Origin of the sequence: Aliiroseovarius sp. M344 (genome assembly GCF_025140835.1) — a bacterium.
In the GTDB taxonomy this organism is placed as follows: domain Bacteria; phylum Pseudomonadota; class Alphaproteobacteria; order Rhodobacterales; family Rhodobacteraceae; genus Aliiroseovarius.
Genome location: NZ_CP081154.1, coordinates 57,672 through 115,342, shown reverse-complemented (window position 1 = coordinate 115,342; position 57,671 = coordinate 57,672). Strand labels below are relative to the sequence as shown.

At 56.1% G+C, this 57,671-nt stretch carries 43 protein-coding genes and 6 pseudogenes (2 of these 49 cut by a window edge); 24 read left to right on the top strand and 25 right to left on the bottom strand.

Features of this window, described 5'->3' with window-relative positions; all coding sequences use genetic code 11:
* Both K3556_RS16205 and K3556_RS16200 read right to left on the bottom strand, forming a co-directional pair.
* Positions 1-258: the beginning of a translocation/assembly module TamB domain-containing protein gene (locus K3556_RS16205; RefSeq protein ID WP_260519306.1), read on the bottom strand. Its footprint begins 3,507 nt before the window's first position; only the first 258 of its 3,765 coding nucleotides appear in the window; its start codon is at positions 256-258; the stop codon falls past the left edge of the window.
* 17 nt (positions 259-275) lie between these two features.
* The gene (locus tag K3556_RS16200) at positions 276-2,075 is read right to left on the bottom strand and encodes an autotransporter assembly complex protein TamA (RefSeq protein ID WP_260519305.1); all 1,800 of its coding nucleotides are present in this window, start codon (positions 2,073-2,075) and stop codon (positions 276-278) included.
* A 243-nt stretch (positions 2,076-2,318) separates the two neighbouring features.
* On the opposite strand from K3556_RS16200, the gene K3556_RS16195 reads away from it, so the two are divergent.
* Positions 2,319-3,125, top strand: coding sequence for a hypothetical protein (locus K3556_RS16195; RefSeq protein ID WP_260519304.1), 807 nt, complete (start codon positions 2,319-2,321; stop codon positions 3,123-3,125).
* 82 nt (positions 3,126-3,207) lie between these two features.
* A complete protein-coding gene (locus tag K3556_RS16190) occupies positions 3,208-4,953 on the top strand; it encodes a glycosyltransferase family 2 protein (RefSeq protein ID WP_260519303.1) in 1,746 nt (581 codons plus the stop codon).
* Positions 4,954-4,956: 3 nt separating this feature from the next.
* Here the strand turns inward: K3556_RS16190 and K3556_RS16185 are convergent, their stop codons facing one another.
* Complete coding sequence (locus K3556_RS16185; protein ID WP_260519302.1) at positions 4,957-5,964, bottom strand: glycosyltransferase family 2 protein; 1,008 nt, start codon at positions 5,962-5,964, stop codon at positions 4,957-4,959.
* Between the two features lie 186 nt (positions 5,965-6,150).
* On the opposite strand from K3556_RS16185, the gene K3556_RS16180 reads away from it, so the two are divergent.
* From K3556_RS16180 to K3556_RS16140, 9 genes are all read left to right on the top strand, one after another.
* Complete coding sequence (locus K3556_RS16180; protein WP_260519301.1) at positions 6,151-7,248, top strand: glycosyl transferase family 90; 1,098 nt, start codon at positions 6,151-6,153, stop codon at positions 7,246-7,248.
* 110 nt (positions 7,249-7,358) lie between these two features.
* Positions 7,359-8,087 carry a class I SAM-dependent methyltransferase gene (locus tag K3556_RS16175; RefSeq protein ID WP_260519300.1) on the top strand — a complete coding sequence of 243 codons (729 nt, stop codon included), beginning with the start codon at positions 7,359-7,361 and terminating at the stop codon, positions 8,085-8,087.
* Positions 8,088-8,119: 32 nt separating this feature from the next.
* The gene (locus K3556_RS16170) at positions 8,120-9,007 is read left to right on the top strand and encodes a hypothetical protein (protein ID WP_260519299.1); all 888 of its coding nucleotides are present in this window, start codon (positions 8,120-8,122) and stop codon (positions 9,005-9,007) included.
* Entirely contained in the window at positions 8,994-9,860 is an 867-nt protein-coding gene (locus K3556_RS16165) for a hypothetical protein (RefSeq protein ID WP_260519298.1), read from the top strand. The genes K3556_RS16170 and K3556_RS16165 overlap by 14 nt, the downstream gene beginning before the upstream one ends.
* 95 nt (positions 9,861-9,955) lie before the next feature.
* The gene (locus K3556_RS16160) at positions 9,956-11,395 is read left to right on the top strand and encodes a hypothetical protein (RefSeq protein WP_260519297.1); all 1,440 of its coding nucleotides are present in this window, start codon (positions 9,956-9,958) and stop codon (positions 11,393-11,395) included.
* Positions 11,323-12,204, top strand: a complete 882-nt coding sequence (locus tag K3556_RS16155; RefSeq protein WP_260519296.1) for a hypothetical protein — start codon at positions 11,323-11,325, stop codon at positions 12,202-12,204. Before K3556_RS16160 ends, K3556_RS16155 begins: the two co-directional genes overlap by 73 nt.
* Positions 12,201-14,507: a sulfatase-like hydrolase/transferase gene (locus K3556_RS16150; RefSeq protein WP_260519295.1), complete on the top strand. Its 2,307-nt coding sequence runs from the start codon at positions 12,201-12,203 to the stop codon at positions 14,505-14,507. Before K3556_RS16155 ends, K3556_RS16150 begins: the two co-directional genes overlap by 4 nt.
* A 39-nt stretch (positions 14,508-14,546) precedes the next feature.
* Positions 14,547-15,665, top strand: a complete 1,119-nt coding sequence (locus K3556_RS16145; protein ID WP_260519294.1) for a glycosyltransferase family 61 protein — start codon at positions 14,547-14,549, stop codon at positions 15,663-15,665.
* Positions 15,666-15,766: 101 nt separating this feature from the next.
* Positions 15,767-17,713, top strand: coding sequence for an FkbM family methyltransferase (locus K3556_RS16140; protein ID WP_260519293.1), 1,947 nt, complete (start codon positions 15,767-15,769; stop codon positions 17,711-17,713).
* A gap of 123 nt (positions 17,714-17,836) precedes the next feature.
* On the opposite strand, the gene K3556_RS16135 is transcribed toward K3556_RS16140, so the two are convergent.
* A protein-coding gene (locus K3556_RS16135; protein WP_260519292.1) for an IS3 family transposase occupies positions 17,837-18,966 on the bottom strand; the annotation gives its coding sequence in 2 pieces (ribosomal slippage) (positions 17,837-18,723 and positions 18,723-18,966; 1,131 coding nt in all).
* 63 nt (positions 18,967-19,029) lie between these two features.
* Here K3556_RS16135 and K3556_RS16130 point away from each other — a divergent pair.
* A pseudogene (locus tag K3556_RS16130) lies at positions 19,030-19,251 on the top strand (integrase core domain-containing protein); the annotation flags it as partial.
* Between the two features lie 222 nt (positions 19,252-19,473).
* Here K3556_RS16130 and K3556_RS16125 read toward each other — a convergent pair.
* On the bottom strand, positions 19,474-22,362 hold the full coding sequence (locus K3556_RS16125) for a Tn3 family transposase (RefSeq protein WP_260519291.1): 2,889 nt from the start codon (positions 22,360-22,362) through the stop codon (positions 19,474-19,476).
* 120 nt (positions 22,363-22,482) lie between these two features.
* Here K3556_RS16125 and K3556_RS16120 point away from each other — a divergent pair, with 120 nt between their 5' ends.
* The 4 genes from K3556_RS16120 (at position 22,483) to K3556_RS16105 (ending at position 24,675) form a co-directional block, all read left to right on the top strand.
* Positions 22,483-23,094 carry a recombinase family protein gene (locus K3556_RS16120; RefSeq protein ID WP_260519290.1) on the top strand — a complete coding sequence of 204 codons (612 nt, stop codon included), beginning with the start codon at positions 22,483-22,485 and terminating at the stop codon, positions 23,092-23,094.
* Positions 23,095-23,151: 57 nt separating this feature from the next.
* Positions 23,152-23,787, top strand: a complete 636-nt coding sequence (locus K3556_RS16115) for a hypothetical protein (protein ID WP_260519289.1) — start codon at positions 23,152-23,154, stop codon at positions 23,785-23,787.
* Positions 23,788-23,936: 149 nt separating this feature from the next.
* Entirely contained in the window at positions 23,937-24,239 is a 303-nt protein-coding gene (locus tag K3556_RS16110) for a chorismate mutase (protein ID WP_260519288.1), read from the top strand.
* 43 nt (positions 24,240-24,282) lie between these two features.
* Complete coding sequence (locus tag K3556_RS16105; RefSeq protein ID WP_260519287.1) at positions 24,283-24,675, top strand: hypothetical protein; 393 nt, start codon at positions 24,283-24,285, stop codon at positions 24,673-24,675.
* A gap of 96 nt (positions 24,676-24,771) precedes the next feature.
* Here K3556_RS16105 and K3556_RS16100 read toward each other — a convergent pair whose 3' ends face one another.
* From K3556_RS16100 to K3556_RS16065, 8 genes and pseudogenes are all read right to left on the bottom strand, one after another.
* Positions 24,772-25,668, bottom strand: a complete 897-nt coding sequence (locus K3556_RS16100) for an ArdC family protein (RefSeq protein WP_260519286.1) — start codon at positions 25,666-25,668, stop codon at positions 24,772-24,774.
* Between the two features lie 628 nt (positions 25,669-26,296).
* Positions 26,297-27,529, bottom strand: a complete 1,233-nt coding sequence (locus K3556_RS16095) for a type II toxin-antitoxin system HipA family toxin (protein ID WP_260519423.1) — start codon at positions 27,527-27,529, stop codon at positions 26,297-26,299.
* Positions 27,529-27,933 (bottom strand): helix-turn-helix domain-containing protein, encoded by a 405-nt coding sequence (locus K3556_RS16090; RefSeq protein ID WP_260519422.1) that lies wholly within the window; start codon positions 27,931-27,933, stop codon positions 27,529-27,531. The genes K3556_RS16095 and K3556_RS16090 overlap by 1 nt, the downstream gene beginning before the upstream one ends.
* 289 nt (positions 27,934-28,222) lie before the next feature.
* Positions 28,223-28,342, bottom strand: a pseudogene (gene repC / locus K3556_RS16085) (replication initiation protein RepC); the annotation flags it as partial.
* A 366-nt stretch (positions 28,343-28,708) separates the two neighbouring features.
* A complete protein-coding gene (locus K3556_RS16080; RefSeq protein ID WP_260519421.1) occupies positions 28,709-29,119 on the bottom strand; it encodes a type II toxin-antitoxin system death-on-curing family toxin in 411 nt (136 codons plus the stop codon).
* The gene (locus K3556_RS16075) at positions 29,116-29,340 is read right to left on the bottom strand and encodes an AbrB/MazE/SpoVT family DNA-binding domain-containing protein (protein ID WP_260519420.1); all 225 of its coding nucleotides are present in this window, start codon (positions 29,338-29,340) and stop codon (positions 29,116-29,118) included. Before K3556_RS16075 ends, K3556_RS16080 begins: the two co-directional genes overlap by 4 nt.
* Before the next feature lie 302 nt (positions 29,341-29,642).
* Positions 29,643-29,825 (bottom strand): hypothetical protein, encoded by a 183-nt coding sequence (locus tag K3556_RS16070; protein ID WP_260519419.1) that lies wholly within the window; start codon positions 29,823-29,825, stop codon positions 29,643-29,645.
* A gap of 58 nt (positions 29,826-29,883) precedes the next feature.
* Entirely contained in the window at positions 29,884-30,417 is a 534-nt protein-coding gene (locus K3556_RS16065) for an SMC-Scp complex subunit ScpB (protein WP_260519418.1), read from the bottom strand.
* A 226-nt stretch (positions 30,418-30,643) separates the two neighbouring features.
* Between K3556_RS16065 and K3556_RS16060 the strand changes: the two genes are divergently transcribed.
* The 3 genes and pseudogenes from K3556_RS16060 to K3556_RS16050 form a co-directional block, all read left to right on the top strand.
* Positions 30,644-31,774, top strand: coding sequence for a GNAT family N-acetyltransferase (locus K3556_RS16060; protein ID WP_260519417.1), 1,131 nt, complete (start codon positions 30,644-30,646; stop codon positions 31,772-31,774).
* Positions 31,767-32,147: pseudogene (locus K3556_RS16055) on the top strand (DegT/DnrJ/EryC1/StrS family aminotransferase); the annotation flags it as partial. The gene K3556_RS16060 and the pseudogene K3556_RS16055, both read left to right, overlap by 8 nt.
* 48 nt (positions 32,148-32,195) lie before the next feature.
* Positions 32,196-33,153 (top strand): annotated as a pseudogene (locus K3556_RS16050) (transposase); the annotation flags it as partial.
* 225 nt (positions 33,154-33,378) lie between these two features.
* Here K3556_RS16050 and istB read toward each other — a convergent pair.
* The 3 genes and pseudogenes from istB to K3556_RS16035 form a co-directional block, all read right to left on the bottom strand.
* On the bottom strand, positions 33,379-34,137 hold the full coding sequence (istB, locus tag K3556_RS16045) for an IS21-like element helper ATPase IstB (RefSeq protein WP_260517932.1): 759 nt from the start codon (positions 34,135-34,137) through the stop codon (positions 33,379-33,381).
* Between the two features lie 10 nt (positions 34,138-34,147).
* A complete protein-coding gene (gene istA / locus K3556_RS16040; protein ID WP_260517931.1) occupies positions 34,148-35,677 on the bottom strand; it encodes an IS21 family transposase in 1,530 nt (509 codons plus the stop codon).
* Positions 35,678-36,166: 489 nt separating this feature from the next.
* Positions 36,167-36,490: pseudogene (locus tag K3556_RS16035) on the bottom strand (transposase domain-containing protein); the annotation flags it as partial.
* Here K3556_RS16035 and K3556_RS16030 point away from each other — a divergent pair.
* The 3 genes and pseudogenes from K3556_RS16030 to K3556_RS16020 form a co-directional block, all read left to right on the top strand.
* Positions 36,473-36,925: pseudogene (locus tag K3556_RS16030) on the top strand (integrase core domain-containing protein); the annotation flags it as partial. The pseudogenes K3556_RS16035 and K3556_RS16030 overlap by 18 nt on opposite strands.
* An 89-nt stretch (positions 36,926-37,014) precedes the next feature.
* Complete coding sequence (locus tag K3556_RS16025) at positions 37,015-37,650, top strand: hypothetical protein (protein ID WP_260519416.1); 636 nt, start codon at positions 37,015-37,017, stop codon at positions 37,648-37,650.
* A 174-nt stretch (positions 37,651-37,824) separates the two neighbouring features.
* Positions 37,825-38,967 carry a DegT/DnrJ/EryC1/StrS family aminotransferase gene (locus K3556_RS16020; protein ID WP_260519415.1) on the top strand — a complete coding sequence of 381 codons (1,143 nt, stop codon included), beginning with the start codon at positions 37,825-37,827 and terminating at the stop codon, positions 38,965-38,967.
* A gap of 104 nt (positions 38,968-39,071) precedes the next feature.
* On the opposite strand, the gene K3556_RS16015 is transcribed toward K3556_RS16020, so the two are convergent.
* Positions 39,072-40,231 (bottom strand): IS3 family transposase gene (locus K3556_RS16015; protein ID WP_260519414.1). Its coding sequence is split into 2 segments (ribosomal slippage): positions 39,072-39,982 and positions 39,982-40,231, totalling 1,161 coding nucleotides; the frame shifts between segments, so codons are not numbered across the junction.
* Between the two features lie 201 nt (positions 40,232-40,432).
* Here K3556_RS16015 and K3556_RS16010 point away from each other — a divergent pair.
* A protein-coding gene (locus K3556_RS16010; protein WP_409557784.1) for an IS3 family transposase occupies positions 40,433-41,568 on the top strand; the annotation gives its coding sequence in 2 pieces (ribosomal slippage) (positions 40,433-40,711 and positions 40,714-41,568; 1,134 coding nt in all).
* A gap of 103 nt (positions 41,569-41,671) precedes the next feature.
* Here K3556_RS16010 and K3556_RS16005 read toward each other — a convergent pair.
* The 6 genes from K3556_RS16005 to K3556_RS15980 form a co-directional block, all read right to left on the bottom strand.
* The gene (locus K3556_RS16005; RefSeq protein ID WP_260519412.1) at positions 41,672-42,490 is read right to left on the bottom strand and encodes a class I SAM-dependent methyltransferase; all 819 of its coding nucleotides are present in this window, start codon (positions 42,488-42,490) and stop codon (positions 41,672-41,674) included.
* 1 nt (position 42,491) lies between these two features.
* Positions 42,492-43,319: a hypothetical protein gene (locus tag K3556_RS16000; protein ID WP_260519411.1), complete on the bottom strand. Its 828-nt coding sequence runs from the start codon at positions 43,317-43,319 to the stop codon at positions 42,492-42,494.
* 57 nt (positions 43,320-43,376) lie between these two features.
* Positions 43,377-44,093, bottom strand: coding sequence for a 4'-phosphopantetheinyl transferase family protein (locus K3556_RS15995; RefSeq protein ID WP_260519410.1), 717 nt, complete (start codon positions 44,091-44,093; stop codon positions 43,377-43,379).
* Positions 44,090-54,379, bottom strand: coding sequence for a non-ribosomal peptide synthetase/type I polyketide synthase (locus K3556_RS15990; protein ID WP_260519409.1), 10,290 nt, complete (start codon positions 54,377-54,379; stop codon positions 44,090-44,092). The genes K3556_RS15995 and K3556_RS15990 overlap by 4 nt, the downstream gene beginning before the upstream one ends.
* A 308-nt stretch (positions 54,380-54,687) precedes the next feature.
* Positions 54,688-55,113: a glycosyltransferase gene (locus tag K3556_RS15985; protein WP_260519408.1), complete on the bottom strand. Its 426-nt coding sequence runs from the start codon at positions 55,111-55,113 to the stop codon at positions 54,688-54,690.
* Between the two features lie 47 nt (positions 55,114-55,160).
* On the bottom strand, positions 55,161-55,634 hold the full coding sequence (locus K3556_RS15980; RefSeq protein WP_260519407.1) for a UDP-N-acetylglucosamine--LPS N-acetylglucosamine transferase: 474 nt from the start codon (positions 55,632-55,634) through the stop codon (positions 55,161-55,163).
* 136 nt (positions 55,635-55,770) lie between these two features.
* Between K3556_RS15980 and K3556_RS15975 the strand changes: the two genes are divergently transcribed.
* Positions 55,771-56,436 carry a rhomboid family intramembrane serine protease gene (locus K3556_RS15975; RefSeq protein WP_260519406.1) on the top strand — a complete coding sequence of 222 codons (666 nt, stop codon included), beginning with the start codon at positions 55,771-55,773 and terminating at the stop codon, positions 56,434-56,436.
* On the opposite strand, the gene K3556_RS15970 is transcribed toward K3556_RS15975, so the two are convergent.
* Together K3556_RS15970 and K3556_RS15965 are read right to left on the bottom strand one after the other, a co-directional pair.
* Positions 56,433-57,299 carry a glycosyltransferase family 2 protein gene (locus tag K3556_RS15970; protein WP_260519405.1) on the bottom strand — a complete coding sequence of 289 codons (867 nt, stop codon included), beginning with the start codon at positions 57,297-57,299 and terminating at the stop codon, positions 56,433-56,435. The two genes, K3556_RS15975 and K3556_RS15970, sit on opposite strands and share 4 nt — an antisense overlap.
* Positions 57,286-57,671, bottom strand: the 3' end of a protein-coding gene (locus tag K3556_RS15965) for a CpsD/CapB family tyrosine-protein kinase (protein WP_260519404.1). Its footprint extends 433 nt past the window's final position; 386 of the gene's 819 nt are visible here — the last part of the coding sequence; the start codon falls outside the window, past its right edge; its stop codon occupies positions 57,286-57,288. The genes K3556_RS15970 and K3556_RS15965 overlap by 14 nt, the downstream gene beginning before the upstream one ends.

Here is a 57,671-nt window from a genome sequence, read left to right as displayed (position 1 = left end):
GGCGCCACGCAAAAGGCTGCTTCGTTGCCAATCCATGACAATGCCATTCAGCGTCAGCCAAATGCCGTCATCATCGGCCACGGTGATCTGGTCAACCGTGGCTTCTGAACTGAAGGCGCCTTGGAAGCCGATGATGCGGATGTCGCGACCAACCCCGGACAGATTGTCCTCTAACAACCCTTGCAAGTAGCCGCGATCATCCTCGCTGGCCTGCGCGTGCGCGAACCCAGCCCAAGACAGAGCAAATATGACGGTCAATATGCGGAAAAACAGGCTCAAAACGCTTGGCCAATCCCAATGTAGATTTGTACGCCGTCGCCGGTGTCACCCGAAATGGGCCCGGCCACGTCCAGCCTTAGCGGCCCGATCGGGGTTTTATACCGCACCCCGATACCGCCGCCAGTGTGCCAAGCGCTTTGCCCGTCGAACAGGCTTCCGGCAGCCACGTGGCCGGCATCCACAAACCCGACGACGCCGATCTTGTCAGTGATTTGCGCGCGCAGTTCAGCCGACAGGCTGACAAAAGACTGGCCGCCCGTAATATCGCCGCCGCCTGCATCCAGACCAAGGGACTGGTAAGGCTGCCCGCGCACTGTGCCGCCGCCACCTGAATAAAACCCATAATCCGGGGGGATATCGCCGGGGTTGCCAGCAAAAACCGACCCGACCTGAACCCGCCCCGCCAGAACAAAGCGATCTTCAGCCCCAAAGCCGCGATAGGCGCGCCCATCACCGTGAAGCCACGCCCCCGTGCCGCCCGAGTCGAGCGAGATGAAGGGCACGGCTTGCGCCTTGAGGTATGTGCCGCGGGTTGCGTCCAGTTTATCATTGCGCCGGTCCCAGGTCAGGGAGGTGGGCAAGGTGAACAAAAAGAAGCGTCGGTCGCCCAGAACATCGGTGGTTTCGGCATAAAACAAGGCGGCGGCGAATTCAGCCTCAAGCGTGTCTGAGAAGATGCGCTTCACACCGCCGCCCAAATTGGCATTGCGCGAGATGTAACCTGGCTCGTCTTGATAGCTAAGAGCGCCGAACGCAAAGGCGCTGGTGTCGGGGCCAAAAGTGGCCGGTTGATCCAACCGAACCCCCAGATGGTAATCAATGCCCCCATCCTTGCTGCCGATGCCGGTGATGTCGCCATCGACCCGGAACCGTTCAGCGCCACCGAACAGGTTGCGGTGCATCCAGAAAGCCGAAACGGCCAACCCGTCAAACGACGACAGCTCGGCCCCGACGCCGAAGCGGCGCGGCTTTTCATCTACCAAGGCCAGACCAACATCCATTGTGTTGCCCGCCCCCAGCGTTTCCGCCTCGGTCAAAGTGACTGACGAAAACGCGCCGGTGCGACGCAGTCGTTTGGCGACCGTTTCAAGCTCGTCCGGGGAAAAGACCTTGCCCTCGGGAAAGCCGGCGATGCGGGCCACGCGGTCTGGTCGGACGGCGTTATTGGTCGTTTGGCGCAACTTGCCAAATCGCACTTTCGGGCCGGGGGAAAGGAACAGGGATGCGGAAAGCTGCGCATTGGCATGGTTTGCGGTGATTTTCTGGCCCGTCAGCGCGACTTTCGCGTGCCCCGCCTCGCGCCAGCCCAGAACGGCGGCATCTGCGGCTTGTTGCACCGTCACGCTTTTCGCGATTTCGCCCGTGCGGAATTCATCCGGCAGTTCGGTATCGGGGGCAAGCGGCGCAGCCTTCGCGGTGCCGAACCGGAACTGCGCGCCGGGTTTGACCGAAACCTCAATCGTGCGGATGGTTTGCGGCACCTCAAACACCGGGATTTGCGCGGCCTCGCGCCCATCGACGCGCACTTTTACGACGCCGCTGTAATATCCGTTTGCATAGAGGGTTTGGACCAATTGCCCATATTCGGCCAACGCATCAGCGAACACATCGCGCGTGTCCTTGTCCGCTTCGTCTTCGGCAGCCAACACCAAAGAGGCAGCTTTCAGTGCATCCTCAAGCCGATCATCCGTGCCTGCGACGTTGAAGACAACAGTGTCCAGAGCCTGCGCTGGCAGTGACAGCCCAGAAAACGACAAAAGGAGGAAAAACAGTGCCTTACCAGAGGTGAACCGCAATCCCCAACTCCCTTGTTGTGCAAATTATGTTGTCCCTATGTTCCAGCCTATAGTGAACCGCTAAAAGCCACCACAGGTTTTGCACCATCGGCGGTAAATTGCTGTCGAATTTAACTGCGCCTTTCTTGTCCGGCCGGGACGAGTGCGCCATTGCCGCTTCGCTTGTTTACAAGGCGTTGGGGACTGAGCTAACTAGCTAGTGAGCAAATCATCACCAGCGGATCAATCCGAAAGGGCAGAATAATGAGTGAACGGCGGGCAGTTGCGTCCCTTTGGATTGGCGAAAAGCTTCACTATCTTAACCAGTTGTGTCTGCTTTCTCATGTTAAGGCCGGGCACCGGACCATTCTTTATTGCGCCGACAAGGTGAGCAATGTCCCCGACGGGATCGAAGTGCGACCGGCGTCCGAGATCATGGATCTGGACCGCGCCTTGATCGAGGCGACCAGCGCGTCGTTTCTGTCCAACGTGTTTCGATACAAGATGATCCGCGCCATCGGCGCTATCTGGATCGACTGCGACGCGTTCTGCCACCGCCCGTTTCCCGAAGATCAGGAATACATCTTTGGCCGCCATGGTATGTCTGGCGCACTGAACTGTGGTGTGGTCGGGCTGCCCCAGCAATGCGAGCTTATGGACCAGCTTTTGGATTACTATGACAACCTGCCAGATTATCCGGCGTGGTGGAACAAGAACCAGCGTCGGAAATACGACCGCCAGGACCCGAAACTGTCCCATGCTGCCCGGATCTATAACGCCGAGCGCACGGCCTTCGGGCCACAGGCCTTCACCCATTTTGCCAAGCAGACCGGGCAATACGATCAGGCCAGCGAACGCGAGGTTCTGTACCCGGTGCCGTTCCAGCTGAACGATATTTTCTATGACCCCTATGGAAACGTAGAAGGGCATTTCACCGAGAATACGTTGTCGGTTCATCTTTACACCAATGGCACCAAGCCATGGTGGGAAAAGCACGAACCGCTGCCGGGATCTTATGCCGCGCGGATGTGCGAAAAGATCGGCATTGATCCGTCGAAAGCCTTGCGCTGAACCGCTTTGTTATTGCCACCAAGGGTGACACATTAAACTGAAGCCACATAAAAGCCCGCACGGCACGTTACTTGCCGTTTCGATGATGAAGGACGAAGCCCCATTTCTTTTGGAATGGTATGCGCACCATCTGGCGGTCGGCTTCACCAAGATCCTTGTCTACACGAACGATTGCACTGACGGCACCGATGATATGCTGATCCGGTTGGAAGAGCTGGGCCTTGGCTATCACCGCCGCAATGACATCCCTGAAGGTGTGAAGCCGCAACCGTCCGCGATCAAATACGCGCAGGCTGAACCGGTTGTGCGGGATGCCGATTGGGTGTTGCTGTTCGATGCGGACGAGTTTCTGTGCATCAACCATGGTGACGGCACGCTGGACCAGATGATTGACGCGGCAGGGGATGCCAATGGCATCGTTATCACGTGGCGCATCTTTGGCTCTGGTAATGTTGTGGACTGGAGCCGTGCGCCGGTCACGGAACAGTATCTTTATGCCGCGCCGCCAACGTGGAACAAGGGCTGGGGCGTGAAAACCCTGTTCAAGTTCGACCATGATAAATGGAAGCTGGGCATTCATCGCCCGTCGATCAAGAACAAGCATCTAGAGACCGAGTTTCCCGACACGGTGAAATGGCTGAACGGATCGGGTCTTCCGATGGAGGACTACTTCAAGTTTCGCGGCTGGCGGTCGATCCGGCGCACAGTGGGTTACCAGTGGGCGCAGATGAACCACTATGCGGTGAAGTCGGTCGACAGCTATGCGGTGCGCAAATTTCGCGGCAACGTGAACAACAAGAAAGACAAGTATAACGCCGATTACTGGGCACTTCAGGATCGCAATGAGGTGTTGGATGACAAAATCCTGCGCTATTCGGAAAAGCGGCAGGCGATCATGGACGAATTGCTGACCGATCCGGTGCTGAACAAGCTGCATTTTCAAGCGCTAGAGCGCGTCGAGGCGCGGCTGGACGAATATCGCAAGACGGACGCGTATGAAGAGCTGAAGCAATCGTTGATCGAAGCGTCGACTGTGCCGATCACCCAGGTTTCGGCCAAACCGCCAAAGGCGCGTGACCCGGCTGAGATCGCCGCCTTGATGTCGAAGGTGGAACAGAAAAACGCCGAGCGTCCCATTGAAGAGCGGCGCACCAAACCGTCGGCCGAATTCATCGACACCCATGAAGGTGGTGACGGTTTTGTGGTTGGCGATATCGACGTCTCCGCCGAGGCTGCCGTGGATTGGGTTGCCAATCACGGGGTTGAGCTTCCGGCGGATGTTCGCATCTTTTCGCCCAGCCAACTCGACATGGTGATGCGCGGAAAATACCAGCGCAAACTGGCCCGGCTGACCGGGCAGGTGGTGTCTGAAGGCGACAAGGTTCTGGACCTTGGGGCAGGGGTCAGTTTCCTTTCGATCTATGCCTGCACGCTGTTTGAGACCTGCACTGTCATCGCGCAGGAAGAAAACGCATCGCGACACGTGATCGCGCAATCTATCCTCGATCATAACGGGCTGGATTTCGGGTCGCGGCTGACCTTGGACAACACCCAAGTGATCTGGCCCGATGATCCCGCCAAAACGGCGGCAGCGATCAATGCGCTGATCGCCGACACGACACCAGACGTGGTGCGTATCAGCTATGGCGAAATTGGGCCGGCAGTATTGCGCAACCTCAACCTTGGCGGTGCAAAACGGGTTGTGCTGATTGGTGGCGCTGCGCGAACATTCCATTTGGCCTCGGCTCAGGCCAAAGACACCGGGCTGCAGCAGAACGAAGATCTGTCAGTGCCCGAAATCGTCGTGCTTCAGCGCAAACCGCAATAGGGCCTAGTCGAAATAGCCGATGGCGCGGGCAAGGCTTTCGCCGGTTTCCGTTTTCAGAATGTCTGCCAGTTGAGCCTCGCGCAGCCCGAAGGATTCTTCATGCAATTCGCGCAGTTCGCTATCGGCAAGAAGATGTTCCAGCATATCCTTGGCGGCGGACGATATCTCGGCACCGGACAAGTCCGTGTCTCCGGGTCGGTTGGCATGGTTCCAATACTGCTCGGACGCGCCAAGCCGATCCGTCTGCACCGCGTCACCCCGATCGACCTTCAACAGAAACTCTGCCGCACTTTTGATGGCATAGTGATTGACTTGCCCATAATCCCGGCTGCCCAGAGCATTGATGGCTTTTCCTGACCCGTCAGTGAAGTCCGGTGGCATCTGAGCGCCCGAACCGTTGATCCATTTGAATCCCGTTTGGGAAAACGTGTTTGTCACTGGGCGATGCGGGCGTCGCGGACCCTGAACCGCATTGCGATAGAGTGTTTTGACGGCGGTGATGACGGGTTTGTTCTGGGCCGCAGCCGCATCGAATTGCGACGACGTTTCGGTGAAGCGCTTGCAGACAAGATCCGGGCTGGCGGATTTGTGACCATTGCTGTTGAACGCAACGGAGGTGAAGGACACCACATCCGCAGGCCCGGTTGCCTGAAAAAAATCGTCCAGCGTGTCCACGTCCCCCTTCAGGTTCAGCAGCTCGTCCGCGTCCGTCACATAAAGCCAGTCGGCGGCCTTGTAGCGGCCAAAATGACCCGCAAAGCGCAGCGCCATGATGTGCCATTTGCCACGGTCGGGAAACATGACTTTTGGGTTTGGCTGGTGCTTGACACGATGAGGCATCATAACCTCCAGCCGGTCCAAAATCTTGTCCGTGTTGTCAGTGCAGCCATTGGTGAAGATCAGCAGATCATCGATGCCCAACGTGAAATGATGCGCCAGCCATTCAAGGATATAGGGGCCCTCGTTGCGCATAATGCTGAGCAAAAGCACCTTTTCTTTGCCGATGGTCATCGCGAAACGCTCTCCCTTTTCGCGGTTGGGCAGGCTGCACCGCGCTGTTGGGCCAAACTATTCACGGAACCGCAGGAAATTCAATGCGTGAGCGGGGCTTAACAGTTGTTGTGCCTGACCCGGCGGGCTAACCTGCCCGCATTCAAGCGTCAAAGAACGCCAGTCTCGGGCGAGGGCAAGCAGTACATGGTTACACAGGCAGAGTTCATCGAAGCCTCGGTCCGCCATCAGGTGGGTGACCTTGGCGATGCCACCCGATCAACGGGCGCGGCGGCGATGGAATATGCGATGTCTGCGTCCTCGGGCATGGCGCTGCATTGGGACCATGGGGCGGGGGCGCCGGGAGAGTTTAACGGCTGGCGTCTGGAGGACCATATACTGCGCAAGACCGGCGGGAAGGTGAACCGGGAAAAGACGGCCGGCGCGTTGTTCAGCATCCTTGATCACGATCCTGACTTCTCGTTCCTTGTGGATATGGCAGATCACCGCACGCGGTCTCTGATATCTCCTGACAATTTCGTCGCCCCGACCTTCAGCTTCAACCGACCGGTGTCCAAGTTGACGGGACGCATTCTGTGGCCTTTGCCCCTTTATCATGATGTCGACGGCGAAGAGTTTCTGGGCGGTCTTGATCCCGATCGGGTGCCGTGGGACGAAAAAATTGACAAATGCGTCTGGCGGGGCGGGCCGGGCAATCGCGGGCGATTGGGCAAGCACGGACGTGGAAAAAGCATTCGGCTGTTGCCTTTGATGCGCAAGTTTCAATCCGGGGCCTTAAGCCAGGAAGAAACGGAAACCGCCCTGATGTCGATGTCGCGATATCGGGTTGTGAAAAGACACTTTGATGATGTGAATTTTGATATCGGCTACACGAATTCAGATGGCATTGTTCTGGCAGATCATCCCTTTCTAACTGGGTTGGAACGGCCGCGCCTGTCGCGCGAGGACTGTCAGGCATACAAGTACATTCTGGTGCTACCGGGCAATGACGTTGCTTCCAGCTTTTACTGGACGATGAACAGCGGCAGCGTGGGGTTGGTCATGGATTGCGCGTTTGAGACCTTTGCCACGCATCATTTCAAACCATGGGAACACTATGTGCCATTCCGCCGCGACCTTCGCGATCTAGAGCGAAATCTACGCTGGTGCGAAAACCACCCCGAGGAATGCCAGCACATGGTGACACGCGCCAAAGAGGTGTGCGCGCTGCTGGCGGATCAAGAATTGCGGCAGGACATTCAGAAACAGGTCGTGCAGCGCGTTGCACAACATCTACAATCGTGATGGCGTCGCGGCAAAAACTAACGCGCCGTTGTGCGAGACATGGCACGAGGCGTATGGTCCGAAAGTCGGCCATGTTTTATATGTAACGATCAAAGAAAAAGGGACGGCAATTGATAAACTCTTATGACGAGCTGATCGCCAGCAACGACTGGAAAGAAAAACTGGACTCTTTGAACCACACGTTGCGCGACAGCCTGATTGCCGCTGGCGAACCGCCGGTTCTGCAGGGCAACGTGTTTTACCACAGCTTTCAGGAAAATTTCTGGACCGCCGAACCGGACCCCGAGATGGAAGTGAAACGCCGCAATCTGTTCATCGTCGCACAGAACAGCAGCCATGCTTTCGAAATTGGCGTCAATGGCGGCCACAGCCTACTGCTGATGCTGATGGCCAATCCCGAGCTGAAAGTGGTCGGTGTCGATATTTGCGAGCGGGTTCAGAAGCAGTGGGCCCCGGTCGAGATCTACGTCGAGGTTGCGGGCAAATGGCTTGAGATAAACTTCCCCGGCCGCGTCAAATTCATCAAGGGGCATTCGCTGATCGAAACGCCCCGCTATGCGATCGAGAACCCCAAGCGCCATATTGATGCAGTGCATCTGGATGGGGCCAAGGTCACGCATTTCCGGGAGCTTTGCGGCATTCGCCCGGTGCTGACGCCCGATGCGTTTGTGATCCATGATGACACCGGGATCACCTCGGTGAAAAAGGCCATTCGTCACGAAACCCAATTGCGGATGATCCGGCCGGTCGAGCCAGAACTTGGTTTGGTCGAAAACGAGTTCCACCAGATCTATCGAAGCTGGGACAAAAAGCGTGGTATCAGCGATCCGGCCAACTGACATGGTGACGGAATGAGAAGGGATGCCACCGTATGAGTGACGCCAAGCTGACGATTTTCTTCGTGGTCGAGCCGCCAAAATATCAGGATATGGCGTGTTTTCTGGCGGCCTCGATCCGGTGCCAGTTTGACGAGCCCATTGATCTGGTGGGGTACTGCCCGGAAGAAACGGTTGGCGACATGGACCCGAAATCGGTCGGTATCCTCAAGGCATTGGGGGTCGATATCCGGCCCATTGATACTGCCGGAAAGTTCGATCCACCCTATCCGCATGGCAACAAGATGCTGGCGGCGCTGGAGCCGCGTGACACGCCTTATTCGGCGTTCATGGACTCTGACATGCTGTTCATCGGCAAGAATACCATTGATGCGATGGTCAAGCCCGGCCATGTCTCGGTCGTGCCGGCAACGTCGATGTATTGGTCGGGGCAGGTCATCTGGAATGACATCTATGCTGCTTGCGACATGCCGATGCCCGAGGATCGGATCTGGCTGTTGCGCCAGCGGCGGCGCAAACTGATGCCCTATTTCAATGCGGGGCTGATCGTGTTTCCAGAAGGCCCGGTGGCTGAAAGCGGGGAAAGTTTTGCTCAGGTCTGGAACCGGCTTGCGCAAAAGATCGACAAGATCGACATCGTGAAAAAGCGTCCCTATCTGGATCAGATGAGCCTGCCGCTGGCGATCCGCGCGGCGGGTCTGGACTGGAACCTTCTGCCAGAAGAACAGCACTATATTCTGGGTGGCAATCTGCGAGGCAAACCGCTGCCGCCTGATATGGACATCAAGATGATCCATTATCGCAACTTCGATATCCTGCGCGAGGTGCGGTGCCGTGGAAAGGCCAAGGATATGCTTGAAAAAACCACCGGCGTGCGCCGCCTGACCAGCTTCCCAGTGGACCCTCCGCATGGTGACAGCTGAGACTGCAAACTGGGTCAAACGCGCCATCGTCCACGACGGCGCGGCGCTTCGGCTGGAATATAACGGCCCGGTATTGGCCGACCCGACACAGGCGCCCAAGCAGGTCGTGGTTGCCTTTGCGCCATTCGACTACCCGTTTGAGTCAGAGCAGGGCGGCTGGGGATCGCAGTCTTTTTCAAAACGCGGCATCCCGCATATCTGCGTTTTCCATAGCGCCGAGGATTGGTATCAGAACTCTGAATTCTTCACCGCGATGAGGAACTGTCGCGCCTATCTGGGCGAGGGCGTCAATATCACAACGTATGGGTTCAGCATGGGCGGGTATGGCGCGATATTGGCGGCCGATTGCATCGATGCGCAGCGCGCCGTTGCAGTGTCCCCCCAGTTTTCGATTGATCCCGCCGCCGTTCCTTTTGAACGGCGGTACAACGCGGAATGGTCCGCTATGGGGCCATGGCTGCATGATATGGCGCAACACCGAAAGGATAAAGGGCGTGAGGTGATCGTGCTTCTGGACCCATTGCACCGGCTGGACCGCAGGCAAGAGGCGCTGTTTCCCAAACCTTTGGGATATGGTCGATGCCTGATCCACGGGGCAGGTCACGCGGGCATTCAGACCCTGGTCGAAATGGGGATTATCGATGTGCTGTTCGACGTGTTGCGCGGTAACGCCTCGACCAACGACTTGCGCCAGGCCTATCGGCAAAACCGGCGCCAGGGGTTTCGCTATCTGCGCAAAGTTGGCACGCGCCTGCATGAGCGCGGTCATCCCATGGCCCGGAGTTTTTTGGAATGGGCCAAGGCGCGGCGGTTTCGCCGCCTGATCAAGAAATGGCGGCCCTATTATGAGTGAGGCCCAAGAGTTTGCGCCAAACTGCGTTGCGAAAGGCGCTTGCGGTGCGGCGGCGACCCCGACACAATCACAGCCGAAACGGGGATGTCTTTTGAATGAGTGACACGGAAAAACCATCGCGCGGTATCTTGCTGAAGGCCCGCAACGGCGACGTCATCGGATTTGACGAAACCGGCCTGCGGCTGAACCTGTCGGACGAGGTGATCGCCGATATCGGGCGCCGCCTTGGTGCGCCCGGCGGTGTCACCCCTGTCGACCCGTCGGTTTTGGGGGATATCCACGCCTGGGACGTGCTCCGGTCAGGCAACTGGTATGTATTTACCGCGCATTTGCCGGGTGATCAGGGGATATGCCAGTTTCGCAGACGCGTGGACCCATTGGGCGATACAGCGCCAGATATTCTGGCCAGCCCAGCAGGCGGGCTGTTTGCGATCCTGTCGCTGGGTGGCACGCGGCACGCGACCACCTCGGACGAGGTGTTGCGCTATCCCTATCATGTGATCACCACCGGCGATGATCTGGGGCCTGCAGGGGCGGCGGGCACGCAAACCGTGACGGCCACAACTGACATCCAACGCCTGACAGAACAGAGCCGCGACAGCCAGATCGCAGATGAAATCATCGCCCGTCGCCAAGCCGCCTTCCGCGCGCTGCCCGTAATCTATGCGCGGGGCGAAACGGACAACTCATCCTCGATCGCAGGGTTCCTGACGGGCAGGGCAGTCAAGAACCTGCGCCAGACCGTAGCAAACCTGTGCGATGCCGCCCGCAGCCTTGAAGTTGCGCCCAAAGTGCTGGCCGTCGGGCTGGATTTCACGCTTGAAGCGGTGGACACAGAGGGTGCGGCATGGCGCAACGGCATCTATGAGCTGATGGCCAAGGTCACCGACGTATTTGCCGATCATCATCTGCGCAAGCCCCTGTTCGTCTCGTTGTTCGATGCTGGCACGCGCACAATTTCAGACCATCCAATCCTGCGCGCGCAATGGGAACTCGCGTGGAACAAGGCCGGGCATGATCATGTGTTCTCGGCCCCCGGATATATGTTTGCGCAGGACGAAAATGGCCGCCCGACCGCAGAGGCGCGCCAACTGATCGCCGAAATGGACGCTTTCGCAATCGAGGCGCAGAACGCTGATCAGGACTGGGCTTGCCCGGTTCTTCTTTTGGCAGAACGCGAGCCGGACCCGAAAGTGATCCGCTGCCGGGGTCAGGCGCTGAGCGCCTTCGTTCTGGACCCCGATGATTTGCTGAATGCCGGACCAGCGTGTGGGTTCCGGCTGGAAGGCTGCGAGAACGACGCAAAAATTACCGGTGTGGTGATCGATATCGGCGATCCAAACGATCTGTTGATCAGCTTTGACAAAGCGCCCAAGGGCGACAGCCTGACCCTGTGCTATGCGCTTGGGCATCCTGCATCCCCAGATGAAATGCCTGCAAACCGTGGCGCGTTGCGCGACGAATGGCACCACACCAGCCGGACCGGGCGCACCCTTCATCGCTGGGCTTTGCCTGCCGCGTTGCCGGTGCACTGATGGGGCAGGGCGACGCATATTTCGTGGATGTGGAGGTGCCGCTGGCCGCGTTGCTGGACAGCATGTCCAAAGCGCCAACAGCCGCAGCGGCCCCCGCACCACGGTCACCTACCAAATGCGGTGCCGTCTGGTATCAGGCGCTGGCCGGGTCGATCACGCAGGACAATGACCACGCCATCCAAAGCTGGACGCCGCAAGAAGGTCTTGGCGTTATCGCGCATCCCGCCAAACCAAACATGACAGGCACGAAGCTGCATCCAGCGGGTGGCATTGGGTTTGATATGGCTGTGAACACCGGACTGGTGGCTGAAGGCGCGTTGTCGGAAACCGAGCAATTCACCATTGCCGTGCGCTTCGACAGCCCCATCGGTGACGCCCGCTCTCTGGTGACGGTAAACCCGGTGGATGCGGATAACTACTTGTTTCTGTCCGAAAAAGACGGCCAGCTTCACTGGCAAGATCAGCAAAGCACGGTCGAGGTTACCCTGCCATCGCCCGCGTCACCAGCATGGGTGGTTGTCGGCTATGACCATGGACGACTGAGCATCGTCGCTGCGCATGAAGGGCACCCTTTGCCCGGTCCGACCACAAGTGCGGCACAAAACCCGCAACTGGACGGCGACTTGTCAGGGTCCAGCGATCTGTTTATCGGCTGCCGGTCGCATCGCAAAGGCATCCTGAAAACGCTTGGACAATCACAGATCAAGGACGTGATGGTGTGGGCAGACAGTTTTGTTCTGACACCCGCTGACGCAGATATGCTGTCCGCCACATGTCGCTTTGCCGAAACCGAAGGAAAGTCGTCATGAGCTTCACACGCGCCGATATCAAAGACGACAATATCTGTGTCATCTGGATTGATGACATGATCGACATTTTCACGTGGCGCAACGCGTTCGGGCTGACGATCTCAACCCCCAACATCGACCGGTTCATGGGCGAAGGCGTGCGGTTTGCCAACGCCTATGCCACGGTGCCTTTGTGTGCGCCATGCCGCGCCGAGCTGGCCACCGGCCTGTCCCCTTTCCGCACCGGCCTTGTGGACCTGAACCGGTTCTGGCGGGATGTTTTGCCGCCCACAGCGGGCTGGCAGTTTGACCTGCGCCGCGCCGGTTTTCGCACCTTTACGACGGGCAAGGTCGATAGCAATTACAAGCCAATGCCGGAAGAATACAAGCGCATCCTGTTCCACGAAGAACCCGAGGCGCGCGACGCGGGCAGGCGGTCGAAGGTCAAGGACTACCTGAACAAAGGCCCCGGCATCTCGGGTGTGAACCACCCTGATGATGACGGGTCACAGGACAGCAAGTTTTACGACTATACCGTCGCGCAGAACGCGATCGAGTATCTGGACCGCGCTGACCCCGCGCGCCGTCACCTGATCCAGCTTGGGTTCAAGCACCCGCACTACAAGCTGCAATGCCCGGATCGCTTCTATCAGACCTATGACCCGGCGGGTATCGTTTGGCCTTCGACCGCCGCGCCAGAAGATTACTTCGGCCCGCAGGAAGGCATGGCGGTCTATGAAGCCGCCTATATCACCAACGGCCCGTGGACGCCGGAGAAGGCTGGTGATCATGCGTGGCGCGAAGTGGTACGCGCCTATTTCGCCGCGATTTCGCATGTGGATCACGAGATTGGCCGCTTTATGGATGCGCTGCGGGCGTCTGATCTGGCGGACAACACGACGGTGATCCTGCTGTCTGACAATGGGTTCAACCTTGGCACCCATGACAGCTTCCACAAGATGAGCCAGTGGGACAGTGCCGCCCATGTACCGCTGGGGATCTGGAATGCGCGGTTGGACCCGCAGGTCGTGGACATGCCTGTGTCACTGCACAACCTGCCCAAAACGATCCTTGATCTGGCGGGCTTGCCTTATCGCCCGGATTGGGTGTCGGGGCAAAGCCTGTTGCCACTGATTGATGAAAGTTTCGGAACTTATGATCGGACCAAATCGCCTGTCACCAGCGTCTTTGGCACCCTCTCGATCCGCCCCTCGACTGACGACCTGAACCGCTATCGTTATTTCCGTTATCCCAATGGGGAAGAGCATGTCTATGACCTGATCGCCGACCCCGGCGAGACCGAAAATGTTGCGCAAACCGGGCCGCTGGACGAGCTGCGAAAAGCCTTGGTCGACAATGCGTTGGAGCTTGGCCTTGATCTGCGCGGGTTTGAAAACCCGGAACGGGGCATCAACGCCATGATGTCGCTGGATGGCAGCGTCGTGATGGCGGGTGGCAATGCCGATAACAGCTATTGGGCCTACGGAGCGCATGCTGAAAACATTCGCGAGGATGAGGACGGCGGCGAGGATACGTTGTGGTATATGGGCGGGCCAGACGATTATGTGCTGCACGCGCCCGCCTATGTCGAAAACATCCGCATCGCGACCGTGGTGTCCCGAAATGAAGAAAACCCCAGCGAATCCAAAGAAATGGCCATCGTTGCTCATCCTGATACGCCGATCAATTTTGAGACCTCGGAGCGGGTGACAGTCAATGTCAAAGGCAGCCGCGGGGCTGACGTGATGATCGGCCCTAAATATGGCGGCGCAGAATTTCATGGCGGCGGCGGAGACGACACGCTGATTGCCATATCCGGACGCCGCAAGGACGTGCACAAATTCTATGGTGGGGCGGGCAATGACACACTGATCGGCGGCAATGGGCGCGACATTCTTGACGGCGGATCGGGCAATGATGTGATCAAAGGTGGCGACGGGCACAGCACAATCCATGGCGGCCCCGGCAATGACGACATCTCGGACGGGGAAGGCGGGTCGGAAATCCACACAGGTCCGGGCCGAAACATCGTCAGGTCGGCGGGCGGGGATGATCGGATATTCATTGGTGCCGGGCACAACCGGGTCGAACCGGGACCGGGCAAGGCCGTGTTTCACGTTGCCTATGGCGGGGTGACTGAGTTCGCGGCGTGGCACAAGGACTATGCGCTTGACCTGAGCGACTGGCCCCAATCCCCCGATATTCAAGTCAACCGTGATGGCTCTGCCCTGATTCAACTTGGGGTCGCTATTGTCAGAATTCTTGCCGGCGCGGCGGAAGACCAATTGGCAGGACAGATCGTGCAAACGGCTTCGAAAGCTTGATCCAACCGGTGCATCCAAGAAAGAACAACCAGAAAACCCATGCGACTAGATTTTGATCCAGATCGGCCCATGAAGGGCAATATTCGTGTGCTCGAAAACGCGGTTGTCGTGCCGTGGGGGCAGGGTGCGCGTGTTCGGATGGCGCGCCCGGCGGGCGTTTTCACGTCAGAGGGTCAATATTGTGAAGACGCAATGACCTTTCGGTCCAGTCAACGCCCTACAACGGTGATCGCAGAGCCACCCAAACCGGAGGACGTGAAAGAAGAGCTTGCGGGCACCACTTTGTTTGGCGGTCTGGCCTATGGCCATTTTGGTCATGCTTTATGCGAAAGCACGGCGCGGCTTTGGGCGCTGGATGACTATGACGGCCAGATCGACAATGTGCTGTTTCTGCCGAAGAAAAAATTCACCTGGCCCATCCGGTCTCTTGGGCAGACGCAGGCCATCGCACGCTCTTTGGGCATCGAGGTGCCGCTGGTGGCCTTCAACAACCCCGTACGGGTCGAAAGGCTGGTGATTGCGCCTCAGGGGTTTGGTGTCAACGACATGATCGGCGCGTCGCCAGAGTTTCGGGCCTTTACCGACCGCCACTGGCGGCAACGGGTGCAGGCAAGCGGGCCCGAGAAGCTGTATATCTCGCGCACCGAAGTGTTCCGCAAACGTGGGCGTCTGCTGCTTGAAGAGTATCTGGAGCGTCAGTTGATGGCCGAAGGCTTCGAGATATTTCATCCACAGCAGCACGATCTGGACACGCAGTTGGCCCGCTACAAGGCCGCCAAAACGATCATCTCGACCGACAATTCCGCGCTCCATCTGGCCGCCTTCGTGGCCGCGCCGGAATGCAAGGTCGCGATCCTGTTGCGCCGCCCAGGCAACATTTTTCTGGATTTTCAAGAACAACTGAGACGATTTGCAGGAATCGCTCCCCTGATCATCGACGCCTGTCATCGTTTCTGGTTTCGCGAAGGCGAAACGGTTCAATTCAACGAGATCATTGCACAGGCGGATTTTGAGAAAATCGGTAACGCACTGGCCATGCATGGCTATGTGACGGATGGTGACTGGCGCAATCCAAACGACGCGGAAGTCGAAGGGGCTCTGAAAGAATTCGAAGAAAAAGGCGAGATGCGACTGGAAGAGGTGCAGGTGCCATCCTGAAAGCCCCTGATCGCGCCGATGCGTTTACACAATAACGTCGCTGCGTTAAGAATTCCATCGTATCCGGGTTCCGGCGTTCCAAAAATGATGATGAGGCGATTGTGGTAAGTAATCCGGGCAAGTCGAAAAGTGAGATTGAACAGGACGCGCAGGTTGTTGCGACTCTGAAAGGGGTCGAGGTGCTGAAAGCGCCGCACCTGAAGCCACCGATCTTGCGTGCGGTGCGCAGCGGTGCCTATGAACGCCCGGAAATCGAGTTTGGGCTGGCCAACCTTCGCCCTGGCGACCGGGTGATGGAAATGGGGACGGGGGCTGGTATTGTTAGCTCTGTTTTTGCGAAAAATATCAAAGACCTGAGGCTGAAATCCTATGAAGCCAACCCAGATCTGATCGACCATATTCGCGCACTTTATGCCCATAATGGTGTCGAAAAGGTGGTGTCTGTCACGAACACTGTCGTTGTGTCGGGAACAAATGCACCTGCTCATATGGATTTCTTTGTCAGGTCCAATTTTCTTGGCTCGCGACTGTCAGGCGACAATACCGAAGCGGAAGCGCGCAAAGTCTCTATTGCGACGACACATTATGACGAGATCACCCGGGATTACCCTCACAACGTTCTAGTGATGGATATCGAGGGCGGCGAGTTGGATTTTCTGGCCGACGCAGACCTGTCTGGTGTCGAGTTGGTGATGCTTGAGCTGCATCCCAAAGTCTATGGCGGCAGCGGGCGCGCGCAGGTGATTGAACACCTGACAAGCAAGGGGTTCACGCTGGATCAGGCGACGTCCCGGGGGCAGGTGGCGTCTTTTAAGAAACCCGCGCGGTTGAAATTTGAACCCGACTATTCGCAGATCGGGTCAGGGCAGGCTCCACAAAAAACGTATGATCTGGACCCGCATGAACCTTTGGCCGGCGGTATTATCCACGTTGAAAAAGCGGTTCTGGCGAAAACCCCCCGTAGCGAGGGGTTTCGCATCGCAGCCTCGGTTTTTGACGCCAACCGCAACCCGGTTCCAGAAGCGGTGTGCTGGCTTTCGCACCGACTGTCCGCCACCGTCGAGCGGGTGCATCCACGAAGAAACCGGATCGTCGAATTGCCAGGAACCTGGCTTTTCGGGGGGCGGTTCTTCCCGCACTTTGGACATTTTCTAAGCGAAACATTGGCACGTCTTTGGGCTTTGGATCACATCGACCAGCCAATCGATGGGGTTCTGTTCTTCCCTGCGTACAACGACTTTGAGCCCGTGGCTGCCGAACGTTTCGCGCAACTGTCAGAAATTATCGACATCCCGATCAACTACAAGATTTGCGACGCGTTCTATCGCGTTGACCGCCTGATCGTACCGCCGCAAGGAAGCGGAATCGGTCGGTTGACGGCGTCATCGCCAGAAATGCGCGCGTTTATTACCAAACACCTGAGGCGCGATCTTGATCCGTTGCCCCCGCAAAAACTGTATATCTCGCGCTCCGGCGCATTCGGCAAGGTCGGACGGGAATATCTGGGGGAACAGCGGCTTGAGACGTTGATGCGCGACGAAGGGTATACAATCTTTCATCCCCAAGACCATTCCTGGCAAGATCAGTTGCGGCATTACTTGTCTGCCTCACATATTCTTGGCCCGGATGGCAGCCCGTTTCATCTTGTGAACTTTACGGGCCGGAACGATGTGAAGGTCGGCGTAATCCAACGCCGTCCGGGCCAAGACGCCAATCAAATGGCCCAACAGGGGCAGCTTTATGGTGTCGAGGACGCCCATGCGCTTTCACATCTAGGACGGTTTTGGGCTAGCGCCGGTGATCACCGCGCCGGTTTGACTATGACCAGCGAATTACTGCTGGAACCTTTGTGCGAGGAATTGAGATCGCGCGGCTTCATCAGCAAAAAAGCCAAATGGAAGAACCTGACGGACGCCGAGCTGGCACAAGACCTTCAGGCATTGGCAACGAGGGCAGGCAAGGACATGCGCCCGGTGGCCTCGGCACACGAGTCTTTGTCGGACTATCCCGCTTGCCTTGAACACAACGCCCCGCAGGTGTTCATGTAGATATGCCGTTACTCGCGAAATATTTCCGTTAACCTCTCAGATTTGGGAAGAAGAAGATGTTCATGAACAAGGATCGACGCGAGAGTGGACCTGTCGCGGTTTGATGCCGCTCCGGTTGCTCACTTAAGCGACCTTTCTTTCGAAAGCCAGTGGGCTTTTCCAACCGAGGGCGGAGTGCCTTCGGCGTGGATTGTAGAAGCCATTTATGTATTCGAAGATGGCGACCTCAGCATCGCGGCGTGTTCGCCATGACCGTTGCCAAAGCAGCTCAGCTTTGATCGTTTTAAAGAACGTCTCGACTGCGGCGTTATCGTAGAAATTGCCGGTTCCGCTCATGGACACGTTGAAGCCGTTCTGGCGCAATATCTTCTGATAGCCGTGTGAACAGTATTGGCTACCGCGGTCGGTGTGATGGATGCAGCCCTTGGGCGGTCTGCGCAGGGCGATGGCCATGTTCAGGGCCCGGATTGCGAGATCGCGTTTCATCCGGTTGCTGACGGCCCAGCCGATGACGCGCCGGGAATGCAGATCGAGAACGACGGCCAGATACAGCCATCCCTCCTGCGTCCAGACATAGCTGATGTCACCTGCCCATTTCTGGTTGGGCTCATCTGCATGGAAGTCCCGGTTCAACAGGTTCGGCGCAATGCTGAAGCTGTGGTTGCTATCGGTCGTAGCCTTGAACTTCTTGTTTCGCTTCACCTCAATGCCATTCTCGCTCATTAGCCTGCCGACACGACGGTGCCCGACATCGAAACCCAGTTCTTTCAATTCCTCGGTCATGCGCGGTCGACCATAGCTGCCCAGGGACAGGCGGAACTGTTCGCGGATGTGGGCCAACAATACCATGTCCGTTCGCTGTCTTCGACTGGCCGGGCGGGAACGCCAGGCGCGGTAGCCTCGCGGGCTGACGTCCATAATCTCACACAAGCGGTTCACGGGGATGTCGTGTTGGTGTTCTTCAACGAAGGCAAACCTCATTTGCTTCGCTCCGCAAAGAACACCGTGGCCTTTTTTAACACCTCCCTCTCCTCCCGGAGCATGCGGTTCTCTTTGCGCAGCTCCGCGATCTCGCGTTCGAGATCGGACTGGATGGTGGGTTTCTCAGGGTTGCGCCGATCCTGCTGGATCCAGCGGCTAAGAGTCGAGAACCCGATCCCAAAATCTGCGGCCACCTGCTTACGCGGCAGCCCGCTTGTCAACGCCACGCGCACTGCTTCGGCGCGGAATTCCGGGGTTGGTTTCGATGCCATGATGTTTCTCCTTTGTGGCAAAAAACCAAGTCAAAGGAGCGGAACAATTCCGCGACAGGTCCAATCCGCCACGCTTACATCAAACGCGGCACGCCCCAACTCAACGGCAAGTTCGAACGATCTCACCGCTCTGACGTGCAGGAGTTCTATCAGTTGCTTAGGTACAAAGGCGATGTCGATCTCGAAGCCAAACTGGACGAATGGGAGCGCTTTTACAACTTCCTCAGACCGCACGGCGCACACAACGGCAAGACACCTTACGAAGCCCTCAGAGAAAAACTATAGTCAACAGAAGGGAAGTCTCACGAGTAACCGCACCTTACAATCCTTTTATTAACATAATAAACCTTATGCGAATCTGGTCACGGAGCTCTCTTCAGTGTGGGAGTACGTAAGTAATGGGACTGAATTGTTGAGACTCGCCTCCCATTGAAATCAACGGCTTAGTGTTTCAGCATTTTGGGGTCTGCTCCGGCTGAGTGCAGAATGACACCCTAAGCCCGTAGATCACCTGGTTTTCCACCTGTACTCGCCTGTGAGCAGGATATGCGCCCATCCGAGGGGCGAGATGTGCGCCAGGAGTTGAGGTGAACAATCGAGACCTGTGCCCTTTCGGGCTGCGACTGCGTAGCCAAGATGTTTGGTGTTCCAATAAATGATGATCGCGGCCAGTAGGTTTAGCCCGGCCATGCGGTAGTGTTGTCCTTCAGAAGTTCGGTCTCGGATTTCGCCCTGGCGACCGATACGGAGGGCGTTTTTCAGCGCATGATGTGCCTCACCCTTGTTCAGGCCGATTTGTGCGCGGCGCTGCATGTCGGCGTCGAGCAACCAGTCGATAATGAACAGGGTGCGTTCAATGCGCCCGATCTCCCGTAAGGCAACAGCCAGTTCGTGCTGACGGGGATACGATGCGAACTTCCTCAACAGCTGACTGGGTGGCATGACGCCTGCCGCCATTGTGGCGACGGCGCGTAGGATGTCAGGCCAGTTCTCGGCAATCAGCTTCTCCCTTATCTTCCCGCCGACCAGCCCGCGGACTTCCCTCGGCGCAGCGGCGGGATCGAAGAGATAGAGCCGCTTTGACGGAAGGTCACGGATGCGGGGAACAAAGCGATAAGACAGGAGCGCGGTTGCCGCGAAGACATGATCGGTGAAGCCGCCTGTGTCGGCATACTGCTCTTTGATCTTCTTCCCCACCTCGTTCATCAGCAACCCGTCCAGAATGTATGGAGCCTCATTTACAGTCGCAGGGATGTTCTGTGTGGCAAACGGGCCAAATTGGTCGGAGACATGGGTGTAGGCCTTCAAACCGGGCTCCTGCCCATACTTCGCGTTGATGAGGTTCATCGCCTCGCCATGCCGAGTTGTCGGAAAGAACTGACCGTCGCTGGATGCGGTCATGCCGTCGCCCCAGAATTGCGCCATCGGCAAATTGGCCTGCGCTTCGATCACCTTGGCAAGCGCCCTGTTGATAGCATCGCTTTCAACATGCCACCGGGACAAACGCGAGAGTTGGAAGTAGTCATGTGAACTGGTCGCCTCGGCCATTTTGCTGAGGCCAAGGTTCAATCCCTCGGCCAGAAGCACGTTTAACAACCCGATGCGATCCTTGCAGGGAACGCCGGTGTGCAGATGCGTGAAGGCTTCGGTGAAGCCGATATCGTCATCAACCTCCTGCAGCAGATCGGTGATCCGAACGGCGGGCAGACGGCCATAAAGATCAAGCACCATACCATCAGCTTCCGCCGGGGTCGCTGCCGTCAAACGATCAACCTTGAGAATGCCGTTCTCGATTGAACCGCCGGGAATCGCGCCAGCTCTGGCAGCCTTGGCCAAACGCTTCATGCCGTCCGCCAGCCTTGCTTTGCGATCATTGAGCCAGACCTCAGGTTCGAATGGCATCGTCAGGCGAGGGCACGCCTTGGCTGTTTCTATCGGTACCAAGGCCTGTTTCAGATCAGCGTAACGCCGGGAATGAGGCAGCCAGATATCGCCGGATCGGAAGGCTTCACGCACCTGGAACAACACGGCGACCTCCCAGAGCCGATTGTCATCTGTGTCCTGGGCATCAAGGTGTCGATGCCATTTCGAGGTTCGGCGTAAGAAGCCAACCTGACGGGGCGCATCGGTTTGATCCTGGGCGATGACTTTTGTCGCTTGCATCAAGGGCGTCGCCACCGGGGCAGCGCAGATATCAAGCGCCCGCAGCATTCTTGGAGCATAACGCCGGAAACGATGATATCCATGAACGACATGAGACAACGCGTCGGCTGCCATCGTGTCGGTCAACTCGGCCGCGGTTGTCACCATGTTTTCGAGGCGAGACCAACCACACGCAAGTTCAATGGCCGCTTCAAGGGACGCGCCATCCGCCTTGGCTTCCAACAGGGCGGCACCCAGATTCCTGAAAGATCGCAATGTCTCACGCAGCGAGGACCGGGCATCCGCGATGCGCGCTTCGGATAGCCTTTTCGCATCCCGCCAGGTCTTGCCGACGATCCGGTCGTGGGTTTCGATCACAGCATCAGCGACGGCCGCCTTCCATTCGATCGCGCAAACCGCAAGGATCGCCAGACGCCGGTCACTCGTGATGTCGCGCAACCCGTCGGCAAAGTAGCGCTCGCCCTGGCGGCGCAGGCGGGTGATCCGATGTGGCGGTACGTCAGACAGAATGTCTGGTGAAAGGCCCAGGCCCTGCAAAAATTCCAACCGATCCAGTAGCCGCGATGCGCCTGCCGAGTTGCTGCCCGCCTCGAAACGGCGAAGCCAGATGAACCGGGTGATATTGCCATCCACGATCTCGGTCAAAAGCGCATCCAGGCGTTCTTTCATTTCATCGTCGATCCTTTTGGTGATTCGGCTTTCGGTCTGGCGCTCAGCCGACAACAGAGCATCTGCGCACAGCCGTTCGATGACAGAGATGCCCGGCAGGATCACCTGCGACCGGCGGCACTCGTCGACAAATCGGCGCGCCAGGTCCTCGTTGGATCGGGCCGTCTCAGCCTCATTCTCGAGCCAAGCCTTGAGGCTGCGAGCGCCTTGGCCAGAGAACATCTTGAAGCCGTAAATCTCACGAAGGGCATGCAAGTGCTGCTGACGGGTTTGCCGACGTGCGGCATAGGGTAAGACATCGTCGCCGGTCAGACCCAACTGGGCCGCGATGAAGCGCAAGACCTTTTCCGGGATGACTTCGCCAGATGGCAACAGCCGCCCAGGATACCGCAAGGCGCAGAGCTGCAATGCAAAGCCGATCTTGTTCTCTGGCCGCCGCCGTTCGTTGATGTGTTCGATATCGTCGTCTGCCAGCGTGTAATGCCGCAACATATCCGCTTCGTCAGTCGGCAGGTCAAAAAGCGCCGCTCGCTGGCGCTCGGTCAGTATGGTGCGATGCGCCATGTTTCTTTTGCTTTCTCCTTGGAGATTGATTATCGATGATTGTGTAATGGATTAAGGAATAAATGCTATGCCCGAAAGCCGGGAATTCCTCCGCACATCTCAAACGTTCGTTTGTGAAACATGCTGATCGGATATGCACGCGTCTCGAAAGCGGACGGCAGCCAGTCACTCGATCTTCAGATGGATGCACTGATCGCGGCTGGAGTTGAGAAGGGACAGATCTATTCCGATCAGGCCTCAGGCAAGAAAGACGACCGCCCAGGTCTCGAAGCTTGTTTGAAGGCCCTGCGTAAAGGCGATGTCCTGGTCATCTGGAAATTGGACAGAATGGGCCGCAGCCTGAACCATCTTGTGAAAACAACGACTGCACTGTCAGAGCGTGGAGTCGGCCTGAAGGTGCTCACAGGTCAGGGAGCACAGATCGACACGACCACCGCGGCCGGTCGGCTGTCATTTGGAATCTTTGCCGCGCTCGCCGAATTTGAAAGCGAGTTGATCCGGGAACGCACCATGGCAGGGCTGCAGGCTGCCCGCGCGCGAGGTCGCAAAGGCGGTCGAAAGTTCGCACTCACCAAAGCCCAAGTCCGGATGGCGCAGGCAGCTATGGCGAACAGGGACACGTCCGTTTCTGAGCTGTGCCATGAACTGGGTGTGAAGCCTGTCACTCTGTACCGATACGTCGATCCCAAAGGCAACCTGCGTGACTATGGGAAACGCGTGCTCGGCGCTTAGGGTGTCATTCTGCACTCAGCCGGAACAGACCCCATCCATTCAAACGCGTATGTTTCGATGAATAACAACAATACGTTCGAAAGCGGAACGATCGTTTCGATGCCTGACCTATCCTTAATCGACCTCCCCAATTCGGGTTGGGAGAAAAACGAGGGTTTGCAGTCTGCCGTGCGTGAAGGTGGCTACCGACTGCGGATCGTGAATAAACTGGGATATATCTTATCCGGCCTTGCCGCGCGCGATGCCGAATACCTACCTGACTATGTCGATCCGCTGGATCCTATTAACTACGTGTATCCCAATGGAGGAAAAGGGATCACTATGGACGACTTGATCGAGGAACGCGTGAACATTGTTGCATGTCACAACAATGGCGTGCTCAAAATTGACGAAGATGATGCGATTCAGCATGTGGTGATCCTTACAGATTGCCAAGTCAAATTCGGCCAAGGATTACGTGTTGAGAATTCGATCATCGCAACAACAAATACTGACATCAAATCGCTCACTTCAAGCTCAAATCTGGTGATCGGGAAAGATGACAATTGCGCGACAGGTGGTGGTACCCAATTTTTGACACTGGGTGGAATGAGCTTCACCTCGGGCCTCAGCATATTTGGAAGCCAGTTGATCGCCAAAAAGGATATTGAGTTTTCGGCGAATGCAAACGGCATTCAAGGCGCTCTATCTTGATCTACTGATCGGCGATCAGCAGATCAGGCGCGTCATCGGTCGTCTTCCGCAGCCATCAGAAACCTTTTGCCAAGTGCGGTCCGAGCGGGCTGTCAGGCTCCTCCGCCAACTTCTCGGTTAAATTCAAAACTACTAAAGGAATTTGAAACATGACGACCCTTCTCGCGCCCAATGCTTGCAAGACCATGACCGATCTCCGCGCGCAAATAGATGCGATCGACGTAGACCTCATTGGCCTGCTGGTCACCAGAAGCCGCTATATCGACCGCGCCGTGGATCTCAAGAAAATCGAAGGCTTGCCGGCGCGCACAACGGATCGGGTGGCCGAGGTGCTGGACAAGGTAAGCACAACCGCGTCCGAACAAGGTCTGGACCCTGAACTGGCGCGCAAGCTATGGGCCGAATTGATCGAATGGTCTATTCAGCGGGAAATCCGGGAGCTTGGGGAATAATGTCATACGGAAATACCAAAGGCGCAGTTGGTGAGGCGGACCTATGAAACTCATCCGCAATATCAGGGCCGCCGGGAAATTTCACAGGGCGGCGAAGTCAATGCAGGCAGGAGATTACTCGGCCGTTCTGGACCGCCTGGACGGGTTCCAAGCGCAACCATATTTCTTGGCTAAGGCGGAACTTTTTCGTGCAATGGCGCGGCATCGGCAGGACAGGTTTGCGGAGGCGGTTCACCACTATGACAACTTCCTGACGAACCACCTCGCGGACATGCCGCCAAAGGACCGTGTCTATGTGGAAGAGTACGCGAAATTCTTCAGAAGCCGTGCTCAAGCGAGAATTGATCCGTCAACACCGTTGTATTCATCTCTTGAAGAGCTGAGAAAGCTTGCTGCCTCGGCACCATTCCTCACCAAAGCTGAATTTTCCTTTTGAACTCTCGGCAGGTGCTGACGGGGGTGAATGAAGCTGACCTTCGATTGAATGCGACAAACGGCAACTTGGTCCGCAAAAGGTACGTAGTGAGGCCGCCTAAGCAGCGACCTCTCCCCTATTTGGCTGCAGCCCGTGGAGGTAATCGACTGCCTTTTGCGCGTGCGCGGCTGCCTGGAAGATGAAGCGCTTGTCGTTGCGAAGACCTTCGAGCCAATGCGCGATATAGGACGCGTGCTCAGCGCGCGGTTCCGGCGACAGGCCCAGATCAGCAGCTAGAAACGCGGCGCCAAGCTCCGCGACGAGCTCTTCCTGGGCATAGCCTTCGTCACCCCAGCGTTTGCGGCCGAAGCTGCGATCAAGGCGCTTGGGGTGGCGAGTCCAGTGCGTGATCTCGTGCCCGAGGGTTGCGAAATACGCCTTTTGGGATTCAAACGTCTCGAAGGGCGGCATCTGCACATAGTCAGGATCAATGGCATAGAAGGCTTGATTGCCACCATGGCGAATGTCCGCCTCGGTCGCAGCGAAGAACGCTTCCGCAGTGGCATCGCGCTCGGCGGTCTCGGGCGTTGGTTCAGCCTCCACGTAGTAGGTCTCGGGGAGCCCCTTGATCTGATCGACGTTGAAGACGGTGTAGCCTTTCATGAAGGGAATCTCGACCTCATGGTCCTGGCCTGCATCATCGGTCTCGGTCTTGCGCAGCTTGTCGGCATAGATGACGAGTTGGCCCTTGGACCCCTTGCGAACCTGCCCACCAAGTTCGAGAGCCTGACGGTAAGTCATCCAGGTGGGTGCTGCGTAGCCATGTGCGACCGAGGCGGCCCAGAGCAGAATGATGTTGAGGCCGCGATAGGCAATGCCGTTGTGACGCAGGGGCCGGGTGATATGACCAGCGAGGTGTTCGGCACTCCACGGTTTGTGCCAGGGTCGGGTGCCGGCTTCGAGATCGGCGATGATCTTCTCGGTGATGCGGGTGTAGATGTCGGGCTTTGGCATGTGATCCTCCATTGTCTCGTCCCCGTGCGGGACGCGGGAGGAAATGGGGGACGCAATAAGCCGCCCGGGCATGGTCAACACGGGAGCGTCAGCGAATGGAGTGGGCAGACCATTGCGCGGGCGGCGGCGTCCGCCAGACCCGCGATCCCCTTGCTCGCACGGGGATGAGACGGTGGAGATTCACGGAATTAGAAGTCCAGCGATCAACCCGGTGTCGACCAAGAAGATGTCTCGTGATCGACTCTCCATGCCTGCGCTCCAGTAGAGCAGAAATGTCGGTTCAAATCGCGTGTTCTACAAGTCATCTCTGAAACGGGCTACTTTCTGGATTGGACCTGTCCCGTCCATATACTCAAGCAGTGGCCCGACTTCGCAATGGCCAATTTCGGACCGATTGTCGTGCGCTACTTTCGCGATGGCAAAAGGGGGCTGAAAGCGCGGCGTTCAGACAGACACGTCGCACGCCTTCTCAAGTCCACTGTGCCGAAATCTGGCATCCACGCCGAGATGACCGGCCGTAACCGGATCCGCGTGAACCTTACAAAGGCCTCAGTTTGTTAGGTTTTTTAGTGGCTTATGCCCTCGGACATTCATTAATGCAGCAATCAATTTGTTGCGCTGGATCAGCTCACAATCCGAGAGCAAACTCCATTCGTTCGTGTTCAAAGGCTGGTGCGCATCTTCTGTGCGCGGCCCCGGTAATTCCATGCTGGCGGAGCGTTTCGCCCCAGATCTCGGTTACCGCAGTTGCCATTTCCCTGGCCATTGTCTTGGCATCAGCCTCCTCAATATCAAAGAAGGGCGCGGCATCTATCACCGCTTCCGCGGACGGCTCAAAGCCATGAATGTCGCTGATCCCCGTTTCCAAAGTGGGTTGCCGGCGTGGTTGCGGGTTTACGTCAAACATCGGTGACAGGCGCCATCGATTGTCGCGTACATAGAGCAATCCATGATTTTTCAGGTGATCATCGGTGTTTGTGATCAGTACGGTGAACAACAGTCGCCGCCAAAGCTCCAGAATGTCCCTGTCAGGAAGAACAGACATTTGACGTAGAGCATCTGCAATGTCGGTGTAATAACCGTGAGCAGATCCTTTTTTCCCCAGAGCCGTACGGGCCGACATATATGGCAGACGACCACCTTTGCGGCGATCAAAGCGTTTGATGAGCCCCACAGGATGCCTGCTGGCCGCCAGTTCAAGTCGGGCCTCCGGTGTTCGAATACCTACCGCGCGCGCCATATTTAGCGTGGCGATTTCCAACCGCTCAACGGGCCATGTATCATCGATTGAGGTGAATTTGGCGATCCTAAGCTCCTGGCCATCCACGACATTGGCTTTGGGCCGCGCACCACCAAGCGACCCCGCAGCACCGACAAGATCTCGCGCTTCGGCCTCAGCCCCATCCGGATCCCGCTCATACCGTGCTGCGATCGCACGAAGCTCTTCAATATTTGCCAGGCGTGGCACAGTGGGCTGATCCGGGTGGAACAACTCACCCCTTTCGTTCAAAAACCGCAAGGCGCCGTGGCGGGCCCTGTCATCTGCCGCAACCAGATAGTCAAACTCTGTCGCTCCCTCACCGTGCACCCTGCGAATGAGCTTGCGCCCCCAGCTATCAGGTGATGTGTCCGTGAAGGGCCCCGCCAGAACATCTCGACGACGGCTTTCTCGTCCTTCCGCCGAAGAATGGAAAGGCGCACGACTGCGCGGCATATCCGGAGCGAGATCAAATCCTATCGGGTTTTCAAGCCATCTTTCATCATAGATGAACGTGGAGTGAGACCGACGCCCATCGGTTTCAAAAATCAAACGACCGACGGGGATACAGGCGTCCCCAAGAACAACAGTTGCCTCAGGCATTAAAATGCCGTCCCTTCATCATCATCTAGTACCGTCGGCCCCTGCGACGCGTCACTTTGGTTGATCGGGACGGTCTTCTTGTCCTTATGCCCACGCTGCCGGATGCGTTCCGGGAGTTTCTCCCGGTCCAATCCAATGCCGGTGGCATCCGAGGCTGGATCCGCGATCCCGGCCAACCGGTCCAGCATGCCCAGAGCGAGAAGCGCCATGGCAAAGGTCTCAAGCCGAACACCACCATCGCCCCGCTCCAGCTTTGCAAGAGTCTTGTCGCTGACACCAATCCGGTTACAGAAATCCGCAACCGACATGCGGCGCCTTTTGCGCGCCGTCTGGATATCGCGACCGAGCTGCGACAAAACGGATTTAACTTGTAACGAGCCCACAACACCCTCCAAGGGATACATCGGATATTTTTCCGGCTTCAAAAGCTTAGTCCGGAATTTTCTCCGGTATAAAACCCCGCCTCACATAAATCAAGGCGTTATATCCTAATCCACCTGAAACTCCGATCTAAACAGCCTAAAGCGAACTTTACTCCGGCTTAATCGAAGTGCAACCCGCATCCCCTCCCCTGCCCTACGATCCACGACAAGCACTCTGGCGGGCTCTCGATACGTTCGGACCCATATTTGCTAAATCCTGCAGATTCACTGTTCAGTAAACCTGTGGACATCAACCGGTGGACCCCCTTCTTCACGCCGCCTGCCCGCTCAATCGGCCATAGAAGCTGCGCTCGAGGTGCAACTCCCCTGTCCCGGCTTTTTGGACGATGCCGCGCAGATATCCGCCTGGAGACGCCACTTCACCGGCGCAACCCAAGTCCACACCGTGGCTGCGCCGCGTCCATTGCAAAGCCACAACGCGTCCATTGCGCGTCCTTTCTCTTATAAATAATTGATAACTATTAATAAATTGACATTGCAACTCCACCAGTCTCGAAACACCTCTAATCCATTGAAAACGCTCCTTAAAGCGCCATGTGCAGGTAATTGCATATCGTGTATATCTTTGATGAGGATCGCAGCGACGAGGAGATGTCATGAAACCCTGAAAGGGTTACAGCTTCCGCGACGCGACACACCAGTACTCAGAACCCCAACGCGTTTCCTGAACGCGCTTGTGAAAGCGTGTTCAGGAACCATTGATTTCCGATCGGTTGCGTTCGCACCTTGGGGCGCTCTAATCCTTAGATCCGCTTTCACTTGGCAATGGCGTTGCTGTTTCACTCAGCCAATCCCGGAACACGGTTTCTGACATCTTGCTGGCGGCCAGATCCTCCATCACCCGAACACCCAAAAGCGGGTCGGGACACAGGTGAAAGCCGTTCAGACGCAGGAATGTCGCAGCTACAACAAATGCGGTGCGCTTGTTGCCATCGGTAAACGCGTGAGCTTTGGCGATCCCGAACGCATATGCGGCGGCGCATGTCATCACATCGGCCTGTTCATACACATATTTGTTCTGCGGACGCGCATGAGCTGTTTCCAGCAAGCTGGCGTCGCGAAGCCCCCCTGCCCCGCCATGGCGGGCAATCTGTCTGTCGTGGATCAGATAAACCGCCTGTAGCGGGACCCAGATTGGGTCGCTCATGCAAGCGCCTGCAACATCTCGCGGTTCTCGTCCATGACATCCTCAGCTGCCTGCATCGCAGCTGCCAATTCGGGATTGTGAGCCATCAACCTCATCCCGCCATCATCTGAACGGGCGAGGTAGACACTGTCGCCTTCTTTCACGTCCATAGCAGCCAGAACCTCACTGGACAGGGTGACAACTGCGGAATTACCAACCTTGCGAATTTTAGTTTCGAACATCTTCGTGCGCCTTTAGTATCTACGGCTGTATATACGCATTGTGGTCCCCAGTGTCAATTTTCAACCCGCAACCGATGCCACCCACTTTTCTTAACACCGGCCAAAAACGCGTTACTTGCTCGACAAGAAGTGAGCGGCTGTTTGGTATTGCGAACGGCCCAAAAAAGTTTGCATTTAGGGTGCCCAGATTGCTGAGTTTTTGGCTTTCTCTGAACCCACAACATATCCGTTTTTCCCAGGACGCTACTTGTCGACTTCTCTCTATGCCGCGCATTCTGGAAAGGGCGCGTTCCTCGTCCTCATCAGCCAAACCCAACAAGTGCGTCCAGAACCACCACTGTCTCAGCAACGGTTAGTGCGGTGAAAACATGCACCATCTGCACAGCCGAAATCACATCAGATTTGTCGGCCATTTTCCTTTCGATATTGTCCAGCCTTCGAATTAGCGGCTTGAATGCTGCGTCGTTCAGTTCTTCGTTTTCCATCTCGGCCTCCTACCTGAAACAGGAATGAGGCACCCGCTGAAGACAGGCAACAGGAGTTTCATATCCATAATTGTGGGAAAAGCCCCTTGCCTATCCCCGCGTCCTGCATCTGCTCTTGATCCGGCAGATCTGCAAGCGTCTCCAACCAGAAGGCGACAGGGAACTGGTCGGTGGTGACATCGGTATTTGGGGCACCGCGACGAGGCGCGCGGGGGCCGGTGCCGATCAGGTTGCGTTCGTACAGTCGACCAATCAGATCGCGGCTGATCTCTTTCCCGAAAGTTTCTTTCAATCCGTCCCGCGTAATGGGCTGGTGATAGGCAATGGCGGCCATCACCGCGATATCGAACTCGCCAAGGTTCGAAACCTGATCCCAGACATCTGCTGCGGCGTGAATCACCGGGGCGAGGCCCGGGCGGGTGCGCAGCATCCAGCTGTCGGCCACGTTTACCACCTCGAAGGCGTGGCCCTCGAGGTTGGCAGCCAGATCATCAACAAGAAGCTCGACCGATACGTCGCCCACCACACACGCCAGATCCTCGCGCGGGACAGAGCGGGCACTGGCGAACAGAACGGCCTCAATCCGGCGCATCCATTCGCGCCAGCGCAGCTCGGCTGCAAACTGGTCGAAAATCCAGGACCACCTCTGACTGAGACATCAAACGGGCCAATAGCGGTTGGTACAGAGTTCATTCTGTAAAGTATCTCTTAAAGAATAACCAAATATCTATTTTTTTACGCGACATAGGCTGATATAAAAAATCTCACAACGCGCTTATGGCTCTGGTATCTACTGTCTGGGTTACAATTTCAATTGAATGCGACTTTATTACGTCGACCATCGTCTTTTGTCAGGCACCTTAATGGACATCGAATGTTTGAGTGATTTGGAACCGGAACAGGCGGCAGAGTGGGACGCCTTTCTGGCTGCGTCCCCTTCCCACCATCCCAGACAAGACCATCGATTTGCTCAGACCGAACGGCAGGATGGCGCGCATGTGATGTTTGTTTTGGGCCGGATTGATGGAGCGCTGGCAGGGGTTGGCCTTCTGTCGATGACGCCGCACCCCTTTCTCAAATCCAGTTACAGGGATGCGATTTTTCTAAGCGGGCCGATCTGCAACGATGTCGAAACGATGATCGCCTTTTTGACGGCAGCACTTGCCCATCCAGATTTTTCGCGGATCGGGCGGGTCAGGATCACCCCATACTGGTTAGAGGACGACGCGAAAGCCTTGCACGATGCGTTGGAGCAGCAGGACTGGTCCCTGTCCAGCGACGGAATTTTTCGCAGCACTGGCTTGATCGACATCTCGGCCGAGCCGGATGTTATCATGGCGCGATTCTCAAAAAGTGCGCGGCGTGAAGTCAGGCGCGCCGAACGTGCGGGGGTGACGGTCAGGCCGATCACCGACGAGGCAGGCGCGGTCGACTTCCTGCACAGCCTCAACCGTCTGCGCACCGGGCGTGGGCTGTTTGCGCTGGCAGAAAAGAGTTTTCTGCAAAGCTTTGAAGATATTTACAAAACCGGTGATATGGGAATGCTTCTTGGCGCTTTCAGCGATGCGAACTTCATCAGCGGATTGTTGATGTATCGCAGCATGCACACCGCGCATGGCCGTCACTTCACAACAGAAACAGCGGCGCTGAGCGCACTCAAGAACCTCAGAATTTCGCCGTTACTTTGGCTTGAGGGCATGAAATGGGCGCGATCTAAGGGATGTGAGTTTCTTGATGTCGAAGGTTATGTCGAAACCACGGACAGTTCAGACAAGAAATACAACATCTATAAGTATAAGTCCGAATTGGCACCGAAGGCGGTTATTCGAATAGGTGAGCGGAGCAAAACCGCAAACCGGTTTCTGCATCTGACAGGGAACGGATCACAGCTTGCAAAGGCAGCTGCGAGGCGAAAATACCGTGTGTTCAAGGGCTTGGATAATGAGTGAGCTGTCGCGCCTATATTTGGAATGTGGTGATCCCACCCCGTCGCTGTGGTCGTTGCTGCCTCGTGATCCAGATGGCGGCGTGCTGCCGTTGTTTGCCGGGCGGCGCGTGAAATACAGCTTCAACACGCGGACAGCGCTGCGCGAGGCGTGTGACATTCTGGGACTCTCAGATGGTGATCAGATCCTCGCACCGGCTTATAACTGTGGGTCAGAGCTGGATCCGTTGCTTCAGGCCGGTTTGGACATCCAGTTTTATCAAGTTGACCGTCAGACGCGACCTGACCTTGCCGATCTGGCCGCCCGTGTCACTCCACAAACCAAAGCGGTTTATCTGATCCATTATTTTGGGATGCTTCAGCCGGATACGCGTGCGGTCCGAGCGCTGTGCGACCAACACGGGCTGTTCCTGATCGAAGATTGTGCGCTGAGCTTGCTGAGCGGCGATCGTCCCGCCGAAGGGTTTGCCGTCGATGCCAGTCTGATCGTCGCGGATGTTCAGAAACAGAACTCCAGCAACCCCGATGACTGGGCAAGTCGTCCGACCAACACGGATGATGCGCCACGAGCGGTGCCGCCTTTGGTGCGGCCAGCGAGACAAAGCCCAAGTTCACCGCCCATACAGATCCGGCCAGCCAATGGACGGCAGCGCGCAAAGGCCCTGCTTTCTTTGCCTATTCCGACAATTATCTCATCGACACAGATCACGGCATCATCATGGATGTGGATGCCAGCCGCTCGATCCGGCAGGCAGAGTTGGGCGCGATGCGCAAGATGATTGACCGCACAGAAGAGCGCTTTGGCATTAAACCTGATTGGGTCGCTGCTGACACCGCATATGGCTCATCCGACAACCTGGTTTGGCTGACGCTCAAGCGTAAGATCCGGCCGTTCATCCCGGTCTTTGATCATTCAAAGCGCAAGGATGGGACCTGGTCTCGTTCCGACTTCACCTGGGACGAAGACAATGACAGCTACATCTGCCCGGAAGGAAAAGAGCTCCGCCACACACGGCGAAACTACTCCGATCCCGCCCGATCAGCACCCGGACTGAAAGCGCGCAAGTACGGGGGCGTGAGAGCCGATTGCCTGAACTGCCCCTCGAAAGCCAACTGCTGTCCGAACACAGACATACGCACCATCAACCGGGAAAAGTATGAGATCGTGAGAGACTTCGCACGGCCTCCGAATTCAACCCGACCGCACAGAGGCGACGAAGGAAGGTCGAGATGCTCTTCGCGCACCTCAAGCGCATCCTCGGGCTAGGCAGGCTACGATTACGCGGGCCATGTGGCGTCCAAGACGAATTTACCCTCGCAGCCACCGCCCCGAACCTCCGGAAACTAGCCAAGCTCAAACCGATCATGCCGGCCGCAGGCTAGAAAGGCCGCGTGGCAACAGATTGCTCAACAAAATCAAACAACCGGTCGCGAACAAACCGCAAGTCTCAGCGAGTTTTTCAACGACATCCCACCCTAGGTGTTTTTCGCCGCGGGCGCGTGCGTATTCCGGAGGATCCGCCCACTCATTCCGACAACATGCGCCCACCTATTCCGGGGTATCCGCCCACTTGTGACGCGTTGCCGTGAGGCAGTGGATTTCGGTTATCAGGTTTGAGGGTTTTCGTCATCCATTTTTGTGACGGTTTTTCGGAGGGACTGCCCCTCGAGTTCGAGGCGGTAAGCGTTGTGAACGATGCGGTCGAGGATGGCATCAGCGAAGGTTGGTTCGCCGATGACGTCATGCCAAGCCTTGATGGGTAATTGGCTGGTGATCATCGTTGAGCCGCGGCCGTAGCGTTCTTCCACGATCTCCATGAGATCCCGGCGTTGCGTGGCGGTCAGTCGGTCTGGGCCCCAGTCATCAAGGATGAGCAGCTGTGCTTTGGTGATGCTGCGGAACAGGCGGGGGAAGCGCCCGTCGCCATGGGCCAGTTCGAGTTCTTCGAAGAGACGCGGCATCCGCTTGTAGGCCACAGTGACACCGTCGCGACAGGCCGTTTGCGCCAATGCGCAGCCGAGCCAAGTTTTGCCAACACCACAGGGGCCGGTAATGATCAGATTGCGCTTGTCAGTGATCCATCTACCGGTGAGCAGGCTCTGGAACAGCGCCTTGTCGAGACCACGGCGCGCGCGGTAATCGACATCTTCCGGGCAGGCGCCGACGTGGCGCAGCCTGGCCGAGCGCATCCGGGCTTCAAACCGCTTGGTCTCACGGCTGGCGACCTCACGGTCAACCAGCAAGCCAAGCCATTCTGCGTGGCTGAAGTCTGCTGCAGCATCCTGCGCCTGCAGCTCGGCAAAAGCTTCGGCCATACCGTCCAGCCGCAGGGCCTTCAGATGATCGAGGGTTGGGTGATCAAGCATTGTGTTCCTTTCAATGGAAATAATCGGCGCCACGGATGTTGGGATGGGTGATGGCAGGCTCCTCCGTGGCGCGGGTGCGGGGCTTGCTCTCCAGCCCATTCTTGAGAATGGATTGGAGTGACGAGTAAGAACGGGCGTTGATCTCGAGCGCGCGGCGGCACGCCGCATCAAGGCGGGCGGCACCGAACTTGTCGGCCAGCCGGATGACGCCCAGACAGCTCCGGTAGCCCTGTTCGGGGTGCTTGCGTTCGCGCATCACAACCTCTGCGAAGGTGGCGACATTCGGCCCGACACGAGCGGCCCGTGCGATAATACGTTGTGGTGTCCAATCCTCGCGGAACTTGTGGTGCGCCGGCATGTGGTCGCGCTGTGTCGAATGTTTGCCGTTTCCAGAGGTGCGCATATGGGAAGCAACACGCTGTCCAACGTGAAAGACTTCGACCGTGCGGGCGGTGATGCGGGCCCACAGCTCTTTCTTCAGCAACTGATAGGGCACGGAGTAGTAATGTTTGTCGATTGCGACGTGGTAATCGAGCCCCGCGCGGCATTTCTTCCATTCCGCATACACGTAGGGAGCCGTCGGTAGCGGCTTCAGAGCGGGCTTATCCAACTGCTCGAACAGCTGCCTGCGGCTGGCCCCGAGATGTCGCGAGACTTTGTCGTTGAGCCGATCAAGCAACGGGCGAATGGCAGCGTTCACATCCCCGAGACTGAAGAACTGCCGATTGCGCAACCGCGCCAGAATCCAGCGCTCGACCAGCAAGACCGCCCCTTCGACCTTTGCCTTGTCCTTTGGTTTATGCGGCCGCGCGGGCACAACGGCTGTGTCGTAATGTGTGGCGAGATCCGCATAGGTTCGGTTGATCACAGGGTCGTAGAAGCACGCTTTGGTGACCCCGGCCTTCAGGTTGTCGGACACGACCTGCGCCGTCACACCACCAAGGAAGCCAAAGGCACGCACATGGCTCAAGATCCAATCCGGCAGCGATTGCGTCCAGGTCGCCTCCGCAAAGGTATAGCTTGAGGCCCCAAGCGTCGCGACGAACAGCTGTGCCGTGCGCACCTCCCCGGTCTCGGGGTCAATCACGTCGATGGTGTGCCCCGCGTAATCGACGAACAGCCGCTCGCCCGCCGGGTGACGCTGTCGCATCACAGGCGACAGCTTGCCCTCCCACCGCGTGTAAAGTTCGCAAAATCGGGAGTAGCCGTATCCCTCGGGGTGGTCGGCGCGATGTTCCTCCCACAAGAGTGACAGCGTCACACCCTTCCGACGCAACTCGCGGTGAATATACGACCAGTCAGGCTGCGTCTCTATCCGTTGGGTGTTCTGGTGAGCTCGGTGAAATAGGCATCGCTCAAGGTCCGTATCAGACATCTCCGCTGGCAGCGGCCAGCCCAGACCCAACTCAGTAGCGCGATCAAGGTAGCCCCGAAGGGTTGTCCGCCCAATCGCCAGGCTCGTTGCGATCTGGCGGGTTGATAGGCCCTCGGCTGAGAGCCGCAAAACATCTCGTATCTTCCGCATCGGCAATCTCTTCATCGGGCTTCCTTCATGCCAAAAAGACGAAGGGTAGCCGGTTACAGATTGCCTCGCAGCAGCACGTCACAGGGGTGGGCGAATACCCCGGAATCGGTGGGCGGATAAAATCGGAACGGGTGGGCGCATCAAATCGGAATAGGTGGGCGGATCACCCCGGAATACGCAGGCGCGAAACACACACAGCAGCCATTCGCGTTTGAAGCACCGACGGCGGGATTGTCCCGCATCTTATCAGTTCAAGCAGCGCACAGCGAAGGTCGGGAATGCCTTATGATACGATTCCGCCCCCAGCCGGATCAGAGAGGTGGTCCACGTGTCTGACTTCACGAACTTCAAATTCTATATCAAACTCGGACTGCACTTTTCTGTAAAACTCTGGGAGATTGTCGGATTCAAAAATTGCCGGCTTCCTGCGGGATATCGCAATCTCAGTTCGAGTTGGGCCGAGTATGATCCGGTTAAGACGGTACAAGAGTGTTCTAAGTGCAGTCAAAGTTGCCCCTCTTCCCATGCCCACGGCATGAGTTCATCGATGCGATTGATCTTGTGATCCGGCAGGCGCTCAAGCATCCATGTGAGCCATGCTTCAGGATCGACCTTATTCATCTCGGCGGTCTCAATGAGGGTGTAGGCGATGGCAGCGGCTTTGCCGCCCCCGATGGAGCCCATGAACAGATAGTTTTTGCGGCCAAGGGCGATGGGACGAATGCTGCGCTCACAGATGTTGTTGTCGAGCTCCAGCCGCCCGTCGCTGAGATAGGCGCGGGCCTGTGGCATGCGCTTCAGGGCGTAGCGGATGGCCGGGTCTATCGGACGCTGAACATCATCGACGAATACACTAGGGAGGCACTGATGATCCGCGTCGATCGCAAGCTTAACTCAACCGATGTGCCGGACGCGTTGACCGATCTGTTCATCCTGCGTGGCCCACCAGAATACATAAGATCCGACAATGGCCCGGAATTTATCGCTCAGAAGGTACGGGACTGGATCGCAGCGGTTGGTGCCAAGACCGCTTATATCGAACCGGGTTCACCCTGGGAAAACGGCTACTGCGAAAGCTTCAACGCCAGGTTCCGCGACGAGTTGTTAAATGGTGAAATCTTCTACAGCTTGAAGGAAGCCCAAATCCTGATCGAGCAATGGCGCATCCACTACAACACGGTCAGGCCGCACAGCGCATTAGGATATCGGCCGCCAGCGCCGGAAAGCATCGTCCCGATAGACCTGAGGCCAACGATGCACTAACATTTAAACCGGACCACCCGATGGGGGCACGCCAGGCCCCAAATTATTTTGAATCTCTTTGTATGTCTCTCTAACTGGAAAACCTCGAAATGTTCAAATCGTTCAATCAAAAGCATAAAGTTATTCTTTTGCGCAGCAGTTGGAAGCGAGGTTTGCGTCAGTTCGTGAGGCAGGCGGTTCTTGTTTTGTTGGATTCAACTGTTCGAAAGAAACACATGGCATTCAAGCTTGGCGCAGACGCCCTTCGCGAGCTTCCTTCGCTGACAGATGGATCAATCCTTACACATGGGACTAAGTGGGACGCATTTCCCCAACGGCTTCAGAAGCAAATCATGCAATTGGACGAAACCGTCGAGTGGGGAGATCTAAGCTGGTTTGACAAAGGCTGGCGCCTTTGCGTGGGGGAAATAGAAGGACGTGTAGTGTGTATCGGCTGGATGCGGAATGCAGAGAACAGCCAAGACTTCTTTATTAAATTACCTGACAAGACTGAATTGTTGTGGCATCTCATCGTTATACCAGAATTTCGCGGCCAACGGTTACATCAAAGATTTTGGCTTATGCTTATGCATGACCGAGCCAAGGACGGTGTGGAAAGCTTCTTTACCAATTGCCGAGACTATAACCTTCCATCATTTTACAATATTCAGAAGTTAGGGTTCAAGTTGATAGGTCATCGGATAGACAATAAACTAACGGGAAAAAGCCGTTGGACACCCATTTAAGTTTGGTGAAGTTTTGTACAGGTAAGAAGTTGGCATTAATATTTGTTAACGATAAGGGTTGATCTCCCTTTCCTTTGTTTACTAACCGGTGTGCTTGGCATCCGGCAAAAATTATCCAGTAGGGACCTCTTAATGCCGCATTCTTCATCAGCCCCAAATTGTGGCGACCCGCCCATGACCTTGAAGAGTTTTTATACTCGTGACTCTACCGATGGCGTTCTTGGGTTATTTGCGGATCGCCGGGTTAGCTACAGCTTAAATACTAGAGTGGCGATCAGGAAAGCCTGCGATACGCTGCAACTTGGACCGGGTGATGAAATCCTGGTTCCAGATTATAATTGTGGATCTGAGGCGGATCCATTGCGCCATGCCGGGCTGAAGGTCACTCTTTATCCTGTTGATCGCCAAGCTCGTATTCATCTGGATGAGCTTGAAAAGCGTATTTCGCCCGAAACACGTGCGATCTATTTGATTCAGTATTTTGGATTTCAGCACCCAAACGGTACCGAAATTCGAGAACTGTGCGACCGGCATGGGTTATTTCTGATTGAAGATTGTGCGCTTAGTTTGCTTAGCGGAGACAAACCAGTGGCAGGGCGGCTGGGGGACATTTCAGTATTTTGTTTCTACAAATTCTTTCCTGTGATGGCTGGCGGCGCGTTGGTGGTCAACAACGAAGACATTAATGGTGACACCCAGTTTGTCCGACCTCCTCCGGCAAGCTTTATTATGAAGAACCTGCTGCGCGGTGTGTTTTACTTTCTTTTGGGCCAAGACAACGCCACCAATCTTTTGGCACGCCTTAGACCAAGCAATGCGACTGATCACATGCCGGGCAAACAGGAGATCGTCGAACGCCCAGACATGCCACCCCATTACTATTTCGATCAACGGTTTTTAGATGCTCGGATTAGTCGGTTCGCGTCGCTGCCGCTACGTTCTTTTAATGTCTCGGAGATTATTAATACACGTAGAGAAAACTATCAGTTATATCTGGATGTGTTGTCAGGTATTCAGGGAGCTTCGCCTCTTTTTCCAAGTCTGGATGATCAAGATTGTCCACTAAGTATACCCATTTTGGTTCAGCATCGCGATGCTCTGGCCGCTGCCCTTGCCGCAGATGGGATCCCCGCAACCTCGTGGTGGTCGGGATATAATCAGCACTTAGACTGGGTGGATTACGAGGACGCACGGCTTCTGAAAGAAAGTGTTTTATCGCTTCCAGTGCATCAAAACCTTGGAGATACCGAGATTAGGCATATTGCATCCCAGTTAAGCAAGCATATCCAAAGTTTGGGAACTTCTGATTATGTCTAATCTGGAATAGCTCACTGAACTAATTCTGGCGTGCGTTCGCACAGAAAACAGTTGGATTTAGGTTGGTCTTATCCCTTGTGACCCGCTCCCCGAGGCTCCCTCATTCATAACGAGAGTCTGCGGGTCTGGTTTTCATATTCTTCGTCGTCAGTTTGGGCAAGTGCGTCGTGCGCGGAGCCCTCAAATTGCTCAAGCGCACGGCGCGCTTCTGCGGGTGTTTGGTTCCCAAGCGATGAGTGAGGTCTGACTTGGTTGTAGTCGTATCGCCAGAGCGCCAGTTTGCGGCGGGCGTCATCTAACGTATCGAAGATCTCCTCATTCAACAGCTCGTCTCGCAGACTGCCATTGAAGCTTTCGATGAAGGCGTTTTGCTGTGGTTTGCCCGGATCGATGTAATGCCAATCAACTTTGTTATCCCCAGCCCATTTCAAGATCGCACGACTTGTGAACTCTGTGCCGTTATCACTGACGATGCAGGATGGCTTGCCGTAGACACGGACAAGCGCATCTAACTCCCGGGCAACACGCGCACCAGAGATACTGGTATCAGCCATCAAGCACAGGTTCTCACGGCAGCAGTCGTCGTTCACAGCCAACATGCGGAACTTGCGTGATGCGCCAAACGTGTCAGACACAAAATCCAACGACCAGCGCTCGCCTGGGCGCAAAGCCACAGGCATCGGTGTTCGTGATCCACGCGCTCGTTTACGGCCCCTGCGCCGCCTGACGCCCAGCTTTTCCTCGGTGTAGATACGATACAACTTCTTGTGGTTCATTATCATTCCCTTCCGTTCCAACAGAACACCAATCCGGCGATAACCGAACCGACGCCGCACAGCGGCAATCGCCTTCATCTCTTCGCGAACTTCTGGATTGTCCGGCGGCCGATCACGCCGGACAGTCTTAGGATCGACACCGACAAGACTGCGCGCACGACGTTGCGAGATATCATGATCCCGCATCGCTTTGCGTGCAGCAGCCCTTCGCACATTCGGTGTCGTCAGTTCTTTCCCAGTAAATCCTTCAGGACAACATTGGCGAGCATGGTATCGGCCAGCAGACGTTTCAGCTTTGAATTCTCATCTTCCAGCGATTTGAGGCGATGTGTGTCGGACACGTTCATGCCTCCGTATTTGGCTTTGAACTTGTAGAACGATGCCGAGCTCAAGCCATGCCTGCGGCACACCTCAGCTGTAGGCATCCCAGCTTCTTGCTCTTTGATCATCCCAATAATCTGGGCCTCGGTAAAACGGCTCTGTCGCATTCGTTTGCTCCTTCGAAGGTTGAGCAAACTCTACATTAAATTGAGGGAAGTTTCGGGGGGCAGGTCAGGAGCCCTCAAATTGCTCAAGCGCTCGACGCGCTTGGCTGGGTGTTTTGTTGTCTGAGCTACCCCCCGAAATTCGGACACTGACTTAAGCTGCAATTTGTTGTCTGCTGATCTTCAACACGAAGGAGATCAGGAATGTCGAAACGGAAGCAACATCACCCCGAGTTTAAGGCCAAGGTTGCGTTAGAGGCGCTGAAGGGCGAGGAGACGGTCAGCGAATTGGCCAGTCGGTTTGGGGTGCATCCCACTATGATCCACCGATGGAAGCGTGCGCTGCTTGAAGGTGCGTCTGGCGTATTTGAGCGCGGAGGTCGAAAAGCACCGGAGGTCGACGAAGAGCAGGTCAAAGACCTCCATGCCAAGATCGGGGAGCTGGCCGTCGCCAACGATTTTTTGGCCAGAAAGCTCAAACCCTGGACCGGCAAGTGAGGCGCAAGATGATTGAGCCAAACCTGCCAGGTCTTTCGGTTGGCAAGCAATGCGCGTTGCTGTCGATCTCACGGTCGTCGTTTTACTACGAGCCGAAAGGCGAGAGCCAAATGAACCTTGATCTGATGCGCCTGATCGATAAGCAGTTCCTGGAAACGCCGTTCTATGGTGTGCGCCAGATGACATGGCACCTGCGCAATGACGACCACCTCGTCAATGAGAAGCGGATCAGACGCCTGATGCGGTTGATGGGCCTCATGCCGATCTACCAAAAGCCGAACACGAGCAAAGCTGCGAAGGGGCATAAGATCTACCCCTACCTGTTGCGCGGGCTGCGTGTGGATCGGCCCAATCAGGTTTGGTGCGCTGACATCACATATTTACCGATGCGGCGCGGCTTCCTGTATCTGGTTGCCATCATGGACTGGCACACGCGCGAGGTGTTGGCGTGGCGTATCTCGAACACATTGGAAGCCGAGTTTTGCGTTGATGCCTTGAATGAGGCCATCCACAAGTTCGGCCCACCAGAGATTATGAACACCGACCAGGGCAGCCAGTTCACGTCGTTTGTCTGGACCGACCGACTGCGTCGATCCAGTGTGCGTATCTCGATGGATGGCAAGGGCCGGTTCCTCGATAACATCTTTGTCGAGCGGCTGCGGCGGTCACTGAAGTATGAATGCGTCTATCTGAACGCCTTTGAAACGGGATCAGAAATGCGGGCAGGCATCAGCAAATGGCTGACCTACTATAACTCCGAACGTCCCCATTCGACGCACGGCATATTGACCCCCAATGAAGCCTATGCCAGCAAAACGGAACCAATGAGATTAGCAGCCTAAATGAAACACTGATCCATCTTAACAAGGCTGCAAACTGGTCGAAAATCCAGGACCACCTCTGTCCTCGCAACGCTTACGCTATTAGAAGCAATGCGACACTAACTCAGCCTTGGGTATGGGCGAGCATCATGATCCAGCGAATTTTTCCGGTAGATACTTCCTCTTCAAAAGCAATCTGAAAACCGCAACTTTCTAACAAATACCTATAGTTATGAGAGAATGAGCTTTCCTCTCCGAACAGACGGCTGTCTTGAACCAGTGTCATATCATGCTCTGGGTCGACAGGCTCAACAAGCGCGATAGCGACACCTTTCTGCGAATTGAGCAATGTCAGAAGCTCTGCAAGGCTTTCTTCCGAGAAATACTCCAATACGCCACCGTATGAATAAAACAGCGTTTCGGAGATCAGGTTATTTCGGATCCAGTCAATTGCATTGCCTGAGAGAAACTCCAGTTTTGGATTCGAGGCGAAGCGCTGCTTGTTTTCCTCAACAATTCTGGGATTGATATCAATACCGATAAACTGCTGCGCGCCAGTAATCTTTTGCGAGATATGGTCCAGAGCCTGCCCATCCCCACAACCGATTTCGACCACCCGAGTGGCACCAGTTTCGTTGGCATATCGAACAAGACGTTCGATCGCTGGATAGTGCACCCCATAGAACCATTTTCCGAACCGGTCTTGAAACCGGACGTAAAAATCATGGGCAAAGTCTGTTTGCCAATACTGATGTAGCGCGTCTTCGCTTTGGCTTAAATTCCCAGACTTTCTCGCGCGGTTCATTCGCGCAAAAAGTATCAGCTTCTTGGTTCGCGAACGGTGGTCTGGATTCGCGCCATCTTCTAGATCGCGCACGGCAGAAGGGAAAAGAGCTTCTGCACAGCGTCCAAGCAAGACTTTTAGGCCTGACTTCAAATCCACTCTATTCACCCTGTGTTCTAACCGAAGACGACGAAAGCTTTCTTGCCGCCGTACCAAGCAAGGGTTTTGGACCAAACACAGCAAACATCAAAGTTGCCGTTGAGAAATAGAGAATTGCAAACATCCAATAGGTTCCGACCCCACCTGTGGTGGGCATGACTGGAAAAGCCAGTATCGAGCTGTTGAAGGATACCTGCATCATCAGAATAACCACAGCACTATGTGTGTGCGCATAGAGAAACGCACACATTAATGCGACTCCCGTCTGCAGAAACAAAAGGCCAAGTACCGGCAAATCGGGGACAATACCGATGTTGTAAAACACCATTGGCATCCACCAGAGCGTCCAGAAGAACCCGACAATGCACCCGCTAATATAGTAAGTGGTTCTCTCTGAAAGTTGCCGCACTGCGTAGCTGATCCAGACGATCTCGCCGATCAACGAGCTGATTATGATAACCTTCAATATCGAAGGACGCGCAATGACCGAGAATGATAGGGCAAGTTCTGCGCTGCCGGCATTTGAAAACAAAAATTTGAAAAGCAGTAACACCATGCAGTGAAGCGGCGCCCAGCAGACTGCCAAAACATACCATTTTATTGGAACATTGAATTTCAGCAGAGGCCGTAGAAGATGCGCGATGCCAGACCAGCGGCGTAACGCAAAAACGACGGAAAACAGCAGAATCGCCAGAAGTGCAAATCGTCCAGAAGCATAGAAGCTGCGTGGCAAAACACCGCTTGCAATTGCACCGACGAAAACTGCGTTTGCGCCAATGATAAGCGCAATGAACACCCAGACTTCGCTTCGTTTTGAAATGACACCCATCCGTCAAACCTCCATTTCGATATTAATCACCTTTCAAAAAATCTTCTTTATGTCACGCTAGTTTGGCTTCTCTGTTGGCCGCGCGTGGCAAGCCAGGCAACAGGTGGTATTCTGAATGCCAAGGTCGACAAAACGCAGTTTTGCCGCTGCACCCTCGTTTGCATCATAACCAACCGGCCAACCGTCTTCATCCAACTGCAGCGAAATGTGTTTAGGCGAAAGGCTCAACCCTTCACCTGTCAACTTCATCAACGCTTCCTTCGCAGTCCAAAAAGCATAGAACCGTTGGTGTTGCAGATCACCCTTTTCCAATGCTCGTCGCTCGGACGCTGTGAAACAGGTCTCTGCCAGTTCTAAAGGCCGTATCGAACGGCATGTCACCTCCAGATCGACACCGACCGGATGATCGTCCGACAAGGCTATCACGGCAAGATCGCCGCTGTGGCTAAGATTGAAGTGCGGCGTTTGGTCCACCAAGACTGGTTTTCCATTTCCTGTCGTCGCAAATACGACAGACTTGGGCGCAATGCCCAAATGATCGGCCAGTATCTTGCGCAATAAACCCCGCGCACGCACAAAGCGATCATGGTCCTTTTGAAACCTGAAACGCTGGGCGCGTGCCCTTTCCAGGCCGGACAAGAAGGACATGGCTTGGCTTAGGCCGATATCTCCGTTGTTGCCGATCTGGAACAGGCGTATGTCCGGCGTGCCCGCGGTTCCCATCACCCGGTCGCCGATTTGCGAGTTCTCAGAGGGCGCAACTCGCAACATCATGCGCGCTTTCTTTCGGTTTCAGAATTGTCGACCCCGCCGTTAATGAAGGTCTCGATCTTTTCCGCAAGGATTTCAGCGTTGTGCCCTCGCACCATGTCAAGGTGGGTTCCATCCATGAATGTTCTTGTAAAGTTATTCTCTTTCAATAACTTACCCCAGCCTAGATGATCGTCTAACTCAAAGGTCAGTTTTTCCTTAAGGCTGATTGGTTTCGCGAAGAACAAACTTGCAGGGCTGTTCAAATGTCCTGCATTGTAATTGCGTGCTGCAACCATCCAATTTTGTTCAACTTTTGATAGCAGCTCCAGTTCCGGGACTACTTCTATCAAACCTTCAGCAATTCTTTGACCCCTGAACTTCCGCCATTTTGACTTCACCCGGGTTTTGAAAAATGAAAAGCCTCGATCCCGCATCAGCCCGATTTCGTTTTCTATCCATTGTCGTTTGGAAAGCTTAATCGGTGATCTGAAATCCATGGCAAAGCCAGGGGCATATGAATCCAGAACAAACAAGCGCGAAACGCGGTCGCCGGCGGCCTCCAATTGGCGGGCCATCTCAAAGGCGGTGAAAGCTCCGCCCGAATACCCTGCTACCAGATATGGCCCCTGAGGCTGGCGCTGCTTCATATAGTGAATGTTCTCACGCGCAATGTCTTCGATCGAAGTGTGTTGGGTGTGTCCAAGAACGCCCCGCGTCTGCATACCAATCACTGGTCTGTGTTGTCCCAGAATTGTTCCGAATTCTAAAAAATTATTAACGTTTCCGCCCACCCCACCGACGATAAACAAGGGTTTCTTGGCAGAGGCTGCATCCGTTGGACCGCTGTGGATAAGCGTGCTGGGATCCCAGTCGCTTTCCGGGTCGAATTCAGCTTCGTTTTTATCCGACTGGGCAAGCAGGCTGGCCAGTTCCCGCGCCGTCGGGTGTTGAAACAACGTCGAGATTGGCAAGTTGATCCCGAACCGTTCGCGAATACGTGCAAAAAGGCGCACAGCAAGCAGCGAATGTCCCCCCAACTCGAAAAAGTCGTCCTCTACGCCGATTTCACTTAGACCCAGCACATCGCGCCAAATTCCAAGCAAATCTTCTTCTTCAGGCGTTTGCGGCGGCGCACTGTGTTTGCTGAGTCCGCTCGGCCGAGGCGTTGGCAAGCGCGAGCGGTCCAGCTTTCCATTGTGGTTCAGTGGGAAGGCGTCCAATGGCACATGAATAGCCGGTATCGCATGGGCCGGAAGCTTCGCGCGAAGAAAAGCGCCAAGGTCTTCCCGATCCAGTTTGCCTTCTGCGGTCACGTAATATGCGATCAGTACTTTGTCCTGCTGGCCTTCGGGCGATCTAGCGACCACCGCAGCATGTTTAATGGCGGGGTATGATTCAAGTGCCGTCTCGATCTCGCCAAGTTCTATACGGAAACCCCGAATTTTCACCTGGTCGTCAATTCGACCTTTGTAATGGACGACCCCATTTGAATCTTCGCTTGCCAGATCACCGGTTCGATACAGCAGCAGTTCGGAATCCCACGGCGCTTTTACAAACTTTTCATTCGTCAGGTCCGGTTGACCCGGATACCCAAGCGAAAGCCCGGCGCCTGCGGCGCACAGCTCACCTGTTTCTCCCTGCGGCAGAAGATTTAGATCCTGATCAACAATGAATACGTCCGTGTCATTGATGGGACGCCCAATTGGAAGAGCGGAGACAGCCTTGGCCTCTTGCAGTTTGATTTCATGACAACAGGTAAACGTCGTGTTTTCGGTTGGGCCGTAACCGTTAATCAGCGTCAGGCCCGGACAAGCCTCAAGCACCTTAGCCGCCTTTAGCGGCGAAACAACATCTCCTCCGGTCAACAATTGACGAAGTGGCTTGAAGGCTTCCGGATTGTCGTCAGCCATCGCGTGGAACAGACCGGCCGTCAGCCAGAGCGTCGTAACCTTGTTTTCTTTGATGATCTTGCCCAGTCCCGCCAATGAACTTGCATCGTCGCGATCTGGCAGTATCAAGGCGCCTCCGTTCAGCAACGCCCCCCAAATTTCGAGCGTCGCCGCGTCAAACGCGATAGGTGAGTTCTGCAAGATCCGCTCATCCGCACCCAGCGACATGAAGTTCGGCTTCTGCACAAGGCGCAAGATACCGCGATGTGGCACAACAACGCCCTTTGGCTGACCTGTCGAACCGGACGTGTACATAACATATGCCACGTCCTCACCCTTTAGATCCGGCAATACCTGATCAGTGATTTTCAGGTCAGCCAAATCAACCAGGCTAACTTGTTCGATATTGGTGTCAGTCAAGGCGTTACAGTTGCCAATCAGCAGCTTGATACCAGTGTCACCAGCCATGAACTTAAGTCGCTCTGCTGGTAATGCAGGATCAAGGGGAACATAGCCCGCCCCTGCTTTCAGGATTCCAAGCATCGCAACAATTTGGTCAAAAGACGACGGGCAACACAGTCCCACGAAATCGCCTTGCTGGATGCCTTTCCCCCGCAAAGCTCGCGCAACCTGATCCGACCGATCATTCAGCTTTTCATACGAAATTGAGGCCCCTGCCTGCACAACAGCTTCTCGGGAAGCATGTTGTTTCAGAACTTTGTGGAAGGCTGCTGGCAGACCTCCTTTGAACCCCCGCGCCTTTCGGCGCTTGGTTTTCTTTTTCGGCTGGTCCCCGGACAAGCGCCGCAGTTTCCGCAAGGGTTGTGATGGATCGCGGAGGATGTCTTCAAGAAGTGTGCTGAACCCCGCGATATGACGTTCAATCGTCGTCGCATCGAAAAGGTCTTTGTTGTAACTCCACTCGGTCATGACCTGATCTGTGGTGTCTGTCACATTCAAATAAAGCTCGAAGTTCTCATAGGCTCTCGGGTTCGATACGAACTCGCAGCCTTCTGAACCTATCGACAATCCGGACAGGTCAATTCCGTTATCGATGTTGAAAACAACTGAAACAAGACCGGGGCGCGAGGCATCCCGTTTCAACTTAAGCACCCGCATCAGTGTTCCATATGTGTAGTTCTGATGCTCGAACCCATCCAGCAATCGATCGCGCACATGCGTCAGATAATCTGAGAAATTCATATCTGGCTGTGGTTGCGTTCTTATGGAAAGCAAGTTCACGCAATGCCCGACAACGCTATCCATATTATATGACGCCTGACCTGACGACGGCACGCCGACCACCAGATCGTCACTTTTTGACAGAGCTGAAAGATACAGTTTGAAACTCGCGAGCAGGATAGCGACAAAGCTTGCGTTCTGTTTCGCCGCCAGTTTGCGCAACCTTGTCACCAGATCGGGTTCCAATGCGGAATCTATGCGCCCGCCACGAACACTGCGAACTGGTTGACGCGGTCGATCAGTCGGCAAGTTCAGGACAGGTGCGTCCTTACTGAACTGCGATACCCAATAGGCTTCCGCAGCCTTTGCATCCTCTGACATCGCCCATTCGGATTGAGCACGCGCATAGTCAATAATGGAAAGCGGTGCTTCAAGAGTGATTGAATTCCCGCAAGATTTATCCTGATAAAGCCGCGATATGTCATTCATGATCACATCGATTGACCACCCGTCACAAACGATATGGTGTGCGGTCAGAACCAGATGGTGAAGCCTTTCGCCAAGCACCAACAGATCGGTGCGCAAAAACGGCCCGGTTTGCATATCAAACGGTGTTTCGACATGACGATCCAGAACCTGTTGAATCTTGGCCTGTTGATCGGCGGGGGCCTTGCCTGATAGCTCAACAACCTCGATTTGGTGATCCATCTTAGGGTGAACAGACATCGTCATGCCATCTTCTGAGAAAGTAGACCGCAGCGCATCATGACGGGCAAAGCTCTCGCGGACAGCTTCTATCAGCGCATCGCGATTCACTTCCCCATGGATTTTCAGCGTGACGCTTTCATTATAGGCCGCCGCGACTTCAGGTGTGACCACCTGAGCGGCGAAAATCTCGCGCTGCGCCTCTGTCGTTGGAACGCTCAGCGGTTCCAACGGTTTCGCCATCGCGGCAGCGATTTTCTTGTCCCCGTCCGGCAGGCTTAGTCGCGGCGGTACATGCGAATGGCGCGGGCCATCATATGGCAGGGCCTCGCGTCCCGTTATCAATCCGGCCGCGCGCATCTCAAGGGCGGAATCCTTGAAGGCATCGACGACATAATCAATGTCTTCATCGTCATGCGCGGCTGTCATGTAAGACGGGAAGCCTTCCAGAAGGAACACGCCACGGTCACGCATATGCGCGCCCAGAAGTGCGCCGAATTTCTGGTCTTCCCCGATGCGCAGGTACATCAGTGACCCGCAATTTGGCATCCGGAAAGGCATGTCGTTGTCGACAAACCACCGGTCCACGCGGCCTGCCAGTTGATCCCCCTTGGCATTCACGGTTTTCCAGAAAAAGTCGGGTTGGGCTTTAAAGAAACTCAACATTTCACGCAAAGCTGCCATCACCAGAGGGTGGCGCACAAAGGTGCCGGCAAAGAACGTGACGGGCGCTTCCGGGAAGCTGTCGTCGCCATACTGCCACTGGCCGCCATCGAACGTGTCCATATATCGCGCTTTGCCCGACACCACACCCACTGGCATCCCGCCACCAACGACCTTGCCATAGGTGATCAGATCGGCATCGACACCGTAATAGGCCTGTGCCCCACGCGGTCCAAAACGGAAACCCGTGACAACCTCGTCGAAGATGAACAGCGACCCGGACCGTTCGGTGATCTTGCGCACCTCGCGGATGAACTCGGCGGGTCGGAATTCTGGCCGACGGCTTTGCACCGGCTCAACGATCACCGCGGCAAGGCTGTCGGCGTTCTTGCGGATATAGTCCAAAGCCTGCGGCGTGCCATAGGGCAGCACAAACACGTTCTTCACAGAGTCGCGCGGAACACCCGGCGCCAATGGCAAGGTGCGTGGCCCGTCCTTGCCGTCAACCGCCCGCACCAGCACCTCGTCGAAATTGCCGTGATAATCACGGGCAAACATTACGATCCGGTCGCGATTGGTCACGGTGCGCGCCAGCCGCATCGCGGCATAGACGGCCTCGGACCCGGTGCAGACAAAACTGGCGCGGTCGTTGCCTGTGACCTCGCAGAACAGTTGCGCGGCCTCCATGGCGACAAGGCTCTGCGGCCCAACTTCGAAGCCGTCATCCAACTGGTGGTGCAAGGCTTCGACCACCTTGTCGGGTGAATGACCAAGGAAACCGGGACCAAACCCGTTCAGGATGTCGATATATTCATTGCCGTCCACATCAAGCAGGCGCGAGCCTTTGGATTTGACGGTCACGATCTGATAAACCAGCTCTTTCCAAAGGCGGTTGAACCCCGACGCGGTGCGCGGGTCGGCATGGGTCCCGCGATGTTCGGCTGTCAGCGCCTTGGACTTGGGGGTCTTTGCCGTGAAGCGCGCGACCAGCGCATCAATATGGGCGCGTTGATCCGCGGTCAGTTCGTCCGCCTCACGCTCGATCTTTGTCAGCGGGGCCGAAGACGGCGAAGCATCTTTGTCGGTCTCAATCTTGGTCAGCTCAGCCGGGGCCGCTTTCTCGGCGGGCGCCGATCCGGGCAGCGTGCCGTTGGCTTCAATATGATCCGCCAGTGCATTGATATTCGGGAATCCGTCGATCAACTGGCGCAGCGCGACGGTGACGCCAAACTGTTCGCTCAACTCGCGGGTGGCTTGGGTCAGCAGAAGGCTGTCGAAGCCCAGCTCAAGGAAGGTGGCTTCGCCATCGATCTCGTCAGGCTCCAGGCCGGACAGCTCTGACAGCATATCGCGCAAAGCTTCACCGGCAGTCAGTTGCGGGGTTGCTTCACCAACTTCCGCACTGTCGATGGCATCATCAGTCGCGTCCAGCGCAACATAGCTTGCCTTGGCATCGACCGGTTCGACCCAGAACCTTTTGCGTTGGAATGGATAGGTCGGCAAACCGGGCAGGCGTTTGGCCTGAGGACGACCATTGTCGATGCGCGTCCAGTCCACGGGGTAACCATTCGCCCAAAGCTCGCCAAAGGCGTTCAGCAGACTTTCATGCGAGTTGGCGTTTTCGGCCTGCGCGGCAGGCAGCGAGGCGATCGCAGGCTGTGCCTTCTTCCGGTCCGGGTTCTGGCCCGACAGGGTGGCCATGGTGCGGCCCGGCCCTGCCTCAAGGAAAATATGCTGGTTCTCGGCCCAAAGCAGTTGAATGGCATCGTAAAACCGAACCGGGCGGCGCATATGCATGGCCCAGTAGTCGGGGTCCGTCGCCTCGTCATCAGTCATCCAATCGCCGGTGACCGTCGACAGGATCGGGATCCGGGGTGCGTTCAACGCCAAGCCCTCGACCGCCTTGCGGAACGGCTCAACCGCCGGGTCCATCATCTGTGAATGGAACGCGTGGCTGGTGTGCAGGCGCGAAGCGACAACTTCGTCTTTCTCAAGCCGTTTCAACAGCTTCTGGGCGGCCTCTTCCGGGCCGGCAACGACGCAGGCCTTGGCCCCGTTCACGGCAGCCAGATCAATCCCATCGCCCAGATAGGGCGCGACTTCGGACTCGCTGGCACGGACCGAGATCATCACGCCTTGCGGCAGGTCCGCCATCAGACGCCCGCGCAACGCAATCAGCTTCAGCGCATCCGGAAGCGCAATGACGCCCGCGATGGTGGCGGCGGCAAATTCTCCGATGGAATGACCGACCATCACGTCAGGCGTGATGCCCCAGTGGCGCCATTGCTGCGCCAGTGCATAACCGATCGAGAAGATGGCCGGTTGCGCCAGCGCGGTGTTCTTCAGTTTCTCGGTCGCGCAATCATGTTCGCTTTCGGGGGCATGGATCACGTCGAGCAGGTTCAGGCCCAGATCATCTTCCAGTAATTGGGCGCATAAACCCAGTGCTTCGCGGAACACAGGTTCCTGCGCATACAGGTCGCGCGCCATACCGGCGTGCTGTGCCCCCTGCCCCGGAAACAGAAACGCCAGCGCGTCGCGTTGACCCGCGGCGATGCCCTTGCCAGCAAACCCGCTGGCTGCGGCAGGCAGGTCCGACATTGTGCGGCCCAGCAAAACGGCCCGCTGTCCGAATTCTTGCCGCCCGTGACGCAACGTCGCGATTACCCGATCGGGGTCCGCGTCGGGATGGGCCTTGGCCCAACCGCCCAGATTGGCAATCGCGGCTTTCAGAGCGTCGGGCGATGAGGCCGAAACCGGGAACAATCTTGGGCTTCCGTCTGCTGTGCCTTGCGAAACGGGGTCTGTCTGGGGCGCTTCCTCCAGCACCATGTGGATATTTGTACCGCCCACGCCAAAAGCAGACACACCCGCGCGGCGCGGCGCGTCTGTGCCGTTCCAGTCCAGTTTTTCCGCCACCGGGAAGAAGGCCGAGCTGTCAAAATCGATCCTTGGGTTTGGTTTCTTATAGTGCAGAAGCGGTGGGATCACCTCGTTCTTCAGCGACAAAGTGGTCTTGATCAGACCCGTCACACCCGCTGCGATGTCCAAATGGCCAAGGTTGGTTTTCACACTACCCAGGGCGCAAAAGCCTTTGTCCTCGGTGCTGCTGGCGAACGCTGTTTGTAGCGCCGTAAATTCGATCGGATCGCCCAAAGGCGTCGCTGTGCCATGCGCCTCGATATACCCGATGGATCGCGCCTCGACGCCAGCAGCCGCATGAGCGGCCCGGATCACATCTGTCTGCGCCTTGATCGACGGCGCGGCATAGCCCGCCTTGTCGTGACCGTCATTGTTGATCGCGTATCCTTTGATCACGGCAAAAATATTGTCGCCATCGGCCAATGCGTCATCCAACCGGCGCAGAACAACCAGCCCTGCCCCATCGCCAAAGACGGTGCCAGTGGCATCAGCATCGAACGTCCGGCAATGACCATCCGCCGATGCCATGCCATCGGGCAGATACATATAGGGCCGTTTGGTCGGGAACGTGACAGACACACCGCCTGCAAGCGCCATATCCGCATCGCCACGTTGTAACGCCTGACAGGCCTGTGCCACCGCTACCAGTGAGGTCGAGCAGGCACATTGCACCGTTATGGCCGGCCCGCGAAGGCCAAGTTTATAGGCTACACGCGTCGCGATGAAATCTTTGTCATTGCCAAACAGCGTTGCGAAATCCTTGACCGGATATCCCATCGCCAGGTCGCGTGCGGCGCCCGGAGGCGACAGCAGGTTGTTCAGCAAATAGGAGTTCTGGCTTGACCCGGCAAAGACACCAATGCGCCCGTCAAACCGGGCCGGATCGTGGCCTGCATTCTCAAGCGCGGTCTGGGCAACCTCAAGCAGGATTCGGTGCTGCGGGTCCAGCCGCTCGGCCTCTTTCGGCGGGATGCCGAAATGGCGGGCATCAAACATATCCGGCTCTTGCATCGCACCACGAGACCGCACGTATGGCGCGTCGGGATCATCCTTGGACGGATCGACATCCAGCTCGTCTTCGGTGAAATGCGAGATCATCTCGCGCCCATCCAGCAGCCCCTGCCACATGGTTTGCGCATCCATCGCGCCGGGGTAACGACCAGCCAGTCCTACAATGGCAATTGGACCACTGTCAGACAGATCGCGCACTTTCGCTTCGCGCGGGACTGGTTGTGCGACCGTCTCGGGGTCCGACAAATGGTCGGCCAAGGCCGCAGCGGTCGAATGCAGGAAAAAGTCCGAGATCGGAAAATCACGGCCCAGCTTGTCCTGCAGGCGTTCGTGTACGCGCGCGATATGCAAGGACGATGCGCCAAGGTCGAAGAAATTGGTGTTGACATCCACACCATCGACTTCAAGAACATCTGACAGAACGCTGACAACAAGGTCTTTTACCCCTTTACCCCCTGATCGTCTGGATGTTTTCTGCGTCACACTTATCTTGCGCTGTTCCAGCGCTTTTCGGTCCACCTTGCCGTTATCGTTCAACGGCAGCTCATCCAAGGCCACCAGATGGGCCGGCACAGCATAGTCCGGCAGCTGTGTTTTCAGATGTTCGCGCAGCGCACCGACATCGCAATCACCGTCCGCCACGTAGTAGCCGACGAGGGTCTTGTCGGCCCCGTCCGCCCCGGCGCGCGCGATCGCGGCAGCCTGACGAATACCTTTGAACTGCTCAAGCGCGGTTTCGATACCGCCAAGCTCGACCCGGTAACCCCGCACTTTGACCTGTTTGTCGATGCGTCCCAGATAGCGAATGACGCCTTTCTTGTCGCGTTCGACCAGATCACCCGTGCGATAAAGGCGAATCGATGGATCCCATGGCGCGGACACGAACACCTCGTTCGTCAGCGCCTCTTGCCCCAGATATCCCAGCGCCAAACCCAGGCCAGCAGCGCATAATTCGCCTTGTGATCCATCTTCGACGGGCTGCAAATCTCCATCCAGAACAAAGACTTCCGTGCCATTTATCGGCTTTCCGATTGGCAAGGGCTTGCCCGCTTTCGCCTGCGCCTTGGTGATCGGGTGGCAACAGGTAAACGTGGTGTTTTCGGTTGGACCATACCCATTGATCACCTTCAGCTTCGGGCAGACCGCCTGCACCTTGGCAACCTTGTCCGGCGACACGACGTCGCCACCGGTCAAGAGCTGGCGTAAGGGCTTGAAATCCTCTGGCCGCTCATCGGCCATGGCATGGAACAAGCCAGCCGTCAGCCACATGCTGGTGATCTTCTGATCGCGAATGATCGCGCCCAATCCGCGCAGTGACGTGTCGTCGCTGTCCGGCAGGACCAGTGTGCCCCCGTTCAGCAGCGCCCCCCAGATCTCAAGCGTCGAAGCGTCGAACGCGATGGGAGAGTTCTGTAATATCCGCTCGTCCGACCCGAGCTTCATGAAATTCTGATCCCGCACCAACCGGATGATCCCGCGATGTGGCACGACAACGCCTTTGGGCACACCTGTGGTGCCCGATGTATACATGACATAAGCAACTGATTCTGGATCGTGCTTGATTTTCAAAGGCTTGGAATTTGATTCTTCCCCAACTTTCGGGTCTGCAGAAATCTGCGTTAAAGCGGATTCCTTCAGTGCCGGAATGTCCCCAACAACCGCCGCCAACCCGCTGTCTTGTGCGATCAGACGGATGCGATCATCAGAGTAATAATCCGGCAAAGGCACATACCCAGCCCCGGCTTTCAGTATGGCGAGCGCAGCAACTATTGTGTCGAACGAGCGTTGACCGGCCATGCCAACAAGATCGCCAGTGGCTACACCAGCCTTTGCTAGCTTTGCGGCAAGCGCATCTGTGCGCCTATCTAGATCATGATAGCTAAGCGCCTTGGAACCCTGACTTAACGCAACATGATCACTATGCGAGTCTGCCACGGCACGAAAATGGGAAACGACTGAATCTGACATCCGCTAACTTTGATATTAATGAGTCAAAAATGTAAGAAAAAGGCAACTAGAGCAATAATACACAGAAATGATACCAGCTAGCCGCGAAAACACACGTGAATAATCCGTTGTGTGAACAATCGTCGATCTTAGGCGGCACTGTTTATTCGCTGAGTGCTAAAGTCTAGGCAGATCAGGAAAATACGATAAATAGCAATGACATCTAATGTGTATGTCAGAAACCCGAACGATCACTTGCACGAGATTGGATTCACAACTCGCAGCTCAACGTGCGTTTACGATGTCTCATATACGAAATCATGCAGATAGTTCTGCAACCGCGTTTTTTCGGGGGTTTCGCTGAACCGCGCTGGAGCAAGGTCGGACATTTGCAACAACGCCGCTAGCTGCGCACGGTCACGGGCGATATATACACCTTCATGTCCATCTAAATGGCGCACGGTGGCCAGTTGATGTTCGTTGCGATGTTCGCCCAGCGACGCCATGCGCGGCATAACGATTACTGGTTTTTCCACCTTCTTCGCAGTCAGAATTGTACCGATCCCGGCGTGCCCCACCAAAACAGTTGCCCGTGAAATGAGATCATCATACTCATCCGGCGTCAGAAACGGGGCGTGCTTGATATGTGTATAGTCCGTTGCTGGGTCAGCTGTTTGGGCGAACACATCCAGCGACAGTTCGCCAGCCAGGTCGTCTATCATGGAAACCAAGCGTTCAAACTGCAATTGTGTACCGACAGTGACGAAAATCATAAAACAGACCCCTCGTACCTGCCACCTTCTGCCTTCGCCACGCTTTCCCATTGCGACAGCCACAGCGTGGCAAACCGTTTTGCCAGTTTGCCCGCGGACGACGCTTCTTCCGCATTGGCAATGCTGTCGACCCAAATGGTCCGACGGCGGAACATCCACCCCAGCACAAGCGCAATTACGCCGGGCAAGGCGCCGGTGGTGATGATGACATCCGGGCGGGTTCGCATCAACACACCCGCCATTTGAACAGTGCACAGCAAAGCTTTGAGCGGCGCGTTTTTATTGCAATCCTGCACTAGGGAAAATCGCTTGAACCCGGATTTTTGCGGCAACCCGTCCATAGTTGTCACATAGGTGACATGATCGGGGTCGAACCGTGCGCAGACTTGCCCCAGTTGATGCCAATGCCCACCTGCAGACGCCACAGCTAGAATACGACGGGCAGTTCCGGGGGAAGAATATGTTTTCATATGTGTAGGACCCGCGGTAATGGCGTTTTAAAATAATTTAACGGAGCGGCAATAATAGCAAGCTCTCGCTCACTCTACCAGCAAACAGACCTATTTGCGCCTTGTGCATCCCCTGGCAAGAAGGCAATTCTGCACCATGCTCGCAAACCCGCGTCTTACCCCAACCGCCAAGGGCCTGATCCTTGGCCTGATCGTCCTGAATGTGGCGATTGAGGTGGTGTTATTTGCCTCAGATCAGGGATTCCTAGGCACAAAGCAGTGGCGCCCGTTGATCTACCAAAATGGCGCGTTCTGGGCGGGGCTTCTACACAACTGGCGGCCAAACTATGCGGCCCAGCCATGGCTGATGTTTCTGACCTATGCCTTCCTACATGGTGGTATGGCCCATCTGTTGGGCAACATGCTGACGCTTTGGTTGATCGGGCGTATGGCGGTTGCCCGCGCCGGGATACAAGGTTTTATCTTGATCTATCTATTTTCTGCGATCGGCGGAGCGCTTCTGTTCGGAGCTCTGACCCTGTCAGCCCGACCCATGGTCGGCGCATCAGGGGCACTGTTCGGGTTGGTGGGCGCGATCATGTATTGGCGGTGGTCTGATCGGCGGCGGTTAGGGCTGGATCAGTGGCCAGTTCTGAAAACGATCCTGATACTAGGCGTTCTGAACCTGATCCTGTGGTTGCTTTTGGGCGGGCTTTTGGCGTGGGAAACTCATCTTGGTGGTTTCCTCGCTGGATGGTTGTCGGCTTCAGGCCTGACGAAGGTCGAAAGGTTTCGCCAGACGAGAAGATCCAGTGACCGTTAAATTTCCTGGCCGGCTGCCTGCTGCAGCATCCAGATCATACGCTGAAACCGCAGCCGAAATAGCGTGCCCAAACCGCGCAGCTTTTCAACCGGCCCATTAAGTTTTTCACTGCCAAGAACTTTGGGCGCGTGAACGATAGCGCTGACAGGCATCGCAAAGGCGCGCAATGCCCATTTCACGCGATCACGCGGCGTGTTGCCATTAACGCCAAACAGCTCTTGCGTCAGGCGCAACCACTTGTGGCGCAGCGCTGCCCAATCGGACCGCGACGGGTGGCTGACCACCAGATCCTCGCGATAGATCAGCTTGTATCCCTTGGACACGGCACGCGTGCTCCAATCAAGATCCTCAGAAACGCCACCGCGAAACCCGCCAACATCCTCAAACACCTTGCGCGTCGTGACAAGATTACCGGACCCGGTAAATCCTTGCACTTCAATGTAGTTTTGGAAGTTGAAAGCAAACACCGCCTCGAATGCCTCGGCGCCACTGCGCGGTGGCGGGGTTTCGTCAAACACATCGACCCGGCCTCCGATAAGATCGGCTGTGGGCGCAGCCTCATGGGCCTTGGCGACCCAGTCATCTGCAGCCACACAATCGGCATCTATGAAGAATAGAAGCGGAGCTTTGGTTTCCGCGACGCCGCGATTGCGCGCGGCGGCAGCCCCTTTTTCGGTTTCAACCACGAACCGCACCTCGGGGAATCGAGCCTGCTCCGCGGTCAGGGGTTGCGGCGAATTGTTGTCCACAACCAGTATGTCGACCCCGGACAGATCATTACGCTGCAGCGCCTGCAGACATCGCGCCAGTCGTTCTGGGTCATTGTAATGGGGAATGATGATGGCAGCGTCAGGCGTAGCCATATCCATATCCATAAGCCCCGTCGATGAAATGGCTTTTGTTCAGCACAATGCCCATAACGTTGGTCAGCTCAGACAATTGCCGCTCGGCAATATCGACCTGCTCGACCGTTGTGCGTTCGGCTTCGGCCAGAAGCAGGGCGCAATCGACGTTACCAAGAAAACCGAAATTGTCGTCCGTTCCCATCAAGGGCGGCATATCAAAAACCATCAAATCAGGCTGAAAAGTTTTTTGAATATCGTCCAGAACAGACTTTGCCTTTTGGCTTTGCAGAATTTCAGACGCACCCTCGATGTTGCCGCTGTTCAGACCGATTGCAACATTGTCTCCGAACCGTCGGCCATGTTCAACAAAGTCGACTTCGCCTTTCAACA

Excerpts from the sequence above, each read along its gene's own strand:
- K3556_RS16195 (WP_260519304.1), top strand. The coding sequence starts at position 2,319 with ATGAGTGAACGGCGGGCAGTTGCGTCCCTTTGGATTGGCGAAAAGCTT.
- K3556_RS16190 (WP_260519303.1), top strand. The coding sequence starts at position 3,208 with ATGATGAAGGACGAAGCCCCATTTCTTTTGGAATGGTATGCGCACCAT.
- K3556_RS16185 (WP_260519302.1), bottom strand. The coding sequence starts at position 5,964 with ATGACCATCGGCAAAGAAAAGGTGCTTTTGCTCAGCATTATGCGCAAC.
- K3556_RS16180 (WP_260519301.1), top strand. The coding sequence starts at position 6,151 with ATGGTTACACAGGCAGAGTTCATCGAAGCCTCGGTCCGCCATCAGGTG.
- K3556_RS16170 (WP_260519299.1), top strand. The coding sequence starts at position 8,120 with ATGAGTGACGCCAAGCTGACGATTTTCTTCGTGGTCGAGCCGCCAAAA.
- K3556_RS16165 (WP_260519298.1), top strand. The coding sequence starts at position 8,994 with ATGGTGACAGCTGAGACTGCAAACTGGGTCAAACGCGCCATCGTCCAC.
- K3556_RS16160 (WP_260519297.1), top strand. The coding sequence starts at position 9,956 with ATGAGTGACACGGAAAAACCATCGCGCGGTATCTTGCTGAAGGCCCGC.
- K3556_RS16155 (WP_260519296.1), top strand. The coding sequence starts at position 11,323 with ATGGCACCACACCAGCCGGACCGGGCGCACCCTTCATCGCTGGGCTTT.
- K3556_RS16150 (WP_260519295.1), top strand. The coding sequence starts at position 12,201 with ATGAGCTTCACACGCGCCGATATCAAAGACGACAATATCTGTGTCATC.
- K3556_RS16145 (WP_260519294.1), top strand. The coding sequence starts at position 14,547 with ATGCGACTAGATTTTGATCCAGATCGGCCCATGAAGGGCAATATTCGT.
- K3556_RS16125 (WP_260519291.1), bottom strand. The coding sequence starts at position 22,362 with ATGGCGCATCGCACCATACTGACCGAGCGCCAGCGAGCGGCGCTTTTT.
- K3556_RS16120 (WP_260519290.1), top strand. The coding sequence starts at position 22,483 with ATGCTGATCGGATATGCACGCGTCTCGAAAGCGGACGGCAGCCAGTCA.
- K3556_RS16115 (WP_260519289.1), top strand. The coding sequence starts at position 23,152 with ATGAATAACAACAATACGTTCGAAAGCGGAACGATCGTTTCGATGCCT.
- K3556_RS16110 (WP_260519288.1), top strand. The coding sequence starts at position 23,937 with ATGACGACCCTTCTCGCGCCCAATGCTTGCAAGACCATGACCGATCTC.
- K3556_RS16105 (WP_260519287.1), top strand. The coding sequence starts at position 24,283 with ATGAAACTCATCCGCAATATCAGGGCCGCCGGGAAATTTCACAGGGCG.
- K3556_RS16100 (WP_260519286.1), bottom strand. The coding sequence starts at position 25,668 with ATGCCAAAGCCCGACATCTACACCCGCATCACCGAGAAGATCATCGCC.
- K3556_RS16095 (WP_260519423.1), bottom strand. The coding sequence starts at position 27,529 with ATGCCTGAGGCAACTGTTGTTCTTGGGGACGCCTGTATCCCCGTCGGT.
- K3556_RS16090 (WP_260519422.1), bottom strand. The coding sequence starts at position 27,933 with ATGTATCCCTTGGAGGGTGTTGTGGGCTCGTTACAAGTTAAATCCGTT.
- K3556_RS16080 (WP_260519421.1), bottom strand. The coding sequence starts at position 29,119 with ATGAGCGACCCAATCTGGGTCCCGCTACAGGCGGTTTATCTGATCCAC.
- K3556_RS16075 (WP_260519420.1), bottom strand. The coding sequence starts at position 29,340 with ATGTTCGAAACTAAAATTCGCAAGGTTGGTAATTCCGCAGTTGTCACC.
- K3556_RS16070 (WP_260519419.1), bottom strand. The coding sequence starts at position 29,825 with ATGGAAAACGAAGAACTGAACGACGCAGCATTCAAGCCGCTAATTCGA.
- K3556_RS16065 (WP_260519418.1), bottom strand. The coding sequence starts at position 30,417 with ATGCGCCGGATTGAGGCCGTTCTGTTCGCCAGTGCCCGCTCTGTCCCG.
- K3556_RS16060 (WP_260519417.1), top strand. The coding sequence starts at position 30,644 with ATGCGACTTTATTACGTCGACCATCGTCTTTTGTCAGGCACCTTAATG.
- istB (WP_260517932.1), bottom strand. The coding sequence starts at position 34,137 with ATGCTTGATCACCCAACCCTCGATCATCTGAAGGCCCTGCGGCTGGAC.
- istA (WP_260517931.1), bottom strand. The coding sequence starts at position 35,677 with ATGAAGAGATTGCCGATGCGGAAGATACGAGATGTTTTGCGGCTCTCA.
- K3556_RS16025 (WP_260519416.1), top strand. The coding sequence starts at position 37,015 with ATGTTCAAATCGTTCAATCAAAAGCATAAAGTTATTCTTTTGCGCAGC.
- K3556_RS16020 (WP_260519415.1), top strand. The coding sequence starts at position 37,825 with ATGACCTTGAAGAGTTTTTATACTCGTGACTCTACCGATGGCGTTCTT.
- K3556_RS16000 (WP_260519411.1), bottom strand. The coding sequence starts at position 43,319 with ATGGGTGTCATTTCAAAACGAAGCGAAGTCTGGGTGTTCATTGCGCTT.
- K3556_RS15995 (WP_260519410.1), bottom strand. The coding sequence starts at position 44,093 with ATGATGTTGCGAGTTGCGCCCTCTGAGAACTCGCAAATCGGCGACCGG.
- K3556_RS15985 (WP_260519408.1), bottom strand. The coding sequence starts at position 55,113 with ATGATAGACGACCTGGCTGGCGAACTGTCGCTGGATGTGTTCGCCCAA.
- K3556_RS15980 (WP_260519407.1), bottom strand. The coding sequence starts at position 55,634 with ATGAAAACATATTCTTCCCCCGGAACTGCCCGTCGTATTCTAGCTGTG.
- K3556_RS15975 (WP_260519406.1), top strand. The coding sequence starts at position 55,771 with ATGCTCGCAAACCCGCGTCTTACCCCAACCGCCAAGGGCCTGATCCTT.
- K3556_RS15970 (WP_260519405.1), bottom strand. The coding sequence starts at position 57,299 with ATGGCTACGCCTGACGCTGCCATCATCATTCCCCATTACAATGACCCA.